At 42.5% G+C, this 57,671-nt stretch carries 46 protein-coding genes (2 of these 46 cut by a window edge); 21 read left to right on the forward strand and 25 right to left on the reverse strand.

The window, feature by feature from the left end; translation table 11 throughout:
- The 4 genes from A391_RS0106400 to gloB all read right to left on the reverse strand — a co-directional run.
- Positions 1 to 413, reverse strand: the start of a protein-coding gene (locus tag A391_RS0106400) for an ABC transporter permease (RefSeq protein WP_019898195.1). Its footprint begins 610 nt before the window's first position; 413 of the gene's 1,023 nt are visible here — the first part of the coding sequence; it begins with the start codon at positions 411 to 413; its stop codon lies off the left edge, out of view.
- 5 nt (positions 414 to 418) lie between these two features.
- Positions 419 to 2,074, reverse strand: a complete 1,656-nt coding sequence (locus tag A391_RS0106405; protein WP_019898196.1) for a peptide-binding protein — start codon at positions 2,072 to 2,074, stop codon at positions 419 to 421.
- A gap of 31 nt (positions 2,075 to 2,105) precedes the next feature.
- The gene (locus tag A391_RS0106410; protein WP_019898197.1) at positions 2,106 to 3,857 is read right to left on the reverse strand and encodes a LysM peptidoglycan-binding domain-containing protein; all 1,752 of its coding nucleotides are present in this window, start codon (positions 3,855 to 3,857) and stop codon (positions 2,106 to 2,108) included.
- Positions 3,858 to 3,963: 106 nt separating this feature from the next.
- Entirely contained in the window at positions 3,964 to 4,752 is a 789-nt protein-coding gene (gene gloB / locus A391_RS0106415) for a hydroxyacylglutathione hydrolase (RefSeq protein ID WP_019898198.1), read from the reverse strand.
- Between the two features lie 68 nt (positions 4,753 to 4,820).
- Between gloB and A391_RS0106420 the strand changes: the two genes are divergently transcribed.
- Positions 4,821 to 5,609, forward strand: a complete 789-nt coding sequence (locus A391_RS0106420) for a class I SAM-dependent methyltransferase (RefSeq protein ID WP_019898199.1) — start codon at positions 4,821 to 4,823, stop codon at positions 5,607 to 5,609.
- 53 nt (positions 5,610 to 5,662) lie between these two features.
- Here A391_RS0106420 and A391_RS0106425 read toward each other — a convergent pair whose 3' ends face one another.
- The 3 genes from A391_RS0106425 to A391_RS0106435 form a co-directional block, all read right to left on the reverse strand.
- On the reverse strand, positions 5,663 to 6,679 hold the full coding sequence (locus tag A391_RS0106425; protein ID WP_019898200.1) for a CobW family GTP-binding protein: 1,017 nt from the start codon (positions 6,677 to 6,679) through the stop codon (positions 5,663 to 5,665).
- A 234-nt stretch (positions 6,680 to 6,913) separates the two neighbouring features.
- Positions 6,914 to 7,369 (reverse strand): Fur family transcriptional regulator, encoded by a 456-nt coding sequence (locus A391_RS0106430; protein WP_019898201.1) that lies wholly within the window; start codon positions 7,367 to 7,369, stop codon positions 6,914 to 6,916.
- A 9-nt stretch (positions 7,370 to 7,378) separates the two neighbouring features.
- Complete coding sequence (locus tag A391_RS0106435; RefSeq protein WP_029144037.1) at positions 7,379 to 8,965, reverse strand: protein adenylyltransferase SelO; 1,587 nt, start codon at positions 8,963 to 8,965, stop codon at positions 7,379 to 7,381.
- A 106-nt stretch (positions 8,966 to 9,071) separates the two neighbouring features.
- Between A391_RS0106435 and A391_RS0106440 the strand changes: the two genes are divergently transcribed.
- Genes A391_RS0106440 through A391_RS0106460 form a run of 5 tightly spaced genes read left to right on the forward strand, consistent with a single transcriptional unit; the run spans position 9,072 to position 13,896 of the window.
- Entirely contained in the window at positions 9,072 to 10,979 is a 1,908-nt protein-coding gene (locus A391_RS0106440) for a ribonuclease catalytic domain-containing protein (protein WP_019898203.1), read from the forward strand.
- Complete coding sequence (locus A391_RS0106445; RefSeq protein WP_019898204.1) at positions 10,979 to 11,785, forward strand: polyamine aminopropyltransferase; 807 nt, start codon at positions 10,979 to 10,981, stop codon at positions 11,783 to 11,785. Before A391_RS0106440 ends, A391_RS0106445 begins: the two co-directional genes overlap by 1 nt.
- Before the next feature lie 3 nt (positions 11,786 to 11,788).
- Positions 11,789 to 13,024 (forward strand): THUMP domain-containing class I SAM-dependent RNA methyltransferase, encoded by a 1,236-nt coding sequence (locus A391_RS0106450; RefSeq protein WP_019898206.1) that lies wholly within the window; start codon positions 11,789 to 11,791, stop codon positions 13,022 to 13,024.
- 9 nt (positions 13,025 to 13,033) lie between these two features.
- Entirely contained in the window at positions 13,034 to 13,384 is a 351-nt protein-coding gene (locus tag A391_RS0106455) for a nucleotide pyrophosphohydrolase (RefSeq protein ID WP_019898208.1), read from the forward strand.
- A gap of 20 nt (positions 13,385 to 13,404) precedes the next feature.
- The gene (locus A391_RS0106460; RefSeq protein ID WP_019898210.1) at positions 13,405 to 13,896 is read left to right on the forward strand and encodes an aminoacyl-tRNA deacylase; all 492 of its coding nucleotides are present in this window, start codon (positions 13,405 to 13,407) and stop codon (positions 13,894 to 13,896) included.
- Positions 13,897 to 13,975: 79 nt separating this feature from the next.
- Here the strand turns inward: A391_RS0106460 and A391_RS0106465 are convergent, their stop codons facing one another.
- The 7 genes from A391_RS0106465 to A391_RS0106495 form a co-directional block, all read right to left on the reverse strand.
- A complete protein-coding gene (locus A391_RS0106465) occupies positions 13,976 to 14,179 on the reverse strand; it encodes a hypothetical protein (RefSeq protein ID WP_036317092.1) in 204 nt (67 codons plus the stop codon).
- 114 nt (positions 14,180 to 14,293) lie between these two features.
- A complete protein-coding gene (locus A391_RS14585) occupies positions 14,294 to 14,716 on the reverse strand; it encodes a hypothetical protein (protein WP_019898216.1) in 423 nt (140 codons plus the stop codon).
- A gap of 162 nt (positions 14,717 to 14,878) precedes the next feature.
- The gene (locus tag A391_RS0106475; protein ID WP_019898217.1) at positions 14,879 to 15,385 is read right to left on the reverse strand and encodes an HPP family protein; all 507 of its coding nucleotides are present in this window, start codon (positions 15,383 to 15,385) and stop codon (positions 14,879 to 14,881) included.
- A gap of 258 nt (positions 15,386 to 15,643) precedes the next feature.
- Positions 15,644 to 16,342, reverse strand: coding sequence for a hypothetical protein (locus tag A391_RS14140; RefSeq protein ID WP_019898218.1), 699 nt, complete (start codon positions 16,340 to 16,342; stop codon positions 15,644 to 15,646).
- Positions 16,343 to 16,428: 86 nt separating this feature from the next.
- Complete coding sequence (locus A391_RS0106485; RefSeq protein ID WP_019898221.1) at positions 16,429 to 16,995, reverse strand: hypothetical protein; 567 nt, start codon at positions 16,993 to 16,995, stop codon at positions 16,429 to 16,431.
- Positions 16,996 to 17,262: 267 nt separating this feature from the next.
- Positions 17,263 to 17,763, reverse strand: coding sequence for a thiol peroxidase (tpx, locus tag A391_RS0106490; protein WP_019898223.1), 501 nt, complete (start codon positions 17,761 to 17,763; stop codon positions 17,263 to 17,265).
- 178 nt (positions 17,764 to 17,941) lie between these two features.
- Positions 17,942 to 19,093: an FIST signal transduction protein gene (locus A391_RS0106495; RefSeq protein ID WP_019898224.1), complete on the reverse strand. Its 1,152-nt coding sequence runs from the start codon at positions 19,091 to 19,093 to the stop codon at positions 17,942 to 17,944.
- Positions 19,094 to 19,438: 345 nt separating this feature from the next.
- Between A391_RS0106495 and A391_RS0106500 the strand changes: the two genes are divergently transcribed.
- From A391_RS0106500 to tilS, 8 genes are all read left to right on the forward strand, one after another.
- Entirely contained in the window at positions 19,439 to 19,819 is a 381-nt protein-coding gene (locus tag A391_RS0106500; RefSeq protein ID WP_036317096.1) for a response regulator, read from the forward strand.
- A 2-nt stretch (positions 19,820 to 19,821) separates the two neighbouring features.
- Complete coding sequence (locus A391_RS0106505; protein ID WP_019898226.1) at positions 19,822 to 20,187, forward strand: response regulator; 366 nt, start codon at positions 19,822 to 19,824, stop codon at positions 20,185 to 20,187.
- 76 nt (positions 20,188 to 20,263) lie between these two features.
- Positions 20,264 to 20,782 carry a chemotaxis protein CheW gene (locus tag A391_RS0106510; protein WP_019898228.1) on the forward strand — a complete coding sequence of 173 codons (519 nt, stop codon included), beginning with the start codon at positions 20,264 to 20,266 and terminating at the stop codon, positions 20,780 to 20,782.
- Positions 20,783 to 20,884: 102 nt separating this feature from the next.
- Positions 20,885 to 22,672 (forward strand): methyl-accepting chemotaxis protein, encoded by a 1,788-nt coding sequence (locus A391_RS0106515; RefSeq protein WP_019898230.1) that lies wholly within the window; start codon positions 20,885 to 20,887, stop codon positions 22,670 to 22,672.
- A gap of 88 nt (positions 22,673 to 22,760) precedes the next feature.
- Positions 22,761 to 27,851 (forward strand): Hpt domain-containing protein, encoded by a 5,091-nt coding sequence (locus A391_RS0106520; protein ID WP_019898232.1) that lies wholly within the window; start codon positions 22,761 to 22,763, stop codon positions 27,849 to 27,851.
- A gap of 198 nt (positions 27,852 to 28,049) precedes the next feature.
- Entirely contained in the window at positions 28,050 to 31,532 is a 3,483-nt protein-coding gene (gene dnaE, locus A391_RS0106525; RefSeq protein ID WP_019898233.1) for a DNA polymerase III subunit alpha, read from the forward strand.
- A 164-nt stretch (positions 31,533 to 31,696) separates the two neighbouring features.
- Complete coding sequence (locus A391_RS0106530; protein ID WP_019898236.1) at positions 31,697 to 32,668, forward strand: acetyl-CoA carboxylase carboxyltransferase subunit alpha; 972 nt, start codon at positions 31,697 to 31,699, stop codon at positions 32,666 to 32,668.
- Complete coding sequence (tilS, locus tag A391_RS0106535; protein ID WP_019898237.1) at positions 32,637 to 34,073, forward strand: tRNA lysidine(34) synthetase TilS; 1,437 nt, start codon at positions 32,637 to 32,639, stop codon at positions 34,071 to 34,073. Before A391_RS0106530 ends, tilS begins: the two co-directional genes overlap by 32 nt.
- 108 nt (positions 34,074 to 34,181) lie before the next feature.
- Here tilS and A391_RS0106540 read toward each other — a convergent pair whose 3' ends face one another.
- Complete coding sequence (locus A391_RS0106540) at positions 34,182 to 34,826, reverse strand: arylesterase (RefSeq protein WP_019898238.1); 645 nt, start codon at positions 34,824 to 34,826, stop codon at positions 34,182 to 34,184.
- A 2-nt stretch (positions 34,827 to 34,828) separates the two neighbouring features.
- Here A391_RS0106540 and A391_RS0106545 point away from each other — a divergent pair, with 2 nt between their 5' ends.
- Positions 34,829 to 35,515, forward strand: a complete 687-nt coding sequence (locus A391_RS0106545) for an ABC transporter ATP-binding protein (RefSeq protein WP_019898239.1) — start codon at positions 34,829 to 34,831, stop codon at positions 35,513 to 35,515.
- Positions 35,512 to 38,019 carry an ABC transporter permease gene (locus tag A391_RS0106550; protein WP_019898240.1) on the forward strand — a complete coding sequence of 836 codons (2,508 nt, stop codon included), beginning with the start codon at positions 35,512 to 35,514 and terminating at the stop codon, positions 38,017 to 38,019. Before A391_RS0106545 ends, A391_RS0106550 begins: the two co-directional genes overlap by 4 nt.
- Before the next feature lie 137 nt (positions 38,020 to 38,156).
- On the opposite strand, the gene A391_RS0106555 is transcribed toward A391_RS0106550, so the two are convergent.
- Positions 38,157 to 40,574, reverse strand: coding sequence for a TonB-dependent receptor (locus A391_RS0106555; RefSeq protein WP_019898241.1), 2,418 nt, complete (start codon positions 40,572 to 40,574; stop codon positions 38,157 to 38,159).
- 376 nt (positions 40,575 to 40,950) lie between these two features.
- On the opposite strand from A391_RS0106555, the gene A391_RS0106560 reads away from it, so the two are divergent.
- From A391_RS0106560 to A391_RS0106570, 3 genes are all read left to right on the forward strand, one after another.
- Positions 40,951 to 42,363: a sigma-54-dependent transcriptional regulator gene (locus A391_RS0106560; RefSeq protein ID WP_019898244.1), complete on the forward strand. Its 1,413-nt coding sequence runs from the start codon at positions 40,951 to 40,953 to the stop codon at positions 42,361 to 42,363.
- A gap of 156 nt (positions 42,364 to 42,519) precedes the next feature.
- Positions 42,520 to 43,719: a formate-dependent phosphoribosylglycinamide formyltransferase gene (purT, locus tag A391_RS0106565; RefSeq protein WP_019898245.1), complete on the forward strand. Its 1,200-nt coding sequence runs from the start codon at positions 42,520 to 42,522 to the stop codon at positions 43,717 to 43,719.
- An 81-nt stretch (positions 43,720 to 43,800) separates the two neighbouring features.
- The gene (locus A391_RS0106570; protein WP_019898247.1) at positions 43,801 to 44,229 is read left to right on the forward strand and encodes a group II truncated hemoglobin; all 429 of its coding nucleotides are present in this window, start codon (positions 43,801 to 43,803) and stop codon (positions 44,227 to 44,229) included.
- A 95-nt stretch (positions 44,230 to 44,324) separates the two neighbouring features.
- Here the strand turns inward: A391_RS0106570 and A391_RS0106575 are convergent, their stop codons facing one another.
- Positions 44,325 to 45,710: a DEAD/DEAH box helicase gene (locus tag A391_RS0106575; protein WP_019898249.1), complete on the reverse strand. Its 1,386-nt coding sequence runs from the start codon at positions 45,708 to 45,710 to the stop codon at positions 44,325 to 44,327.
- Positions 45,711 to 45,746: 36 nt separating this feature from the next.
- Complete coding sequence (locus A391_RS0106580; protein ID WP_019898253.1) at positions 45,747 to 47,459, reverse strand: DEAD/DEAH box helicase; 1,713 nt, start codon at positions 47,457 to 47,459, stop codon at positions 45,747 to 45,749.
- A gap of 414 nt (positions 47,460 to 47,873) precedes the next feature.
- Between A391_RS0106580 and typA the strand changes: the two genes are divergently transcribed.
- Positions 47,874 to 49,682 carry a translational GTPase TypA gene (gene typA, locus A391_RS0106585; protein WP_019898254.1) on the forward strand — a complete coding sequence of 603 codons (1,809 nt, stop codon included), beginning with the start codon at positions 47,874 to 47,876 and terminating at the stop codon, positions 49,680 to 49,682.
- A gap of 225 nt (positions 49,683 to 49,907) precedes the next feature.
- On the forward strand, positions 49,908 to 50,435 hold the full coding sequence (locus A391_RS0106590; RefSeq protein WP_019898256.1) for a PepSY domain-containing protein: 528 nt from the start codon (positions 49,908 to 49,910) through the stop codon (positions 50,433 to 50,435).
- 116 nt (positions 50,436 to 50,551) lie between these two features.
- Here A391_RS0106590 and motD read toward each other — a convergent pair whose 3' ends face one another.
- The 7 genes in view from motD to flhB are tightly spaced (at most 25 nt apart) and all read right to left on the reverse strand, a layout consistent with a single transcriptional unit that may run on beyond the window.
- Positions 50,552 to 51,415, reverse strand: a complete 864-nt coding sequence (gene motD / locus A391_RS0106595; RefSeq protein ID WP_019898257.1) for a flagellar motor protein MotD — start codon at positions 51,413 to 51,415, stop codon at positions 50,552 to 50,554.
- Positions 51,416 to 51,440: 25 nt separating this feature from the next.
- A complete protein-coding gene (locus A391_RS0106600) occupies positions 51,441 to 52,190 on the reverse strand; it encodes a flagellar motor protein (RefSeq protein ID WP_019898258.1) in 750 nt (249 codons plus the stop codon).
- Entirely contained in the window at positions 52,172 to 52,906 is a 735-nt protein-coding gene (locus tag A391_RS0106605; protein ID WP_019898259.1) for an RNA polymerase sigma factor FliA, read from the reverse strand. The genes A391_RS0106600 and A391_RS0106605 overlap by 19 nt, the downstream gene beginning before the upstream one ends.
- 14 nt (positions 52,907 to 52,920) lie before the next feature.
- Positions 52,921 to 53,760 (reverse strand): MinD/ParA family ATP-binding protein, encoded by an 840-nt coding sequence (locus A391_RS0106610; protein ID WP_019898261.1) that lies wholly within the window; start codon positions 53,758 to 53,760, stop codon positions 52,921 to 52,923.
- 2 nt (positions 53,761 to 53,762) lie between these two features.
- Positions 53,763 to 55,094, reverse strand: a complete 1,332-nt coding sequence (gene flhF, locus A391_RS0106615; protein WP_019898263.1) for a flagellar biosynthesis protein FlhF — start codon at positions 55,092 to 55,094, stop codon at positions 53,763 to 53,765.
- Complete coding sequence (flhA, locus tag A391_RS0106620; RefSeq protein WP_019898264.1) at positions 55,091 to 57,172, reverse strand: flagellar biosynthesis protein FlhA; 2,082 nt, start codon at positions 57,170 to 57,172, stop codon at positions 55,091 to 55,093. Before flhA ends, flhF begins: the two co-directional genes overlap by 4 nt.
- Positions 57,172 to 57,671: the 3' portion of a flagellar biosynthesis protein FlhB gene (flhB, locus tag A391_RS0106625; RefSeq protein WP_019898265.1), read on the reverse strand. Its footprint extends 688 nt past the window's final position; the window shows 500 of its 1,188 coding nt (coding positions 689-1,188); its start codon lies beyond the right edge, outside the window; it ends in the stop codon at positions 57,172 to 57,174. Before flhB ends, flhA begins: the two co-directional genes overlap by 1 nt.

Raw genomic sequence — 57,671 nt, forward strand, 5'->3', positions numbered from 1 at the left:
TTTCGGGCTGCGATGATGCCTAGGGGGATTGCCAAGGATAAGGTAATAGCAAGTCCTAACAGGTTAATCATGAGGGTAATGGGTAAGGCTTGTTGTATGAGTCCCTCAGTCACATTACCTTCTGCATCGGTTGTTTGCCAAAACACTGGTTTTTGATGCGAAGCGAATGATTGACCAAAATCGAGCGTTACCATTCGTTTTAACCACAACCCGTATTGAACAATGATAGGTTTATCTAGATTGTACATTTCACGTAGTTTTTGACGCGATTCTTCGCTGGCTTTTGGATTGAAGGCAGCTTCATTGCTAGTGATGTCACCTGGTGCTAGGTGCATGATAAAAAATGAGATTAGGCTGATGCCAACAAGCATCGGTATCATCCACAAAACACGTTTGATTAGGTATTTAAACATAATGATTAATGGGCACTAATTTCGTTTCTTCTTAAAGATTGTGGAATATACCAATCTTGTGAGTTATGGCCGATGCCTGCTGGTGGTGCTGGATCATCAATGCCTTTGACGCGTTTATGGATCGCAGTTAGGCCATAACCTGCTGATAAATAGATAATTGGGCAGTCTTCTAATAATGTTGCTGAGAACTGATGGTAGATATCCATCCGTTTATCTGGATTGAGTTCCAGTCTGCCTTGTTCTAGCAACTTGTCAATTTTAGGGTTGTTGTAGCCGATAAAGTTAAACTGACCAGGCGCTTGTTGGCTAGAGTGCCAGATATTATATTGGTCAGGATCTAAACCTAAGCCCCAGCCCAGCACTACAACATCAAAATCACCTGTTTTAATAAAGCGGCTGATAAAGCTTGCCCATTCTATGGCCCGAATTTGGACATCAATGCCTACTTCTTTTAGTCTGCGTTGAATCAATACTGCTGACTTTTCGCGTTCTTTATTTTGGTTGGTAATGATTTCAAAACTAAATGGCTTGCCATCACGTTCTAATATGCCATCGCCATTACTATCGGTGAAGCCGGCCTCTTTCAGCAATGCACGAGCTTTAGCTGGGTCGTAGGGGTAGGGAGTTAGCCTTGGATTGCTCCAACGTGTACCTGGTTTATAAGGGGAGGCGATGTTGATGCCTAGCCCTAAATAAACGCCATCGATAATTTCTTGTTTGTCGATGGCGTAATTGATTGCTCGACGTACGCGCACATCATCAAAGGGTTTGTGCTTGAGATTAAATCCCATGTAGGTGTAGCTATTACCAAGCTCTTTGTATAGCGCTAGTTTTTTTTGTAACTCTGGGCGAGCAGGGATAATTCTTGAATATTTAATGGGATCTAAACCCATGAGGTCGATGTTGTCGGCCATTAGCTCTAAGAATTGTGCAGAATTATCAGGAATAATGCGTGTCACTAGATTATCGATTCGGGCAGGTCCAAGGACTGAATTTGCATTTCTTGATAGTTTCAGGTGTTCGCCATGCTTCCAGCTATCTAATTTGTAATAGTGGCTACCAACGGGATTACGAGCGAATGCAGTAGTATGGAGGTCTTTACCTTCAAGCAGGTGTTTTGGCAAAATTTGTAGCCCCGCCCAGCTATCTAAAGCTGGGGCATAGGCTTGGTCATAAGTAACACGGAATGTTTGTGGGTCAGGTGTCTCTGCTTTTTTAACTAGCAAAAAGTCTGAGGCATATGGGCTGGCATTTTTTTCATTCGTGACGGCTTGCCATGTGAACAGTACATCTGCACTGGTGAGCGGGTTGTTATCCGCCCATTTTAAATTTGGCTTAAGCTTAAATGTAATCGTTTTTTGGTCTGTAGAAATGTCCCAATGTTCTACAAGATCACCCTCTAGCTCAAGGTTTTTGTCGTATTTAAGTAAGCTATTAAAAATGTTGCTACTTATTGCCGATGAGGCTGACTCTCCAGCAATCATGGAGATTAAACCACTAGGTTCACCTGTCATTGCATTAATGAGCGTTCCTCCTGAAATTTTGGGAAACTGAGCGTTGTAATCAATCAAGTTTTGATTGTCTGTGGGGGAGTGGCACCCTGCAATAAACAGGATGAATGACAGACTAACCGCAATTTTCAGGTTTGATAATGGAGGCATTGGTAGTATTTATTTATTTAACATGATGCCACTATTGAATAATAAGCTTTGCACCAGGCTTGATATGGCTAGATGATTTTTTGTTCCAACGTTTAAGGTCAGCCACTGCAACATCAAATTTCTCCGCAATACTATGTAATGTATCACCACGTTTAACGGTGTAAGTTTTTTTTCTCTCTGAAGCTTTACTTTTGCTTGCAGTTTTTTTAGAGCGGCTTAGCTCATTGGTGTCAGCAAGTTCAATATTTAATAGCTGGCCAGCTTTTACTTTGCTGTTTCTCAATGAGTTCGCCGCCAGTATTTGCTTAACACTAACACCATAGTATTTAGCAATGGACTGCATTACCTCACCTTTTTTAACCTTGTGTGTGACGGTTTGTTTTGATGATGGTTCAACATCAACTTCATTATCTTCAATTACCGTGAGAGATGTGCTTTCATTAGCATCAGCTTTAGGCACTAATAATGTCGTGCTCTTTTTCATTTTAGCTTGCGATGATAAGTCGTTGACATCCCTCAGTTGAGCCAAGTTTATGCCAAACTTACTAGCAATTTTATCCATACGCTCACCACGTTTTGCCTGATAAGTTTGCCAGTTGACTAAAGGTTTTTCGTAGCTCGCTAAGTTAGTTCTAAAGGTTTGTGCGGCCATGATCGGTAGCAATAACTCAAGGCTCTCGTGTTCGCTGTTAATCAGCGGGCGGTCATAACTAGGATTAAGCGCAAGAAATTCTTCATGATTGATTTCAGCAAGCTTAGCAACGAGGTGGGTGTCAATACGTGCTGGTGCTGTTACTTTTGCAAAATAAGGCGTATTAGCAATAGTTGGAATCTCAAGACCATAATTGCTTGGATGTGTCATTAAGTTCTTGATTGCTTGTAGTTTTGGTACGTAGTTTCTTGTTTCGTCAGGTAGCGACAGGCTTTCGTAATCGGTAGGTAGGCCTAGTTTTCTGTTGCGTTCAATGGCACGGCCGATAGTGCCTTCACCGGCATTGTATGCGGCGAGCGCTAAATCCCAAGCACCAAACATAGCGTGTAATTTTTGCAGATAGGTAAGCGCGGCATCTGTTGCCATAGTGATGTTACGTCTGTTATCTACCCACCAGTTTTGTTTTAAGCCAAAATGCTTACCTGTTGATGGGATAAATTGCCAGATTCCAGAGGCACTACTTTTTGAATACGCTTTGGGGTTGTAAGCACTTTCAATCATCGGTAGTAGCGCAATTTCAGTAGGCATGCCACGTTTTTCAACTTCTTCTACGATATGAAATAGGTAACGTTGACTACGTTCTACCATGCGCTGCACATAATCTGGACGTGAGCTGTACCAGTCTTCATGCTTGTTTGTGAGCGCAGAGGTTGAATCAGGCATTGCATAACCATTTTTAATACGTTGCCAAAGATCATCATGTTGAGTTGCTTGTTGTTCAAATGATATGGTGCTGGATTCATCGGTAGCACTCACATTTTTATCTTTGATAGTAATTTCTAAATTCTCACCAAGGCGGCCGCCTCGAGGATTTTTTTGAATTTGTAGGTCTTTATTGGTTTCTGGTTTGCTGCCTAAATCTCTGATGGCTGGTTTGAATGTATCGTCAGAGAAGATAATAATTTCATCACCAGCTACGTTTGAGATCGTGTTGGATTCTGCATGTGATGGAGTGTTAAAGATTATTGCAAAAAAGAAGAGGCTGAATAATAGCGATGTGTGACGTGCGCGTGACAATAAATGACAAGTCTTGATGGATTGACCAATGCGTAAAAAAAATTGAGTACCCATAGAAACGCTCTTGTTCATCATAATGCAACATAGTAACGAACGTGAGCTTGATTAGTCAAGTAAAAATCACCGTAAATTACTTTATAAATATTCTCTATCTTCATGATTAATATGAGTTTCTAAGCTCTCTTATTCTGCTAAAGGTTTCTAGTGATGTTGGTTTTTCAAGGAATAAAGAAGATTGAATTTCTGAGTAATCACTACGTAGAAAAGGATTAGTTGCCAACTCTAAGGCAATGGTGGAAGGTAGTGTAGGACGCCCAGCGTTGATTAGATTAGCGGCATCTTGATAGCGCTTAGTGAGTGCTTTATTTGAAGGTTCAATTGTTAGTGCAAAGCGTATGTTGTGCAGTGTGTATTCATGAGTACAGTAAACTTGCGCACTAGCTGGAAGTGAAGCAAGCTTTTGCAAAGATTTCATCATTTGTGCTGGCGTTCCTTCAAACAATCGACCGCACCCTGCACCAAACAATGTATCACCACAAAATAGCAATTGTTGTTGCTGATGTTCAATGTAATAGGCGATATGCCCAAGCGTATGTCCCGGTACGTCAATCACCTTAGCAGTACTTATCCAATCTCCTAAGTCAACATTATCTGGCTCGCTGACTGGCTCGTGCGCAAATAAGTACTGCTCTAGTTTAGGTGCAAAAACTTTTACATCAGGATATGTTCTTAACAATATCTCTACGCCACCGATATGATCTTGATGGTGATGGGTAATTAATATTGTTTGTAAATCTAGCTTAAGTTCTTTTAGGGCTTTGATTACGGGGGTGGCATCCCCTGGGTCGACGACAATTGCCTTGTGCTGGTTATGGATAAGCCAAAGATAATTATCCTTAAAAGCCGGAATTGGAATAATTTGTAATTGATGTTGTATATCGTCTATCATCTGCTTAAGTATATTACTTAAGTAATATATTAGTTTAATTTTAATGCAATTCTAATGACATTATCGCCATGAGCCAGCCATTGAATAGATTAGTATCGTTGCATCCAGAGCATCAATGGCTAGATTCAGCACTTGGTCGTTATTTGCAACAAGAAGAGCAGACGCTATACGATCAGGCTGTTGTTGATTTATTTGGATTTAACGCACTGCAAGTAGGTTGCTTGCAAATGGATTTGCTGCGTAACTCACGTATTGCTCATCGATTTAAGTCTACAGAGTATGTCTCGTCCCCAGAGTTCACACATATGTATTGCTGTGATGACTTTTTACCTATCGCTGATACTAGTTTAGATGTATTGATTTTGCCGCATCGTCTTGAGTTTAGTGAACGGCCTCACCAAACGTTGCGTGAAGCAGAGCGTGTCATGATGCCTGAGGGGCATTTATTGATATCGGGTTTTAACCCATTGAGTTTATGGGGCGTGGTGCTTTTTTTTAGAAACTTGCTACATAAACGTAGGGCTGATGGCAAACCATTTCCCTGGAATGGCAGCTTCATTAGTTTAGGCAGACTAAAAGATTGGCTGGCATTATTAGGGTTTGAAGTGGTTTCTGTTGAGATGTGTTGTCATATTCCGCCATTTGAGCAGGAGTCTTGGCATCATCGTTTTAATTTTATGCATCAGTTGGGTGCTAAATGGCTTTCTGCAATAGGCGGTGTCTATTTTATTGTTGCAAAAAAACGGGTAGTGGGAATGACACCACTTAAGCCCAACTGGAAAGCGGCTCCTTTGAAATCACCTTTAATTGCTAGGCCTACACAGCGTAAACCAAGCCAACGTGGCCACTCAAAGTAGTTGCAGATAATTAATCTCAGTCAGTAGTTTTAATTAACTAGCTTTAAAGTGATTCAAACCTGCATGAGTGCTTTTCTCACTTCACTTTCATCAATTTCTTTGCCGATAATGACAATTCTAGAAATAGCCTCATCCTCATCCCAGCCTTCGAGTAATGTTGGAGGGTACGGCGTAAAATGTACGGCATGAATGGCGAGCGGTGCGGGCTGATCTTCCGCATGAATAATGCCTTTTAAACGCAGTAACTTGCTGCCATGTGTTTGGCATAGTTTTAGAATAACAGGTTTAAGGTCGCGCCAATTGAGTGGTTTTGGCATGGTGACGGTAAAGCTGGTAATGCCATCTTGATGTGCTTTTTGTGGCAGTGTTCCTTTAGGTTGGTTAATCTTGCTAGGTGTGCGCAGCCAGCGTTGAGGGGTTGCAATTTTACCTGTTGGGTCAAATAGGCCGACATCGATGATACTGTCTGGGTTGATCTCGCCGTGTTGAATTAAATGCTGGCTGGCCCCAGGGTTAATTTCAGCCAGTTTTTCTTGCAGTGCTTTAATTTCATCACTGTTAGCGATATCTGTTTTAGTGAGCAGAAGTACATCCGCAACTGCAGCTTGTTTGAGCGCCTCAGTATTTTCTTGCAATTGTTTTAAACCATAAACGCTATCAATTGTGACTACAACGGCATCTAACCTAAACGTTGACTCAATCACCGGTTCATTCATTAAGTTACCCAAAATAGGGCCTGGGTCTGCCATCCCTGTGGTTTCAATCACTAATCGATTAAATTGCGGAATTGCCTGTAAAGCGCGCTTGAAAAATAGGTCGCGCATGGTATCTGCAAGTTCATTTTTGAGGCTACAGCAGATGCAGCCTGAATTGAGTAATACAGTATTGTCCGCAATATGTTCGCTTTCTACCTGAGTGGCTAAAATGTGATCTAAGCCTGTTTCACCTAGCTCGTTAATAATGACAGCGGAGTCATGCATTTTGGGGTCGTTCAGTAATTGATTGAGCAGCGTTGTTTTGCCTGACCCTAAAAAACCAGTGAGTAATGTAACTGGAATGCGTTTATCCATATTTATTTATCTTTGAGTGCTCATTGAGCGTTAATTGCTGTTACTAGTGAGGCTGAGACTGTAATTAACGCAAAATGTTATTAAATTTAAGAGGGTTAGCTTAATTGCTCATACTTAACTTGTGTTGGCACCACATCAATTGGATGTCATTTATCAACTAAAATATATTCGACGCTGATTTTATTGATTTAGCAACTTAAATGCAACTTAATTGCATTTAAGTTGGCAAGTCTATTATGGATGGTTGCAGTCTGAGCATAAGCCTTTGATATTGATATCAATAGATTCAACATGATATTGTGCTAAAACTTGCTTGGGAAATTGTGGTTTTAATTCATGTATACAAGTCACTTTTCCACAGGATGTGCAGTGTAAGTGGGCATGCTGATGTAAGTTTGCCAGAAATTGCTTCTTATCAGAATCTGGTTTTATCGGTGTATAGCTACTCTGCGATAATTGAAATTTCCATGCGCGATTTTCACCAGAGATTTTATGGATTAAATGATGCTCAGTAAGCCAATCTAATACGCGGTAAATCGTGACACGGTCAAACTCTTTTTGACTGGACATTTGCTCCAGAATTTCAGAGTGGCTTAATGCACTATTTACGTTTGTCAGTACATTTAACACAGCAATGCGTGCTTTGGTCGACCTTAGGCCAGCATCAGTAAAAATTTGTTGTATTTTCATGGGCTATTATTATGAGCTACATGAGAGCATGGAACAACCAGCTTTATGCCTTGCCCAGTCTGGACGTTTTTCTTCAAACTTTTCCATTCCAGCTTGTTTGGTATAAGGATTCTGCAATAATTTAAGCAGGGTTTCTATCATACAGGTGTCGCCTTGCTCGGCTAAATCAATTGCTTCTTGTGCTAGGTAGTTACGCAATACATAGCGTGGGTTAAAGCTTGCCATGCGGGCATGTCTATTTTCATCAGACTCGTTGCTTTGTAAAATGCGCTTGGCGTATTGTGCTAACCAGTCATTAAAGTCTTCTTCAAAGTTTAAATAGCCTTGTTCGGTATAAAACACACTTTTTAAGTCTGCAATGTTAGGTTTTGCTAAATTGATGTGCGGTAAATGCGTAAAAAATAGCGTCATGTCAACTTCCGCTCGCGTCATCAGTTCAAAGCAGCGGTTAATTAATTCGCCATCATCATCTTGCCAAGTGTCTAGGCCAAACTTTCCTACTAGTGAATCCATTAAGCTTTGCGTGTAAACCGCTTCATACTGGTCTAATGCATGATTTAGGCCTACTGCATCAGGCAGTAGGATAGATAGTGCGTCGGCGAGACGTTCTAAATTCCAGCGGCCAATGTCATGTTGTCTGCCAAAGCAATAACGTCTGCCTTGTGCATCGGTGGTGTTTGGTGTCCAGCCTGGGTCAAAATTATCAACCCAGCCGTAAGGGCCGTAATCAATTGTTAAACCAAGAATCGACATATTGTCGGTGTTCATTACGCCGTGCACAAAGCCTACGCGCATCCAGTGCGCAATCATGCGTGCTGTACGTTCGCATATTTCTGTGAACCATGCTTCAATTAACTCAGTAGAAGGTTCGTCAATTGATAATGTGAGTGTTTGTTGTTGAAGCCAGTCGGTAAAGTCTCGGTCTATCGTAAAGCCGATCATTTTTTTTAATAGCGCTTGTTCACCACGGCTGGCTAGTAACTCGAAATGTCCAAAACGTGTAAATGACGGTGCTACACGGCATACAATCGCACCTTGTTCCATTTGAGGGTTGCCGTCGTAAAACATATCACGTACTACTTGGTCGCCAGTGCTGACAAGGCTTAATGCGCGCGTTGTTGGCACGCCTAAATAATGCATGGCTTCACTACATAAAAATTCCCGCAATGATGATCTTAAAACAGCACGGCCATCGGCACGGCGTGAGTATGGCGTTTCACCAGCGCCTTTGAGTTGTAGCTCAAAACGTTTGTCATTATGGATAAGCTCACCTAGCAATATTGCACGACCATCACCTAACTGACCTGCCCAATTGCCAAATTGGTGGCCCCCATAGCAGGTTGCGTAAGATTGCATGCCATCTAATAGTTGATTGCCACCTAATGTATTAACCATGTCAGGGTGGTGCATATCTGTATCAGTCAAGCCTAGCATTTCAGCCACGGAACTTGAATAAGCCATGAGCGCAGGTGCCTTAACAGGGGTAGGCATCACGCTAGACCAAAGTGCACCTTTTACTTGGCGCGTGTAGTTCGCGGCGACAGGGTCACTAGGGAGTTCTCTGCAAAAGCGGTTATCAAAGTTCAGTTTTCTCATAGGGTACATTTTAGATGTTTTAGCTTACTTAAAGTTACAATTTTTGCAGTAAACCATGGGCTGGCTAATGTATCATTGCGGTTATATTAGGAATAGAAAAAATTGAATGAACGTATTTTACGAAGAAGACGGCAGTTTTAAAGTTGCTAGCATCATGAGCGAGGCCGAAAGCTCGATGCAAATTGAATCAGTAAGCGGTAAGCGGAGCAAAATCAAGGCGGCCAATGTGTTGTTGCGTTTCGAAGCGCCATTGTCAGGATTTTTAGAAACAGCACAAGCTGAAGCTGAAAAGCTGGAGCTTGATTTTCTATGGGAATGCTGCGGAGAGTCAGAATTTAATTTTGAAGATTTCGCTCAAGAATATTACGGTAAAAAACCTACGCATTTAGAGGCCGCTGCGATTGCGATTCGCCTACACAGTGCGCCTGTGTATTTTAACCGTAAAGGCAAAGGGCGTTATAAAGCAGCGCCAGCTGATATCTTAAAAGCAGCACTAGCTGGACTTGAAAAGAAACGCTTATTAGCCGAAAAAATGGCAGGGTATGTAGAGCAGCTAAAAGCGCTGACCATGCCAGAAGAGATTATGCAAAAACGTGACATGCTGATTTACGAGCCTGATAAAAACGCGTTTGAGTACAAGGTGCTTGATACTGCCGCAGGCGCATTGCATTTAAGCCACCTTAAGCTTTTGCATGCATGCGGTGCAATTCCATCTGTGCATGATTACCACTTAGGTGCTTTTTTGCGTGAATATTTTGCCAAAGGCACTGACTTTACCGATGCGCAAATGTCTGCCATGCCTGCAGATATCAGCTTTGATTTACCAATGGCAGAAGCTGAGGCATTTAGTATTGATGACAGCACCACCACCGAAATTGATGATGCGTTTTCAATGCGCCAGCTTGATAATGGTGTGATGTGTGTGGGTATTCATATTGCTGCGCCAGCATTGGGTGTTGCGATTGATAGCGAGCTAGATATCGCCGCCATGCACCGCTTATCAACGGTTTATATGCCAGGCCACAAAATCACCATGTTGCCTGAGTCTGCAATTAGACCATTCAGTCTAGATGCAGGGCAGATTAAGCCTGTATTGTCGATGTATTTGCATGTGAACCCAGACTTTACGATTGCACAGCGTCATAGCAAAGTAGAGCTGATTAAAGTGGCAGAGAATCTACGCCATGACACTTTAGAGCCTTACTTTAATGAAACTACGTTAGCAGCTGACAGTGGTCACCCATATTGGTCTAAATTATTGTTTCTATTCAACTTGGCTGAATCATTAGAAAAAGCGCGTGGCAAGTATGACCCAACGAAACCACCACAAGTAGATTACAACTTTTACGTGAATGATGGCAAGGTAAGCATTGTTGGGCGTCATCGTGGTTCACCCATGGATAAGCTAGTAGCAGAGTTGATGATTGAGGCCAATAGCCAATGGGGTGCGTTATTAGCCAGTAGTCAGGTGCCAGGTTTATATCGCGCGCAAAGTGGCGGTAAGGTGTATATGACCACTAAGGCTGAGCCGCACCAAGGCTTAGGCGTTGCTCAGTACTCATGGAGTACCTCTCCATTGCGCCGTGCGGTTGATTTAATTAATCAGCGGCAAATCATGAGTGTTGTGCAAAATCAGCCACCAGTTTATCCGCAGAATAGCGATGCACTCACCACGCATATGCGTAACTTTGAGCTCACTTACAAAGCGTATAGTGAGTTCCAAATCCGCATGGAGCGCTATTGGTGTTTACAGTATTTAATTCAAGAAAACGTGCAAGAGATTCATGCCACAGTATGGCGAGAAAACTTGGTGCGCTTGGATAACTTGCCCTATATGACCAAAGTGTATGGCCTACCAGAGCTAAAAACTGGCACACGGGTGAGTTTGCAAGTGCAAGAGGTGGATACGCTGATGATGGATTTACGCACTAAATTCATACAAGTGTTAGAAAATGAAGCAGTAGTAGCCGATGTACCAGTAGCTGACGATGAAAACGAAGTAGAGGCTGCCTAGTGTTTAGTGCCGCAAAAAAAATGTTGCGTGGGTTAGCAAACGCCGCTTTGAGTGATGCTGTGGATGTGAGTGAAATCAACGGTGTGCGCGCATTGCATTTAGGTTCTGCCACTGTGCAAAGCGCCATGCGTATTAGAGAGCCGTTTGAGTTAGAGCTTACCTACACGCGTGCGATTATGTGTTTTTTGCTGTTTCACCGTGATGTTAAACAAATGCTCACTATCGGATTGGGTGGTGGCTCGGTGGCTAAATATGTGTATGCACATTGCCCTGAGATTGTTGGCAAGGTGGTGGAGATTAACCCTAGGATTATTCAAGTCGCTAAAAATCAATTCTTCGTACCAGAAAACGACGATAGATTTGAAGTAATAGAAGCCGATGGTTTGGTTTATTTGGAAGAGCATATCGATGCAACTGATGTGTTGTTTATCGATGCGTTTGATAGCAATGGCATCCCCCCTAATTTTTGTAGCCAAGACTTTTTCGATCAATGTGCTAACACCTTAAAAAATGATGGCGTATTTGTGATTAACCTATGGGGTAGCGACAAAAAGTTTGACGTGTATCTCGCAAGAATAGAACAAAGCTTTAACAACAAAGTACTGATATTGCGTACCGGTAAGCCAGGCAATATTGCAGTATTTGGTTTTAAACAAGGCGTTGCAGATTTACGGCTCAATACCCTGCGTGATCATGCAAAACTATTAGAAAAAACGCACAAAATTGAATTTTTGCAGTTTGTAGAAAAACTAGCAGACAATAACAACAGTACCAACAACCGAATATTTATGAAAAGCGATCGTTAATTTATGGCAGTTAATCAACAAAATACGCGCGAGCAGCATGCACCTAAAGCTCAGTCTGATAGAAATCACACTAGCAAGCAAGCACCAAACCGATACTTTGCTACATGCCCACGTGGCTTAGAGCAACTACTTGCTGATGAGCTTAAACAAGTCAGCGCAAAAGTAGTGAATGTGACCGATGGCGGAGTGAGCTTTGATGGTGATTGGTCCGTGTGTTATGCCGCCAATTTACACTCACGCATCGCTACCCGTATTTTGTGGCAAGTAGGCCGTGGTAAATACTTGAACGAAGAAGACTTGTTTGATGCTGCCTATAAAATGAACTGGCCGCAATGGTTTGATGTTAGGCATGATTTCATGGTGAAAGTAACAGGTGTTAAATGCCCGTTAAAAAGCCTAGAGTTTGCCACTTTAAAAATTAAAGATGCGGTATGCGATAAGTTCAGGCTAGCGGTAGGTAGCCGCCCATATATCGACACCAAAACCCCTAGTGTGCGTATTCATGCTTATTTAACGACAGATGAATATCAATATTATGTTGATACTTCTGGTGCTGCGCTTTATCAACGCGGCAACCGTGGCGCAAGTATTGAAGCACCATTGCGTGAAAACTTAGCCGCAGGCATTTTAAAACTCACAGGATGGCAAGCAGGCCAACCACTACTAGACCCAATGTGTGGCAGTGGTACTTTTCTGTTAGAAGCTGCCATGATCGCGCTAGACATGGCACCTGGCATTAAACGTGAGTTTGGCTTTGAGAAGCTAAAAACGTTTGAATCTGATACTTGGAAGAAAATCAAAAACCAAGCCTTGAGCAAAGTGAAGAAAGTCAGCTTTCAAAAAATCTACGGCTCGGATATGGATTTGCGCGCAGTACGTGTCACTAAGCAAAACCTAGAATCAGCTGGCTTGCTAGAGGCCGTGCAAGTGTCTCATGTTGACATGCTAGACGTTGTACCACCGGCCGATCACGGCGTATTAGTGGCTAACCCACCATACGGTGTGCGGATTGGTGAAGATGAAGCGCTGACATTGCTATACCCAAAAATGGGCGAAACGCTGAAACGTAAATTTGCCGGTTGGAATGCTTATTTCCTTACTAACGATTTACGCATGCCTAAGCTGATGCGCCTTGCACCAAGCAAAAAAACACCATTATTTAATGGCCCACTAGAGTGCCGTTTGTTTGAAATTAAAATGGTGGCAGGCTCAAACCGTAAAGATAAACCAGACGCATAAGGAAGCAACATGGCAGACTCATTGGATGCCCTAAGGGCCCGAGTAAACAATTTTGTGAGCGAGCGTGATTGGGCACAATTTCACTCGCCAAAAAATCTTGCTATGGCGATGATTGTAGAAGCGGGCGAGGTCGTAGAGCATTTTCAATGGATGACAGAGCAGGAAAGTCGCCAGTTAGATGCGCAAACGAAAGAGCAGGTAGGGCAAGAGTTATCCGACACCTTAGTCTATCTGCTGCGGATTGCAGAAGTTTGCGGTATTGATTTAATTGAAGCCGCAAATAAAAAAATAGATTTAAATGCGCAAAAATACCCAGTAGACAAATGTAAGGGTAGCAACGCCAAATACACGAATTATTAGTGCGACATTAAGGATCTGCCATGGCTGACATTCATTCCCCTGTCATCGATTTACTGCAATCTAAAAACATTGCGTTTGAAGTGATTGAGATCCCACTGAGTGAGGACAGTAAGCCTATCCGTGATTTAGAAGCGCTACTCTCTGCTAAAGGCCTCGATCCAACTTCCGTCGTGCGTAGTGTGGTTTTCAAAGCTGATTCTGGCAAATACACCTTATTGGCAGTGGCAGGTGGCGGCCGTGCCGATTGGGGCATGCTGCGCAAACATCTGGACGAACGTAAGTTGCGCATGGCAGAGTATGACGAAGTGCCAGAAGCCACAGGTTATGTGGTGGGTGCAGTACCGCCTATTGCATTACCTGAAACTTTGCGAGTGTTGGTAGATAAAAGTGTACGTAATTATGATGTATTAGTAATAGGTAGTGGCGTATTAGGCTATGCGATCACACTTAAAGGCCAAGACTTGCTAGCTTTATTGGCAGGAGCTGGTGAAGGTGAGTTTGTGAAGGTTTAAGCTAGTTTGTTAACTAATTTGTAACTAAGTCAGTTAACGCGTAAATAGCTAAACTCTAATTTCTAATTAACTATAGCCGTCACTTACCTGGACGTCCAAGTGTTTTGCAATGCGCGTCTTTATACGGGCCATCTAACTTTACCCAACCTTCGCCAGGTAGGGTTTGTGTGCACCACACATTGTTATTCAGTTTACTTTTCCATAAATACCAAGGAGCGGGCGCTGCAGTCACTGAAAACGAAACCAATAGCCCAATCGTTACAAATATTATGCTCTTTATCATCGTTTCTGCCATTTCATAGCTAGAATGTATAGAAAATTTAAAGCTAGAGTTACGCTTGTTAAGCTTTAACTAAGCAGCTACTAGCGCCGTTAGTTTTTTAGTTGATGTACTAGACTATAACTTTTGCTTATCATCCTCTCTATACGCCTGCCTTTCAAAGAAGTTATTGCTGTATCCGTTACGACCATGAAGTATTTCCCACAGACTAGACAACGCGTAAGCAGGCAAAAAGAATACGCCCCATTGCTCGTATTGCTTAACATGCACATGTTCGTGTGCTCGTAATGCACAGAGTTCCTTGTGGCATGTACCTAAAATCACATGACCAAGTGTGACAGCACCAAAGCAAAATGGGGGATGGCGTGATGCAAAGAAGTTTCCCACATGCCCGCCATGAAACTCAGCGACGCCAGCCACGATATGCACTCTGCCGCCTAGGGCGAGCATTACAAGCCCAAGTAATATGCCAAGTGCTGTGTTTGGTATAGCCCAAGCATAATCAATAAGCTTAAAAATAGGTGTGCGATAAGTGTGCATTTTAAGGTGTTAAATTGAGTGGGGTAGGGTTTCTACTCAGCATAAGAAGCTTGTTTATAAGCGACTGTATTCTGTGAGGAAGCCAAATACTGGCTTAACCCCACGCGGTAGTGACAGATAAAGATATTGCAATGCATGGGTCACAAATGCCACGCTACTTGGCTACCAGTATTTCGGGTACTTTGTATCACGGGTTGCATTGTTATAAGCCAGAGCAACAGCTACCAACACCAAGGCGCCGACTAATGTTGGGAACAATAGAAAGCCCCAACTGGGCTGCATTAAGAACACAATTACTGGGTTTGATCCAGCAGGCGGATGCACTGTGCGAGTGAGCATCATCAGTGCGATTGCTGTACCCACAGCGAGCGCGACAGACCACCAATGGGGGCCGAAGGCAAAAAGAAATACAAGGCCAACGAGAGAGCTGATGAAATGGCCAGCAACTACATTTCTTGGTTGAGAAAACGGCACGTCAGGATAGCCAAAAACTAGGACACATGATGCGCCAAACGACCCAAGCACCAAAGCAACTGAAAGGAAATCATTCAGTGAGGCAACGGCGGCAATGGCCAAAAATCCGCCCAACCACGCAAGCGCAACCGCTTTTGTTGATGGCTGAGGAGGTAGCGGTGCGTTGTCGCCTTTCAGTTTGCTTAGAAAAGACATGGTAACTCCCTAATTGTAAATTATTGTTTGAGATAATTGGCTGACATCATCATTGAAACCTATGTTATTAAAATTGTAACATCGATGAACATTTTCGTTAGTATGCGTAACTTGCGTAGGGTAGGGTTTTCACTCAGCATAAGAAGCTTGTTTATAAGCGACTATATTCTGTGGGGAAGCCAAATACTGGCTTAACCCCACGCGGTAGTGCAGGTAGTAATATTGCAACGCGTGGGTCAAGTGACCCACCCTACATGGCTACGCGCGACGAGGATAGGTTTTCCCAGTCTGAGCCTCCCATTCAGCAATCTTTTTTTCCATGGCCGGAGCGATTTCCTGTTCAAGTATTTCGCTCATGCTCCTTGCTGTGATAGGAGGGAGCGCCGATTCCGGGGCTGATGGCCCCATCCAGCCACCCATGGTAGGTAAAAAGTTGGAATAGATGATTTCGCCTTTTACAGCGCGAGCAATTTCGACAAGTCTGTCCGCTGGGCTTAAGGGCAGATCACTCAGGTTGGGAATCATCTGAGGCGACTCGAAGGAACCCGCATCAGAAACCGTTGCAACGAGTTTTCCATTGACGATCACCTGGCCAATGGGCTGATACTGATGAGCTTTGGCGTAATTGAAATTGACATTCTCGCGTGCCTTTTCTTGTTGTTCCCTGAGCTTGACCTCATTGATCTGGGCTTCCGTCATTTTTACGGCAATGAGCGGCCTACCTTTGCTCTTCACCATGTCTTCAATGCTATAGACTGGCCCCTCCACTCGATACAGGTCGGTGGTGTTTGGATTGAGGCCATTCACGTTATCAACAGCGAGGCGCTCCTGAGCCGCTTGTGAAATAGTCGTTGTGTCGGCAGTTTTTTCCACTAAAGGGGCGACCGTTTGCCGCTTTAAGAAAAGATTGTCCGTTACCGATGTTGCGAACGTTGCATTGGATTGTTGAATAATCATGATTTTAGCTCTCAGATGAGTGCCAACTGTGTGCCTAAGGTTTGAATTAAAGGGCTGGCTTTAGCCAGTCCTGCTTGAATGATGGGTTAAGCCTCAATAGCTGACACATGCTCTATTGCCTTAAGTGCATTCTGCAAGATGGTATTTTCGCTGTTTAACACTTGCTCCCATGCTGCTTCTTCAGTCTTAGCTGCTTTATGAAGGTGAACAAAATTTCTGACTTCATGAATTGAAGTAATTTCATTCCAAATTACTTCAACGTCGCGGCGTGGTAGGCCATTCTCTTGCCACGCATGAATTACATTACCAAACGTACGGCGTTTTTGGTCTGCATTAAGGGGGTAGTTTCTTGCCTCAGCAAGAGCTCTTAGTGCGGCTTCTAATATTGACGCAGCAATTAAAACAGCAGCCTTAACTGCACCAGCTCTAACGGAAAAGCTTAGTTCATATTTGTAGGGTGGGTTGGAAATCTCGCCTGCTCGTGTATGCCTGAGATTCTTTAGCATATATAAATGAAAGCATAAGTATTGCTCTTCTGCGGCTATTGCATACTGCACTTCTGGGTTTTTCAGATGTTGCCATTTAAAAGCCGCTACAGCCTTAAGGGGTTGAATCTCAAATGTTGGATCATGGAAAAAGAAATCAGCGGCCATATTATTTTAGAGGCTTAACGATAAGTAGACATGCTATTTGAGGTGAAACTTTGCGTCAATGGATATTTATTCTGATGAAAATGGTATGAGTTTCTAATTAAAATCATATGGTTATTAATAATTAGTACATCCTAAAGTAGGTTTCATATGCATCAATCAATAATCACAATGTAATTGTATGTTGATGCTGACGCAACTGATGAGTATCAAATAAAAAGCCCAGCAAGTTAATTTGCTGGGCTTTTAGTCATTCAAGCGAACAACTACTTATAAAACAGCTAATGCTGCTTCGTAGTTAGGTTCGTCAGCAATTTCTGCCACTAATTCACTGTGTAGCACCTTATTGTTTTCATCCAATACTACAACAGCGCGTGCTGTTAAGCCTGCTAAGCTGCTGTCGGTAATGAATACGCCATAGTCTGATGCAAATTTAGCTGTGTCACGGAATGTAGATAAGGTCACTACATTCTCAATACCTTCTGCACCGCAAAAACGGCTTTGTGCGAAAGGTAAGTCAGCAGAGATACATAACACAACAGTGTTGGCGACGCTGCTCGCTTTTTGGTTGAATGTACGTACTGATGTTGCGCAAGTAGGGGTATCGATACTTGGGAAAATGTTTAATACTTTGCGTTTACCAGAGTATGCGTCTAGTGAAACTAATTCACGTTTTGCATTAGCGAGTGCAAAGTTAGGGGCTGTTTGGCCTGCTTGTGGAAGGTTGCCACCAACATTAACTGGGTTGCCTTTTAGGGTCACGGTTGCCATGCTAAATTCTCCTTGTGTATAAAGGGGCTAACTCTATCGTTTATAGCGCAAGCAATCAACCATAACACTAGTGTGGGTTAGGTTGGTGCTTGTTTATATTCACTATTTATTTTATGGTAACTAGCTGTCTGTTTATACAAGCTTGTTAAACCATTCTTTTTCAAGCGGACAGAGTGATTTAAGCGAGTAGATCTTCACTTAAATAACCAATCGTCATGGTTTGGTTGTGCAGTACACTGTCGCTAGTATCTGGTCTTGGTGCAAACTCGCCGTATGAATAAAAGCCAGTAATCGCTGTTTGACCACCTAAAATCTGCTGTACTAGCTTCACTTCGTCGGTTACCAGTTCCGCCATTACGCCTTTACGACCAACACAACTCACGCAAATAGCCAAGCCTGTTTGGTTGACATTGGTATGGTTAGAGACTAAGTGTGCAGCATCTCCAGCGCCTTCCACTAATCTGTCGTGGGTTGATTGGCAGAAGCGCACGGTCTCACCTTCATTGACATTGCCTGCAAAGGTGAGGCTATTGTTTTTTGGATCTATTGCTAGCAATGTACGAATTTTTTCAATATCGCGTTTGCCATCTTCAATAATGGCAAATGGGAAATTTAAACCACTACCAGGTAGGCCTTTAGCTGAGTGTGATCCAATATACATGTTGTATAAGGGGAGCGCTGGTTTTCCATCAAGTTCAAGTACAACGTTTTTGTCAGACTTAGTGACTTTGCGAGGTGGACCATAAGGTTTCCAGCCTAGGCCAACGCCTGTTGCAGCAATTAAGCTGTTGCCATATAAGCCAACGGCAATAACTAGGCCGTCTGAAACAGTGTCATTAAATAGCTGTACTGTTTTACTGAAGTTAAAACCATCACCAGCCATACCTCCCATAATCGGCGTTTCGCCAAGTTCACTTTTAAAGCCTTCTAGTAATTCGGAGCCATTTACATTTAAACCATCAGAGTAGACCAGCACAGCTTTTAAGCTATCTGACTTTAGTTGTTTGGCTAACGTAACAGCTGTTTCAAATGAGTTTTGCATACCAGTCATTTTGGTATGCGTCACGCGTTGTACCGTTTTTTCCCACAGGATAGCGGTAATTTGCAGGCTATCATCATAAACGCCAGTGGCCGTGATTTCGCCAGAGGTAGAACAGCCGATGATTTGTGCTGTCGGGTAGCGCGTTTTTAATATGCTTTGTAACTTTGCTTCACCAAAACGTTTTACCGATCCAAATACCAGTACCAAATTTGCCGATGGTAAAGGTGACGTAGAGGATAAATCCTTGAGTGTCATTTTAGATGTTAATGATTCTTGCCTAATTATCATGCTTACCCCTTGGTGAACTGCATTTCCCGTTAAATCTTTAATTGTTGCGCTAGTTATGTTGCGCTAGATTTTTATTTATTATAAATTGTAACCATCAATTGTAATTATTTGTAATTTTATTATAGACTACCCTAAAGAGTGGTTGAAATAAATATTATTATTATTTTGAATAATATTCTAAATAGTATTGCTTATTAAGACAGACTATATATAAAATGAAGCACAACAAGTGCAAAAAAGCTAATTAAAGCAGTGATGCATATAAAATAAAGGAGCTTACTGGTGACCCAGGAAAAGCCGTATCAGGAAAAGCTGACGTTAGATCAGCTATCAACAGTCAAGGTGATGGTCATAGATGATAGCAATACGATTCGTCGTAGTGCTGAGATTTTTCTTAAAGCCTCTGGTTGCCAAGTCATTCTTGCAGAAGATGGTTTTGATGCATTAGCGAAAATATCTAATGAGAATCCTGATTTGATTTTTGTTGATATTATGATGCCTAGGCTTGATGGCTATCAGACTTGTTCCCTCATTAAAAGAAATGCGCGTTATAAAACAACGCCTGTCATTATGCTATCTAGCAAAGATGGCTTGTTTGACCGTGCCCGCGGTCGTATGGTCGGTTCAGACCAGTACCTTACCAAACCCTTTACCCAAGATACATTGATAGAAGCTGTGCAGATTTACGCTGCTAAAGCTAAAAGTCATCAAAAAGAGGTGGATTGAATATGGGAATACAAACTATTTTAGTCGTCGATGATTCAGCAACGGATCGTTTTTTTCTTACTGAAATGCTAGAAACTGCGGGTTATCGAGTCGTAGGTGCAGAGAGCGGTGAGGAATGTTTAACTAAAGTCAGTGCTAATCCACCAGATCTTGTGTTGTGCGATGTAGTGATGCCTGGGTTGACAGGTTTTCAGGTGACACGCACGCTAACAAAAAACCCTGCAACTGCTCATATTCCTGTTGTTTTGTGTACTGGTAAGTCGCAGGCGACTGATTTGGCTTGGGCATTGAAAATGGGGGCGAAAGCCTGCGTTACAAAACCAGTGGTTGAGGCTGATTTGTTAGCATTAATTAAAACGATTGAGTAATCAGGGCTTGAGTTTCTGGATTTAAGTAATGGATTTTTTTTATTTTAACGGCATTGATTGGGATTAATAATTAACCGTGGCACAAACTTCTAATTTACGTGAGTTTCAAGAGGCTATTCTTTCTAAGCTTAAGGATGCTGCGAGCCAAGTTGGTGGGGAGTCTTTGTCTCGTTTAGGTGTTAATGTTGGCGATAAAAGATTTTTAATTAATCTACAAGACGTAAAAGAAGTATTGTCTGTGCCGCCTTTGCAATTGGTGCCATTCACTAAAGCATGGTTTTTGGGTGTTGCAAACGTCCGTGGTAATTTATATAGCATTTCGGATTTAGCTCAGTTTATGGGAATGCCAGCAACACTTAAATCTGTTAATAATCGTATTTTATTACTCAGTACTGAATCTACAGAGCAGGTAGCCTTGTTGGTAGATAGTTTAATTGGTTTACGTAGCATTCAGGCTATGCAGGTTCAGCCTGCTGAACAGGATGCTAGTTTTTTTAGCATGAATGCTTACATTGATACAGAGGGTAATGATTGGTTGGAGTTGGATGTAGAAGCGCTTGTACAAAATAAAAGCTTTGTTCAGCCAACGTATTAACTTATTAATCGGTGTTTAATCAACCATATAGATAAAGTAATAGATGTTTGGTCAATTAAAGTTGTTAAGTAGGCATAATAAATTTAGAAATCGGGGTTAACAATGGCATTAAATCTTGCAGCGATAAAAAGCCTGCCACCACAAATGGGATCTTTGATAGGTGGTTTCTTTAGTAATGTTAAAGAAAAAATTTCTAATTTATCTGTTTCTAAGAAAAGTACAGATGATTCAACAGGCATTAGTGCCGGTTACCGCCAGCTTTTCTTGCAGATTGTGGCGTTTATTTTGTTTGCCTTGTTGAGCTTCTGGGTAATTAACCAAGTTCGCGTTAATGGCCCTATTTATAACATACTAGATACTTATGAAAAACTGACTGCGGACACTAATCCTCCGCCAATGTTTCCACTAGATGCGTTCGCGTCATATAACGAGGCTTATGTTGCATCTACCAGTTTTAATAATCAAAAGCGTGATAATGCCTTAGCAAATGCGGCAAAAAGTGAGGCCTTGTTCAAGGAGCGCTCTGAGTATTGGCGTAAAAATTTAAATAATGAAAAATTAGCAGCGCCTTTGGAGGCTGTGATTAGTGCTGGCGAGAACTTTTTTGAAGTAGCTAATAAGCGTTATATTCCAGCTTTGCCATTGGGCACAGTTGCAGCTTCAGCACCACTGCTAGACTTAACAGCAGCTTTTGAGTCATCTAAACAAGCAGGTAACACTTTTACGTTAGCGATTGCTAAAGAAAACAAGGCGTTGATTGAGTCACAAACTAGATTTATTCAGTTTGTATTGATTGGCCTGTTGTTGCTAGGTTTGGTCTTGCTTACTTTGATGTATTTTTTTGGTAAAAAACAAACAGTACAATCCATGACTTTGACGACTCAGCTCGCGAAAGAGGGCCAAGAAAACCAAGAGGCCGTATTACAATTGCTAGATGAGATGGGTGACTTAGCTGATGGTGACTTAACAGTAAAAGCGGAAGTACGTGACAATATTGCAGGTGCGATTGCCGACTCTATTAACTATACAATTGATAGTTTGCGAGACCTTGTTGTTGAGATTAACCGTGCAACTGAGCAAGTGACTTCTGCGACTTCTGTCGCGCAAGGAACTTCAGAGCAGTTGCTGACTGCGGCGGAGACACAGGCGTCACAAATTACACAAACTACACAAGCTGTTAACGATATGACGCGCTCTATCTTGCAAGTGTCTAGTAACGCGGAACAAGCTTCTCAGGTGGCGCAACGTTCATTAGAAGCGGCTATTCAAGGTTCGCAAGCGGTACAGAATACTATTTCAGGGATGAATGAGATTCGTACTCAGATTCAAGAAACTTCTAAACGTATTAAACGTTTGGGCGAAAGCTCACAAGAGATTAGTGAGATTGTTGAGCTGATTTCAGACATTACTGAACAAACTAACATTCTCGCGTTGAATGCTGCTATTCAGGCAGCGTCTGCGGGTGAAGCTGGTCGTGGTTTTACAGTGGTTGCAGAGGAGGTTCAACGCTTGGCGGAACGTTCATCTGAAGCGACCAAACAGATTAGTGCAATTGTGAAAACGATTCAGACAGATACGCATGGTGCGGTGGCGGCGATGGAGAAAAGTACCGAGGGTGTAGTTGAGGGGGCGCGTGTTGCAGATGCTGCCGGGCAGGCACTGAATGAGATTGAGTCTGTTACTACTAATCTTGCACGATTGATTCAATCTATTTCTGCTGCAACTAGTGCGCAAACGGAGTCTGCCACTACCGTTGCAAATAACATGCAGATGATTCAAGAAATTACGACTCAGACCACAGAAGGTACAAAACTTACGGCTGAGTCAGTGGGGCAGCTCACATCGTTGGCAGAGGAATTACGTGATTCAGTGGCTGGTTTTAAACTCTAGACATTTAGTATCTACGCGGAAGTTTAATTTTTAGCATAAGACACATAAAACGCCATGAAAAACTACAAACTGAAAATGGAAGTAAATAATGCCTGAAGCATTTGATACTGGCCCATTGTCTTGGGTTAAAGATGAAATTGATCAGTCGCTGAAAAAAGTGCTGGAAAGCTTTAACGAGGTTAATCAAACCCCAAGTGAGTTTGCTAGCTTAAGATTTACTATTGCCCATTTATACCAAGTGAGTGGTGCACTTGATATGGTAGGTTTGGAAGGGTGTAAACGTTATTGCCATGAGTTAGAAAAGTTAGCAGATAGTTTAGCGAAACAGTTGATTCCAGTGACTCAAGAGGTAATGGAGTCTCTCATTGTTGCGGTTGAGGCCTTGTCTAAATATTTGCAAGATCTGCTTAATGGTGAGCCCGATCAACCAATCAGGCTATACAAGCCACTCAAACCTATCGTTGAGGCACAAGGGGAAGCATTAGATGAGAGTGAGTTATTTTTCCCTGATGTAGATAGTAGCGCGCCAAAAAGCCTACCGAGTAACCCGATTGAAGAGTCATCTATCCCAATTTTTGTATCAGAGCAAAGAGCGGCATTTCAAAAATCTTTATTGGATTGGTTGCGCACAAAAGATCCTGTAGCGCTGGATGGCATGCGTACAGCTGTGATTAAAGTTCAAGAGGTCCAATCTAGAAACGCCCCGAAAACACTCTGGTGGACAGCTTCGGCGTTTACTGATGCCTTAGCACAAGAAAAAGTCGCAGAAAATCCAGGTGCCAAAAAACTTTGCAGTAAATTAGATAGGCAATTACGCAATGTAGCGATGGGTGATGCGAAAGTGCCATCCCGGCTACTACGCGATTTACTTTACTATGTTGCCATCAGTGACAGAAGTACTGAAACTATTTCTGCTGTTAAAAATACGTTTGAATTAGACGCTGCTTTGCCTTCTGAAACTCAAGTGGTAGAAGCTACTAGCTCAAATGCGGCAGAACAGGCAGCATTAGCACAGCTGGTTGCTGACATTCCTACATTGAAAGACTTATGGGCTAGCATTAGTTTAAGTGATGTATTGGTTAGCGCTAATGACTTAGCTGCACTAGTAAGTAAATTTGAACATATTCAGAACACTGTTCAGCAAGGTATTAATCATGGAGGCGTTGTTAATTTATTTAATGCAACGCATCAAACTGTAGCTACCTTGCAAAATGATGTTGCTAAGTTAAATGATGCTTCATTTATTGAGGTTGCAGCCTCATTGAATTTGCTTGAGTCAAGTTGCGACCATTATCATCAGTTAGATGCTGAGGCTGGTCAAAAAATTACTACGCAAATTTCACGTCTAAATGCAGTCATGCATGGAGAGGCGTTGACACCAGCAGTTGATGCCTTTGCGACGACTCAACATGATGCTTCTTTAGTTGAGGCTGTTGCTAAACAAGTGCTGGCAGCATTGGCAATTGTAGAAAAATCGTTGGATACTTTCTTTAGAAATCCAGAAAGTATCAGTGAGTTAGGTGAAGCCAGTAAATCTTTACAACAAATCTCAGCAGCATTTGATATGTTGGAAATGTCTGTGCCGAAATCCATCGCGCAGTTAAGTGGCGCTTTTGTGGACCACTTTAGAGATAACAACAATCAAACCAGTAAAAATAACAAAGATCAACAATCAGTTTTTGAGCTAATTGCTGAAAACTTGAGTATGTTAGGTTTGTACGCAGAAGAGTTGCCTCATGTTCACGCAGAGTCTGAGCATGCTTTGTCCGAGGCTTTGTTGCGTTTAGAGCAAGCAGCTGCTTCATTAGGGCTGAGTGTCGCTAATGATGTGTTAGCCGTTGATCTCTCTTCAATAGATTTGAATTTAACTGATGATGAGGCGGCGGTGACGTCCATTCAGCCAGCTATCACACCTGTACTAGAAATTGAGCGTGTTGTAGATGAAGTGACTGATCAGGCGTTTGATGCTGAGCTTCTTGATATTTTCTTAACCGAGGCGGAGGAAGTGCTCGCGTCATTGGCCCAAAATCTACAAGCCTTACGCGTTAATGCAACAGACAGCGAAGCTTTTGTTGAGGTGCGAAGGGCGTACCATACCCTCAAAGGTAGTGGGCGTACAGTTGGGCTGTTAGGCATGGGTGAAGTAGCATGGGCTGTAGAAAATCTGCTTAATATTGTCTTAGATCGCAAAACGTTTCCTACGCCAGCAATTTTAGCTTTTGTTGAAAAAGTCAGTGCTGAGTTTGCAACGTGGGTAGCCATGTTGCAGCAGCACCAGAAAGTGAGTTTAACGCCGGCTCCATTCCAGCAGCAAGCAATTGAATTAGCATCTGAGCTTGAACAAGCATTAGCTAGCACTCAGCCTAAAGTGCAAAAAGAAGAAGTGTTAATTGGCGGCACACGTAAATTAAGCAAAGCATTCTTCAATATCTTTTTAGGAGAGGCTCAGCAACACTTGCAAGCCCTTGTCGATGCGCAGTCCATGTTAGTCGTTGATTCTGCTGAATTACCTACACCAGAGAGTTGCCGTGCAGCACATACGTTAGGTAGTAACGCATTGACTGCAGGATTTAAGGCAATAGGTGACTTAGCTCGTGCTTTAGAGCACTGGTTAGATGAACATCACAGTGTTTGGACATCTCAACACATTTCTCTTTATGGCAATGTGGTTAAGGCCTTAGCGGATGGTTTGGAAAAAGCAAAAGCATTAAAAAACCCGAGGTCTTCACGTGCGTTGATTGTTGCGCTGAGTGAATCAACGGCTGCAATGCAAGCTTCTGCGGCACAATTAGCAGAAGCAGCTGTGTTAGAGGTCGAAAAAGCTGAGAATTCTAAGAAAAAATCAAAAACAAGGTCTAAAGCCAAAGCGAGTCAGATAACACCAATCATTGATGAAGAACATGTTCCTGAGCAAGCTAAAGAGTTAGCAGAGTTGGTAATTGATGGCGATGCTTTATTAGCTGCGGAACAGGCATTGCAGCGTAAAGATGCCATCGTTAATGATGAGTTGCTTGCCTTGTTTGTTGAAGAAGCTCGTGAGTTGATTCCTCAAATTGGCAAAGATTTAAGAGGTTGGCGCACTAATCCAAAAGAAGCTGAATATCCCGACTCATTGCAACGTGCGTTACATACCTTAAAAGGTAGTGCGCGTATGGCAGGGCAGGCGGTAATTGGTGATAGCGTACATGGAATGGAAGACCATGTGATTCGTGCATTGAGACATCAAGTAACGTCCGATGATTTTGATGCCATGTTTCTTGAGTTCGACCGTATTGGCTACATGTTAGAAGATATTGTTGGTGATATGGGGTTGGCTAAAAATTCGCCCACTCAAGCTAAAACAGCCACACCAAAATCCACAAGGCAGAGCGAGCGTAAAACGCAATTCTTGCGTATGCGCGCTGATGTATTAGATAGGCTGATTAATGAAGCGGGTGAGGTTTCTATCATGCGTTCTCGCATGGACAGGGAAATGCAAAACTTCAAGCAGTCATCCACTGATTTGACTGATAGTATTAGCAGATTGCGTAGCTATCTACGCGAGTTGGAGATTGAAGCGGAAACGCAGTTGCAATCCCGCATGAGTTTGCTGCAAGAGGCGAATGAGACATTTGACCCATTAGAGTTTGACCGATTTACGCGCTTACAAGAGCTTACCCGTATGATGGCGGAGAGTGTAAACGACGTGGCGACCATTCAGCATGGTTTGCTACTGAATCTCGATCAAACCGATGCCGCATTGCAACAACAGAACCGCATGAATCGTGAATTGCAACAAGGTTTGATGAGCGTCCGTATGTTGCCGTTTTCAACTATTTCTGAGCGTTTGCAGCGTATCGTACGCCAAACAGCTAGAGAGTTGAATAAACGCGTTGAAATGACTATCGAAGGCGAAACTATTGAGCTCGATCGTGGTGTGTTGGACAAAATGGGCGCACCATTAGAGCATCTGTTACGTAACGCTGTTGCACATGGGCTTGAGTCAGCGGCTGAGCGTGTGAAGCTAGGTAAATCTGAGGTAGGCCATATTAGGCTGAAAGTAAGCTTAGAAAATGATGAGATTACACTCGTTATTACGGATGACGGTGCTGGCGTTAATCTAGCTAAAGTGAAACAAAAGGCGATAGAAAAGGGTTTATTTAGTGCTGATCAGGAAGTATCTGACCAAGCGTTGATGACCATTATTTTTGAGCCAGGATTTTCTACTGCGGATACCGTGTCTCAGATTGCAGGGCGCGGTGTAGGGTTAGATGCTGTGCGTAGTGATATTGCAGCTTTAGGTGGACGTATTGATGTCAGCAATGCATCAGGCTTGGGTGCAATGTTCAATATTTATTTGCCTGTGACGTTGTCTGTTGCGCAAGTGGTGCTTGCCCGTGTTGGTAATCAAACTTATGCGATTCCATCTGTGATGGTTGAGCAGGTACAAAAGCTTAAATCAATTGATTTGAGTGATGCCTATAACGCAAATAAGATTACTTGGGCAGGCAGAGAGTACCCGTTACATTTCTTGTCAAAACTAGTTGGTGATGTTGATCACGTTGCGCAAGCGCATACTTATACGCCTGTCGTTTTGTTACGCAGTGGTGCTTATCGTACGGCGTTGCATGTGGATGAGTTGATTGGTAACCAAGAGGTGGTGATGAAGCCTATGGGAACCCAATTAGCACACGTGCCAGGTATGATTGGCGCAACCGTAATGGGCGATGGTGCTATTATTCTGGTGATTAACCCAGTGTTGCTGGCAAACAGGGAAGCGTTATCTAGCGGTGCAATCAAAGTCACCAATGTGGCGCCCGTGGTTGAACAGCTGAAGAAAGTTGCATTGGTTGTTGATGACTCACTTACTATGCGTAAAGTACTTTCTCGCGTACTAGAGCGTGATGGATTTGAAGTTGTTACGGCCAATGATGGTATGGATGCGATTCAAAAACTGCAGCAAATATCTCCTGCCATTATTTTGACCGATATCGAAATGCCACGTATGGATGGCTTTGAGTTCTCGCGTTATGTGAGGGATAACGAACTGACTTCTCGTACACCTTTAATTATTATTAGCTCACGTACGGCAGAGAAACATCGTAATGTGGCAACTGAAATTGGCGTCGATGCTTTCTTAGGTAAGCCAGTACAAGATGATGTGTTGATTGAGCAAGTCCACGCTTTACTGCATCATTAAAAATCGCATTATTGATAGCGGCTAGCGTGGCACGGATGGTTATTAACTCCACGCTAGTTCCACTGCAGTTGTGGACTAACTAGTTATTAAAAGTGATTTTTTAGCAAGTGCTCAATGTAACATTTAGCACAATTTATTTATCGTTTTTAGTGGCGACATTGCTTACAACGATACCCATCAATAAGGTAAAATTGCCTTATGCTACAAACGACACCAACCCCTTCAGTTTCTCCTAGTTTTGTCCATTTGCGTTGCCACAGCGAGTATTCTATTGTTGATGGCATTGTGCGAATTGATGACTACGTCAAGCAGGCGGTGAGTGACCAAATGCCAGCGCTTGCATTAACTGATTTAAGTAACTTGTTTGGTGCAATCAAATTTTATAAAACAGCTCGGGGTAAAGGTGTTAAGCCTATTATTGGCTGTGATATTTGGCTTGAAAATGAGGATAACCGAGAGCAACCTTCACGTTTATTGTTGCTGTGTCAGTCTCATGCCGGATACTTAAATTTATGTCATTTGTTAAGTCGTGCTTACTTAACCAATCAATATCGTGGTCGTGCGGAATTCAAACGCGCTTGGTTTGCAGAGGCTGGTACTGAGGGGTTGCTACTATTATCTGGAGGCCTTGCTGGCGATGTGGGTCAAGCCTGTACGCAGGGTAATTTGGGGCTAGCTAAAAAGCTTGCCAACCAATGGCAACAATTATTTCCAGAACGATTTTATTTAGAAGTGCAGCGCATCGCCACTGATGCAAGCAAAGCAACCGAAGAGCAGTATATTCAGCATGTACGTCATATTGCACATGAGCTAAGCTTACCAATTGTTGCTACACATCCCATACAATTTTCTACGCCAGATGATTACCGTGCACACGAGGCAAGAACGTGTATTGCAGAAGGCTATGTGCTTGCAGATAAAAGGCGTCCGCAGAACTTCACTACCGAGCAGTACTTTAAAAGGCAGGCAGATATTGCAGCACTTTTTGCTGATATGCCAGAAGCACTTAGCAATAGTGTGGAAATTGCCAAGCGTTGCAATTTAAACCTCACATTGGGTAAAAATTACTTACCTCAGTTTCCAACCCCTAATAATGAAAGCTTGAATGATTATTTAATTTCAGAAGCGCGTTTAGGGTTAGCAAAGCGATTAGAAGTGCTATTCCCAGATGAGCAAATTCGCGCTAGCAAACAAGATGCCTACTCAGCAAGGTTGGACTTTGAAACTAATGTGATTAACCAGATGGGTTTCGCTGGTTATTTCTTAATCGTCGCTGACTTCATTAACTGGGCCAAAAATAATGGCGTACCGGTAGGGCCAGGTCGGGGTTCTGGTGCGGGCTCTGTCGTTGCGTATAGTTTAGGCATTACTGACCTAGATCCACTAGAGTATAACTTACTGTTCGAGCGGTTCTTAAATCCCGACCGCGTTTCCATGCCTGACTTTGATATCGACTTCTGTCAGGAAGGTCGCGACCGTGTGATTGACTACGTGAAACAGAAGTATGGGATTGATGCTGTTTCACAGATCGCCACCTTCGGTACCATGGCGGCAAAGGCCGTGATTCGCGATGTTGGGCGCGTATTGGATTTGCCCTTTAACTTTGTAGATGGCATTGCAAAACTAATTCCGCTAGAACTTGGCATTACACTGTCTGATGCTTTAGAAAAAGAGCCACAATTGGCAGAGCGTCGTGAGAGTGAAGAGGAGGTCAAAGAGCTTCTTGAACTTGCGCTAAGACTAGAAGGTTTAGTACGTAATATCGGTATGCATGCGGGCGGTGTGTTAATTTCTCCCAGTAAGATTGCAGATTTCTCACCAGTGTATTGTCAGCCTGACGGTGCAAGTTTGGTTAGCCAGTATGATAAAGATGACGTTGAAGCTGTAGGGCTGGTTAAGTTCGACTTTTTAGGATTACGTACCCTTACCATCTTAGATATGGCATTGGAAAATGCCAATAAACAGCGTGCTGGTAACAATTTACCGCCATTATCATTTGAAACCTTGCCTATTAACGATAAGCCAACGTTTCAACTATTAAAAACTGCCAATACGACAGCCGTATTCCAGCTAGAGTCACGTGGCATGAAAGACATGCTTAAACAGGCGATGCCAGATTGCTTTGAAGATATTATCGCCTTGGTAGCATTGTATCGTCCGGGTCCGATGGATTTGATTCCTGATTACTGCCGACGTAAGCACGGTAAGCAGCGTGTAGAGTACCCGCATCCGCTGACTGAGCCGATTTTGAAAGAAACCTACGGGATTGCGGTTTACCAAGAGCAGGTGATGCAGATTGCACAGGTGGTGGCGGGTTATAGTCTGGGTGGTGCGGACTTGCTGCGTCGTGCGATGGGTAAAAAGAAAAAAGAAGAGATGGATGCCCAGCGTAAGATATTTACTGAGGGTGCAACCAAAAACAACATGACTGAGCAACAGGCCAGTGATTTGTTTGACTTGCTTGAAAAGTTTGCAGGGTATGGTTTTAATAAGTCTCACGCTGCAGCCTACGCGCTCGTTGCTTACCATACGGCTTTTCTTAAAACACATTACCCGGCAGCGTTCTTAGCAGCGACGATGTCTGCCGACATGAATAACACAGACAGTGTTCACATATTTTATGATGATTGTGCGCCGAATCAGGTTGAGGTATTGCCACCTGATGTCAATGAAAGTGAATTCAAATTTAAGCCTATTAGTAAGAACCAAATCTTGTATGGTTTGGGTGCAGTGAAAGGCACAGGTGCTGCCGCGATTGATGTGATTTTAGAAGCGCGTAGAAAAGATGGCCCATTTACGAGCTTATTTGATTTTTGCAGCCGTTTAGATTTACGTAAGGTGAATAGGCGCGTTATTGAGTCTCTGATTAGAGCCGGTGCATTTGATAAACTTGAGCCTAATCGACATGCATTATTAGCAGGGGTTGCTTTAGCGATTAGTGCGGCTGAGCAAACGAATGCCAATAGTAATCAGAATAGTTTGTTTGGTGAGGCATCTGACCAATCTGTACATGTATTACCTAGCGTTTCACCGTGGCCTGAGCAACAGCGCTTGCAGGAAGAAAAGGCAGCGCTTGGCTTTTATTTTAGCGGCCATCCATATTGGTCATATCAGAAAGATTTAAGCCAGTTCATCAGTACAACGTTGGCAAATTTAGCGCCTAAAGATCAGCCTCAGCTATTGGCCGGGATTGTTTCAGGTGTGCGTAATCGTATGACTGCGCGCGGTAAAATGGCAATAGTGGGTTTGGATGATGGCACAACCAGAATTGAAGTGGTGGTTGGCAATGATTTATTGAATCAATCGCAACAACTGTTAAAAGATGACCAGTTGGTGATTGTGGAAGGCCGAGTGAGTCACGATGAATTTTCTGGTGGTGTTCGTGTGAATGCTAGAAAGCTATATGACCTTTCTGCATTGAGAAATAGCCGCGCCAGCTTTTTAAAAATCATGTGTAATGGTCAATCTGATGCGCTTAAATTAAAGACACTATTAAAGCCTTATTGTGTCAGCGCTTCAGATGAATACCGTGGATGCCCGATTAAAATTGAGTACCATAATCAAACCAGTAAAGTCGAACTCATGCTAGGTAATGATTGGCGAGTGGATTTACATGATGAGCTGATTATGAGTTTAACCGAATGGTTGAGTAAGAATAACGTAAAAATCCTATATAATTAGCGCATTGTGGATATTGCGATATCAGTGGTCTGAAAGCCTCTGAGATTTAACGGTTTTATGCAAACTTAGCGATTCTTTAATGTGTTTGCTAAGCATGCAGACATACACCTAGCAAGATAAATAGGCATAATTGAATCAGATAATTTGAGACAAAATACAACGATATGAAAATTACTTATTTAGATTTCGAACAGCCAATCGCTCAATTAGAAGCGAAAATCGAGAGTCTGCGTTCATCACATGATGATCACGATAACTTAGATATCTCAAAAGAACTGACAGCATTGGAAAAGAAAAACAAAAAATTGTCTGAAGATATTTATGGCAACCTAACTGCTTGGCAGATTTCTCAGTTGGCACGTCATCCACAGCGTCCGTACACATTGGACTATATTCAGGCTCTATTTACAGATTTTGAAGAGTTGCATGGCGACCGTGCATTCTCTGACGACCCTGCGATTGTCGGTGGTATTGCTAGGTTTGAAGGCCAGCCAGTGATGGTGATTGGGCATCAAAAGGGCCGAGATATCAAAGAGCGTCAATACCGTAACTTTGGTATGCCACGTCCTGAAGGGTATCGCAAGGCTTTGCGTTTATTCCGCTTAGCGGAAAAATTCAATATACCAATCATCACGCTCATTGATACCCCAGGTGCATATCCTGGTATTGGTGCAGAAGAGCGTGGACAATCTGAAGCCATTGCACGTAACTTGTACGTCATGGCTGAGCTTAAAACACCTATTATCGGCGTGATTATTGGCGAAGGTGGTTCTGGTGGTGCGTTGGCCTTGGGTGTTGTTGATCAGCTATTGATGTTGCAATATGGCACTTACTCAGTGATTTCACCAGAAGGCTGCGCTTCTATTTTATACAAGAGTGCAGACAAAGCTTCTATCGCCGCTGAAGCGCTTGCCATTACTGCGGATAAACTGAAAGCATTGGGGTTGGTCGATAAAATCGTACCTGAGCCGATGGGCGGTGCACATCGTGCACCAGAAGAAATGATGGCGTCATTAAGAGCAGCGCTCAAAGAAGAGTTGACTCGCTATAAATCTAAATCAATTAAAACATTATTAGTGAGCCGTTATGAGCGCTTAATGAGCTATGGTAAATTCAAAGAAGTTGCTGAAAAGTAACGCTTCTATCAAAAGGGCTGGTAAGCAAGTGTTAGCAAGCCAGCCTGTTTCAAGTGAACTTCACCCCTTACTATCCGAACTACATTCTTTTTTTACTCAACACTTAACTGCTGATGAAAGCTCATTAGCATCATCGCCAGTATCTAAGCTGTTGCTGGCACTAAGTGGTGGTTTAGACTCTTCAGTATTGTTACATTTATTGGTTTCGCTGAAGCCTATCCTTCGGTTTGAGCTACACGCCTTACATGTGCATCATGGATTAAGTCCTAATGCAGATGCTTGGGCTGCGTTGTGTATGGAGCAGTGTCAGTCACTGGATGTGCCAATTAGAGTGGTGCAGGTTAATGTGGATCAATCCAGTAAGTTAGGTATTGAAGCAGAGGCACGTCAAATGCGCTATCAGGCATTATTTGATGAAAGACTATCTATACAAGCAGATTTTATTGTGACGGCGCATCATCAAGATGATCAGGCAGAAACATTCATTCTGCAGCTGATGCGAGGAGCAGGGGTGAAGGGGCTTAGCAGTATGGCTGAGGTAGATCGTATACGTAGCTTGATTAGGCCATTACTGAGAGTCTCTCGGCAAGCGCTATACGATTACGCTATTCAGAATGAGCTTCAGTGGTGTGATGATGAAAGTAATGACAATACACAATATGAGCGTAATTTTGTGCGTCATGATGTCATGCCTATTTTGCAGGCACGTTACCCGAGTGTGAAATCGGTAATATCAAGAACCGCATCACATCTAGCTGAGGCCAATGCTTTGTTGAATACATTAGCAGAAATAGATGCACAAACTTTGGTGGAGAATGACAGTGTTTGTTTGCAGGGCTTAAGTCAGTTAAGTAACTCGCGTGCTAAGAATCTATTGCGTTGGTGGTTTGCTCAACACTATCTTTCGATGCCTACATCCGATCATTTGGCTGAAATGTTACAGCAGTTATTGAACGCTAAGCCAGATGCTGAACTAAGTATAAAAATTCAGCATTACACACTAAGACGCTATCAGCAAAGAGCTTATCTTTCTATTGAGCAAATCAATGAGCCGTTTGATTTGGTCTGGAATGGTGAAAATGAACTTATTGTACCGAATGGTGGAAAGTTGATTTTCAGGCAAGTTGAGGGCTCAGGATTGGCGCTTAAATTTGGTATGACCAGGCTGAGAATTACTAACCGTAGTGGCGGTGAGCGATTTAAACCAGATGTATTAAGACCAACCAGAACACTTAAACATCTATTACAGGCCGCCAATATCCCACCATGGCAGCGGGATCATTTGCCGTTGATATACTGGCAAGATACTTTAGCATGCGTCCCAGGTGTCGGTGTAGCACATGAGCTAAGAGCATCTAAAAATGAGTTAGGCTTAGACATTACTTGGCAAGCACTAGGCACTTAATATATAAGTCGTCATACATCACTTTTTGATGCAATCAATACTAGATGTTGTTGTGAAGAGTGAAGGTCAAGCGCAGATGTTTTTAGTCATGAATGATAGCTATTAGTGCTATTTCTTAAGTAGCATCTTGAGTTTAGACCAAATATTATCTAGTACTAGTGGTTGAGCAATCGCGTTAGGGTGGAGACCGTCATCTTGAATTAGGTTCGTCTTTGCAGCGATGTTTTCTAGCATAAACGGTACAAGCGGAATTTGGTGCTCTTGGCTGAGTTTTAGGTAGCTCTGGCTAAATAGCTTTGTATATTGAGGGCCATAGTTTGGTGGAATTTTCATCCCCACGAGCAATATCTTCGCACCAGATTTTTTACCTTCTTGAATAATCGTGTTTAAATTAGCGATCATTGATTCGATAGGTAGTCCACGCAGACCATCATTTGCGCCAAGTTCTAAAATGATAATATTAGGCTTTATTTGGCTGAGGGAGTTACGAATACGGCTTGCTCCGCCACTGGTTGTTTCGCCGCTAATGCTCGCGTTGACGACATCATATTGATAATGTTCTGAGACTAGTTTTTGTTGCAGTAACGATGCCCATCCTTTTTGCTGCGGGATACCATAGGCTGCCGATAAACTATCACCATAAATCATTATTTTTGGATTTTCTGCATAAGCGGGTACCGACCATGCAACGAAACTCGAGAAAAACAAACTAAGCAATAAGGTTTTTAATACTAACAATAAACGGAACAACATGAATGCAACAATCTCCAATGATTCAAGCGCAAGACCTGCACTACGAAGTTACTAACCATGATAACCAAATTCGCATATTAAGTGGCCTAAATCTCAGTGTAGTAAATGGCGATCAAATTGCCATTATTGGTAGTTCAGGTTCAGGTAAATCTACATTACTTAGCTTACTTGCTGGTTTGGACGTTCCTACCAGTGGAAGCGTTCAAATTAAAGGTGCTGCATTTAGTGATTTAAATGAAGATGGCCGCGCAGCTGTTCGTGCGAGAGACATGGGTTTTGTGTTTCAGTCATTTCAATTATTACCTGCACTGACGGCATTAGAAAATGTGATGCTACCACTACAGTTAAAAAGTCATCCTAGAGCTGAAATGTTAAGTCTTGAAGCTTTGGATAAAGTGGGACTTAGTCATCGTGTTCAGCATTATCCTAAGCAGCTATCAGGAGGAGAGCAACAACGTGTCGCAATTGCACGTGCTTTTGCGACACAACCCAGTATTTTATTTGCAGATGAGCCTACAGGTAATTTGGATAGTGCAACAGGTCAAATGATTATTGATTTGTTGTTTAACATGAATAAAGAGGCTGGTACTACGTTAGTATTAGTCACGCATGATATCAAGTTGGCTAATCGTTGTAAGCGATTGTTTAAATTAGATAATGGTGTTCTGTTAGAAATGGCGCAAGTATGATACTGGCGGCTAGGTTGGCATGGGCACAAACCATCAGTTTGTGGCGTGCAGGTGCATTAAGGGTATTAATATTTGCACTAATTTTGGCAGTTGCGGCGATTACTGCTGTGAGTTTTTTTACACAAAGAATTGAGTCTGCACTCAATCAGCAGGGCAGTTTGTTAATTGGTGGAGATTTGGCAATTTTAGCTGATCACCCGATACCTGATGCTTTTGCTGATCGTGCCAAACCACAGGCAATTTTAACGACACGTACCTATGAATTTGCCAGTATGGTGATCCATGGTGAGTCTAGCCAATTAGTGGAAATTAAGGCGGTTGAGCCAAACTTTCCTTTGCGGGGGAATTTAACAATAGGTCAGCACGCGAATGATATTGGTCAATCTGTACAGACGGCTCCTCAACGTGGAGAGGTCTGGATAGAGCCAAGGCTAGCAACGCTACTCAATATAAAAGTAGGTGATCAGCTTCAAGTAGGTGAGTTAAGTGTGGCAGTAAGTGCCATTTTGTTACGTGAGCCGTCGCGTGGTGGCAATATGTTTAGCTTTGCACCACGACTAATGATGAATGCTGCTGATTTGCCTGCAACTCAACTTATTCAATATGGTAGCCGTGTGAAGTACCAGCTTTTGTTGGCCTCTAGTCCAGCACAAATTAATCGTTATTCCGAACAAGTTAAACCCATATTGGGCAGAGGCGAGCGAATGGATGATGTTCGTAATGCGCGTCCTGAAATTAAAACTGCCCTAGACAAAGCTCAGCAATTTCTTGGCTTATCTGCCATGGTAAGTGTGGTGTTGGCGATGGTGGCCATGTTGCTATCAAGTCTTCCTTACATCAAACAAAGTTTAAATACATTTGCTTTGATGCGGTGCTTTGGTACGCAGCAAAACACTGTTTTGCAGATATTGACGATTCAAACATTAATTATCGCGTTATCAAGCGCATTAGTTGGTGCGTTGCTTGGATTTTTTGCACAACTAGGATTATCACAATTGGCAGGTAGTTTATTTGTGGAAACATTGCCATCTGTCTCTTTAGCTCCTGTGTTAATAGGATTTTTGGCTAGTATTGGGATGATGGTAGCCGTGGTGCTACCACATGCTTGGCAGATGAGAAATATTTCAGCGATGAATATACTAAGGCGAGAAACCTTAGTACAGCCGCTTACAGCTCAGGCAAAATTTCTACCAGCAGCTTTTGTGATGGTGGCCATGATTTTTTGGCAAGCACGTGATGTATATATTGCAGTTTCAACGATTGTTGCAATGCTCGCATTAAGCTTGATTATATTGGGCTTTGTTTATGGCCTCACTTATGTGGCACAGAAGTTTTTAATGATAACGCCTAAAAGTAGTACCTGGGCATCAATTAATTTAGGGATACAAGGCTTAAAGCGACGGCTAGGATTGTCCACTGTGCAAATGATAGGGTTCTGTATGGGGCTGATGGTCATTATGCTACTCACGTTGATACGAGGTGATTTAATTCGTAACTGGCAAGCCTCTTTGCCAGAGGGGGCACCTAATCGATTTGTGATTAATATTCAACCAGACCAGATTGATCAAGTAAATCAGTTTTTCATTCAACAAAATATTCAAGATGCCGCCATTTTTCCAATGGTTCGTGCGCGATTAGTCAGTAAAAATAAACAGTTAATTAATTCCGTGAAATGGGATGATGAGCGTGCAAAAAGATTAGCTGAGCGTGAGTTTAATTTGTCATGGGCTGCGCAAATGCAAAGTGACAATAAGCTACTTGCTGGGCGCTGGTGGCAAGAAAATGAGTATGGAAAGCCATTGATCTCACTTGAAGAGGGGTTAGCTAAAAGCCTTAATATTCATGTTGGAGATCAACTGCTTTTTGATGTCGCAGGTAGTCCATTAACACTCACCGTCACAAGCTTAAGAAAAGTGGAGTGGGATACGATGCGTGCTAATTTCTTTGCAGTGACACCGCCAGGAGTGTTAGACACTTATGCTGCTAGCCACATCAGCAGTTTTCATTTGCCGATTGGCGCAGAGGAGTCACTTAATCTACTGGTGAAGCAGCACCCCAATTTAACCGTGATTGATATTGCAGCACTCATGCAACAAGTTCGTGGAATTATGCAAAAAATGAGTCAAGCAATTGAGTATGTTTTTGTATTTAGTTTAATTGTAGGTGTTGCGGTACTCTACGCAGCGCTTGTTGCTACCAGGGAGGAGCGAGTGACAGAAGCAACACTGCTGCGTGTGTTTGGCGCTTCACGCAAACAGGTAAGCATTGCTTATATCGCGGAGTTTGCCTGTATTGGATTTATTTCGGCATTAGTCGCATCAATCGCTGCGAATGGTTTGGCGTATTACATTAGCGTGAACGTTCTCAATATACCGTTTCAGTTTAATTTAAGTTTGGTTGTATTCAGCACATTAGTTGCTGCAAATTTGATTCCACTGGCTGCATGGTTAGGGTTACGTAGTTTTTTGAATATTGCACCTAGGCAGTTACTTAATAGTATGTAATCGAGTTGTATTTTTAATCAAAAACATCTAATAGAAAAACAAAAGCATAGCTAATAAAAAAGGGTTACAGCAAGCTGTAACCCTTTTTTGCTAAGCAATCGTATCTAATGGTGACTGCTTAATTTACATCTAGTAGTTTACTTCTTTGGACCACCAAACTCATAACGAGCACCAATCCAGGCCGCACGTGGAGCACCTGGTAATAGGCCAAGTTGTTTTGATTCAGTGCCATAGGTACCGTCTGCAGCAAACATTGTTTCAGCTAAACGACCACTCACATTGTACTCACGGTCAAAAATGTTGGTGGCTTTAGCAAACGCTTTCCAACCATTACCGATGTTGTACTGTGTATCTAAGTTCACAATGAAATAGCCACTTACTTTGCCGTTTCCTGTAGCACAGCTGGTGTTGTCAGCAACACAAGTTGCACTATTCGCACGATGTTGATTGTTTTCGTTACCCCAAACATAAGCGTTTGAGAACCCGATCACGTTAGTACCAATAGACCATGCTGGCGTTACTGTGTATTGACCACGTAGTTTCAACTGATGTGCTGGAATAGATGGAATTCGATCACCTGGTTTTGCGTAGATCATTGAGTTGCCATCTTCTGATGAATTAGAAGAGCTTACAAATGAAACATCAGAGTCGTAAGTTGCACGAACATAGCTGTAAGAAGCACTCCATTTGAACTTGTCAGCATCACCAGCTAAGCCCATATCAATCCCTTGGCGTTTAGTTCTGCCTACGTTTTTATAGTAGCCTGCACCGTTTGATGAACCAGCCGCCGTAAATTGAATGTCATCATGGTTGATAGCTTGATATAGCCCAGCATTCCAACGAATGTTCTCAGTGAGTAGGCCACGGCCACCAAATTCATAAGTCTTCGCAACTACTTGGTTTAGAGGAGGGTCATCTGCCATTGCTGATGGAAGTAGGCATGGCGCTGCTGGGTTTGAACAGCCTAACTCAATAGATGTAGGTGCACGGCTAGATTCACTATAAGACGTAAAGAACGTTAAATTGTCGTTAGGCGTATGGGTTAATCCTAGTGTTGGGTTTAAGCGAGTATAGCTATCTTTTGCAGTCAAGCTATTTGGATTTGTATCTGAACGAGGTCCTCTTAGCGTATCTACGTTATCAACACGCGTAAAGTTCCAGCTTGCACCACCCGTTAAGTGCCACTGATCATTAAGCGACAATGTATCTGTTGCAAATAAGCGAGCTGTATATTGTTTACCAGTAAGACCTGTTGTTTGTCTTTCTGGTAGCAAACCAGTGCCACCTAAAATAGGAGCCCTAGTGCCGTCAAAAACTACACTACTTTCAACTATACCACCTAAATCATCACCTACGTCAGAGAGGTTCACATGCTCAGATTGTTTGAATCTCATTAACGTGTAGTCGTAACCTGCGCCAACTACAAATTGATTCTTTTTACCCATCCAGTCTTGATCAAATGTCATTTGACCCGTTGCACCATATGTGTCTTGTGTCGTTTTGGATGAGTTAAGTGTAGAGCCAGTTACCTCACAATCGCCTGGCCCAGCACATGAAATACCTGGATAACCATTTAAATCCTCACCGCCCTCAACTTCAGCTTCATATAAATCGCCATTCACAGTATGACGATTAGATTTTCTGTAATACACGTTGCCAGAAAACATTGTGTCTTCATTAATCCAATGTGAACCATTTAACGCTAAGAAGTGTGAGTAGTTGTTGGTAAAGTCTGGGCGAGTATGAATTTGATCACGGTCACCGCTTAGCAAGTTTTCTGGAGCAAAGCCGTTGCCGATCAGATTGTTGTCGGTACCGATATAAGTTAAATCTAACTTAGTCGATTCATTTTGCCAGCCTAATTTACCAAATAATTGGTTGAGGTGAGAAGGTGAGTAATCTCTCCATCCGTCTTCAGTCGTGTGTTGATAGCCGAACATGTAATCCACAGAGCCATCTTTAGATACACCACCAGCCTCAATCAACGCACGTTGACGACCCCAAGAGCCAGCTTCATATTCTAAAGCCATGCCTTGATTATCACGACCACTTTTAGTTTGAATAGCAATCGCGCCGCCTAAAGTATTTAAGCCGAATAATGGGTTTGATCCAGGCACTACTTGCATATTGCCAATCGCAAAACTAGGAATTTTGTCCCAAAGTGTTACATCGCCAAATGGTTCGTTTACACGTACACCATCCACATAAGTAGAAAGGCCTTGAGCATTACCTAATAAAGAAGAGGCGGAATAACCACGGAAGTTAATTTCCGGTTGCCATGGGTTACCAGACATATCTGACACTGTCACGCCCTGCATGTTGTTCATCATGTAATCAGCGATTGAAACACCAGCTTGATTAGCAACCTCTTTTGGTGAGGCCATTTGAATATTGGCAGGTACTCTATTTAACGGTAAGCCAATACCTGGTAGCGGTGTTGTGCCGTATACCTCAATTTTCTTGATATTAATTGCAGTGTCATCTGCAAGTGCTGGCGTGTTTGCAAAAGCAAGCATCACCGCTACAGATGTAAGTTTCATTAATGGTTTTTTCATTATGTACTTTCGATAAAAATTCTAGGCTATCTTTCATAAAAGATATGCATATCAAGCAAAATATATTCCAATTTAATATTCAATCCGTGTTGGTTAATTCAAGTGATTGAATTAAATTAAATTAAAAAATATGATAACTGTATAGCTAAGTGTTTAACTTAAATTTATGGTTGTAATAAACCAATATTATGGTTGTATATAACCAATTATTGGTTGTAATGAACCAATAATTGGTTGATGATAGTAATCTTTATTTTTAGTATCAAATCATCTCGTTATTTAGGTGGCGTTTTTTATCATCTGTGGTGTTTGGAATGCTTCTTGCTATTCGTTAAGCAAATAAAGAAAATTAATATTTGTATTTCAGGAGTAATCATTGCAATTAGCGCATCTCAACAATACTGAAGCTTCAACATTAGCTAAACAGCAATCAAAGTTATTGATTGTTGAAGATGAGGCTCTTTTTGCCCGCGCTGTGGTGCGTCGTCTGCAAAAGTCTGGCTATGAATGTGCCCATGTAGAAAGCCTACAAGACGCGCGAAATATTGTGAAGCAGTTTACACCAGACATTGTTTTGCTCGATATGCGATTGCCAGACGGTAATGGCTTGGATTTACTTACTGAGTTTGTTGCAAAAGGTGCTGTGGTGATTGTGATGACGGCGCATGGGGAGATTAGCGATGCTGTTAATGCAATGAAGCTAGGTGCCGTTGATTACCTTAAGAAACCAATTGACCTAGAAGAGTTGTTGTTGTCGATCCAAAAGGCTGAAACTGCAGCTATGCAGAGTAAGAGTCTTGATTATTCACGTCAACGCAATACACATGCATCAGAAGGTGTTGAGCTGTTGGGTGATAGCTTAGCAATGCAAAATGTAAAAATGCAAATTAAACGTATTGCTCAGTTAGTATCAAACGACAGCGTTCCACCTACTGTTCTGATAGGTGGTGAAACAGGTACTGGCAAGGATGTTGCGGCACGTTCGTTGCATTTATCTTGTGCAAATAGTGATAAACCATTTGTGCATGTCGATTGTGCATCGTTACCAGCTGAGTTGATGGAAAGTGAGCTCTTCGGTCATGAAAAAGGTGCCTTTACGGGCGCTGTTAGCGCTAGGCCTGGGCTGATAGAAGCAGCCGAAGATGGCACTTTATTTTTAGATGAGATTGGTGAATTGCCTTTGGCGCTACAGGCAAAATTGCTTAATGTTTTAGAGCGTCGAGTGGTTCGACGCATCGGCTCAACTAAAGAGCGCTCAGTTCCTGCGCGTTTTGTGGCGGCGACTAATCGTGATCTTCATGAAATGTCTCAAAATGGCCGCTTTAGACAAGACTTATATTACCGTCTTAATATGATGAGTATTTTTATGCCACCATTGCGTGATCGTGGTCACGATATTATGTTGTTGGCAAAAAGTTTCGCAGCACAAACCGCTAGGCGTTATGGCTTACCAAGCCCACATTTTACTCGAGAGGCAATCAGTACCATACAAACATACGCTTGGCCAGGTAATGTGCGTGAATTAAAGCATCAGGTCAGCCGAGCTATGCTACTTTGTCATCATGGAGAACTGACAGATATTGATTTGGCACTCCCTAATAGTCGCATGGAGACAATTCCAGTTCCTCTATCAGACTCTCATCAATCGACTCTAGATGCAGCAGAGAAGTCTATATTAATGCAAGTGTTGGTTGATACTAAATACAATGTTTCAGAAGCGGCAAGGAAGCTTGGTATTACCCGCATGACAATGCGCTATCGTATGGATAAGCATCAAATTAAAGTTTAGTCAGCTTAATCACGGTTTTATGAACTTGGAATGATAAAAGCGATTTATTTATCAGTCTGGGTTATTCTGTATTTTCTTGTAAATTAAGTGTATCTCTAATTTTCTTAAAAATAGCTGCATGGTATGATTCGAGCAATCATAAAATGAAAGAACCCTATGCGAATCGGAACCCCTTTAAGCCCTAATGCAACCCGTGTCATGCTCTTAGGTAGTGGTGAGCTTGGTAAGGAGGTGATTATCGCTCTGCAACGCCTAGGTGTTGAAGTGATTGCTGTCGATCGGTATAAAAATGCACCAGGTCATCAGGTTGCACATCGTGCTCATGTGATTGATATGACCGATGATCAAGCATTACGTCAACTGATTGCACTTGAAAAGCCACATTTGATTGTCCCTGAAATTGAAGCTTTAAATACAGCAACACTTGCCGATATTGAACAATCTGGCGTTGCAACCGTCATTCCCACCGTTAAAGCTGTTCAGTTGACGATGAACCGAGAAGGTATTCGCAGACTTGCAGCTGAAGACCTTAACCTGCCAACATCTCCTTATGCATTTTCCAGAAGCGAAGCTGAGCTCCAAGCTGCGATTGATGCTGGTATCGGCTATCCATGTTTTATCAAGCCAACTATGTCTTCCTCTGGTAAAGGCCAATCACGCATTACACAGGCCAGTGAAGTGTCCTCAGCTTGGGAGTATGCTGCGTCCGGTGGACGTGTTAATCAAGGTGTAGTGATTGTTGAGGGGCAAATTGATTTTGATTATGAGATAACCCTGTTAACTGTCCGTGCAAAAAATGCGCAAGGTGAAATCACTACTTACTTCTGTGAGCCAATTGGCCACGTGCAAGAAAAAGGTGACTACGTGGAGAGCTGGCAGCCACAACCTATGGCCACCAAAGCATTGGAAGAGTCTAAACGTATCGCTAAAGCTGTGACTGACAGCTTAGGTGGGTTAGGTTTGTTTGGGGTTGAGTTGTTTGTGAAGGGCGACCACGTTTGGTTTAGTGAGGTAAGTCCTCGTCCACATGATACGGGCATGGTGACGATGGCAACACAACGCTTCAGTGAGTTTGATTTACACGCACGTGCAATTTTAGGATTGCCCGTTGATGTAAGCCTGCGAGAAGCAGGTGCTAGTGCAGTCATCTATGGTGGGCATAATACTCAGCAACTAGCTTTTGATGGTGTAGAAAAAGCCCTAGCCGTGAATAATGCTGATATTCGCTTATTCGGTAAGCCAGAGTCCTTTACTAAAAGGCGCATGGGCGTTGCATTAGCGACAGGTAAAGATATTACAGAAGCTAGAGTAAGTGCAAAATTAGCAGCTGGTCTAGTAACGCCTGTTGATGTTTAATGTGGGGATAGTAGCCGTACATTTGTGATGTGGGCTACAAACTGCGCTACAAAAAATTCCTACATTTAAGGTTATAGGCATATGTTGAATGAAATAGAAGAAGCGGGTAGTGATAAGCGTACATTTTTTGAGCTACTTGGTGGCGAAGAAAAAGGCACCCAAAATATTCGTTTATTGGTGGAAACGTTTTACGACATCATGGATAGTGATCCAAAAGCGAAGCCTATCCGTGACATGCATCAATCAGACTTAACTTCTGCACGCGAGAAGCTGTTTATGTTTCTAACAGGGTGGACAGGTGGACCGCAACTTTATATCGAGCGCTATGGGCACCCTATGCTGCGTAAGCGCCATTTGCCCTTTGCTATTGGAGAGTCAGCACGTGATCAATGGATGTATTGCATGATTAGAGCGATGCATCAGTTGGAGTATGATGAAGCATTGATGAAAAAATTAGCCAATCAGCTGTATGGCGTGGCTGATTTTATGCGTAATCAACAGGGGCACTAACTTCCCTTAATCCAATCACTACAGGTAATAAAAAGGGGCCATTAGTGCCCCTTTTTAGCTGGGCACTAATGGCCCGCGTAACTCAAAAAGATTAATTACTTTCTAGATAACAGTCCACCAAGCAATGCCGCCACAGGCGCCTTTTTGGTGTTAATTTGTCTAGTAGCTATCACGTTATTTTGTTGTGTACTTGGTTCATATGGCTTATCAAACCATGGGTCAGCACTTTTTTTCTTAGCAGGTAAGCGTCTGGTAGGTGCTTCTTGCTCTTTTACCTGATTGCTTGCGTGACTACGTGTGCGTGACGCTGATTTCGGTTTATCTAGCGCTACCGTTTCTTTGGTAATTTGGCGCTTGATTAACTTCTCGATCTCCACGAGATATTTCTCTTCATCATCGCTAACAAATGAAATGGCAACACCACTTGCGCCTGCTCGTCCAGTACGGCCAATACGATGTACATAGTCTTCTGGCGCGCTTGGGATTTCATAGTTAATCACCATCGGTAGTTCACTAATATCTAAACCACGCGCCGCAACATCAGTTGCAATCAGCGCAGTGACAGTGCCTGCTTTAAAAGCATCTAATGCTTTAATGCGTTCTTGTTGATTTTTATCGCCATGAATAGCATCTGCCGCAATGCCTTCGCGTACTAGGCTACGACTTAAACGGCTCGCCGTTAATTTTGTTTTGGTGAATACGATGACTTGTTTCGCATCGGCTTCTTTTAGTAGCTGAATCAGCAAAGCTTCTTTATCTGACTGCGCAACTTGATATACTTTTTGCGTCACATTGTCGTTGGTCGCATTGCTGCGTGCAACTTCAATCAGTTGAGGCTTTGTTAAAAAATCATCTGCTAATTTTTTTATTTCGTTTGAGAATGTCGCTGAAAACATCAAATTCTGACGCTGTTTTGGCAATAGTGCCAAGATGCGTTTCAAATCAGGCATGAAGCCCATGTCTAGCATTCTGTCTGCTTCATCAAGTATTAACATTTGTACTTGGTTGAGTTGCAGAGTTTTTTGTTCAATATGATCCAACAAACGGCCAGGCGTCGCTACCAACACTTCTATGCCAGTTTTAAGGTGGGGTGTCTGTGTTTTGATATCTACGCCACCATACACAACGAGTGAGCGCAATTGCGTGTGCTTAGCATACGCTTTAACGCTTTCTTCCACCTGTATTGCAAGCTCACGTGTTGGCGTTAAAATTAACGCGCGCACGGGGTGCTTTGCAGGAGAAGTGCTACTATTGGCTAGCGGTAATAACTTCTGTAGTAGGGGAAGCGCAAATGCCGCAGTTTTACCTGTGCCTGTTTGCGCCCCTGCCATTACATCACCCCCAGCCAAGGCAACAGGTATAGCCTGTGCCTGAATTGGTGTGGGAGTAGTGTAACCAGATTCAGTTAATGCACGTAAGAGCTCAGGTGCGAGTCCTAATGTGCTGAAACTTGGGCTGTCAGTCGTTACGATTTCTGTCATTTGTTGGATACTGTTCAATTAAAGTCTTTACTTAAATTATGCAAAACTACGTGAGCGACGTGGTGCACCAGTGCCTGCACCTGCATTAGCGCCAGCAAAAGCACGTGTTGGAGCACGGCTATCGCTACGACCAGCAGGACGGCTGTCACTACGAGCACCATCACGACGTGCAGCAGGTGCTGCACCACGATCAGAACGGCCTTCGCTACGTTGACCGTCGCGTGAGTAAGGTTTTTTACCGAAAGCTACGCTGTCGCCAAAACTACGGTTAGGTGTGCCAGCGTTGTTACCACGGCTACGGTCACCAGATTTATCAAACGCTGCTCGGTCGCCAAAGCTACGTGCACGGTCGCCAGATGGTCTTTCTGAACGATTAAATTCAGGTTTTGGCGCATAGCCAGCTGAATTACCATTTGCTTCACGTGGTGCTGAGTCGCGATTGCCGCGGTTTTCAAAACGGTTTTCGCTACGAGGCGCGCTATCACGGCTAGCGCCATTGCGATCATCACGACCTTTGTAACCACCGCGGTCATCACGCGGTTTAAAGCCACCACGACCGCCTGGTTTATGACCATCACGACGGCTGCCGCTAGGACCATCCATCTTCATGGCACGTTTTGGTTCAAAGCCTTCAATCACTGCTGGTGACATAGTGTTACCAGTGAATTGTTCGATTTTGCGCAGAATATGTCGATCCATGTTCGACGCGAATGAAATGGCGATACCAGTGTTGCCAGCACGACCAGTACGGCCGATACGGTGTACATAGTCTTCAGCAAATTTAGGTAGATCGTAATTGATAACGTGTGTAATGCCGTGTACGTCGATACCACGTGCAGCAACGTCAGTCGCTACCAAGATTTTTACATCACCATGACGTAATTTAGTCAATGTACGGTTACGTGCACCTTGTGTCATATCACCGTGAAGTGCAGCTGTTTTATGGCCAGCTGCATATAAATCTTCAGCTAACACATCAGCGTGACGTTTTGTGCTTGTGAAAATGATGGCTTGATTCACTTCAGGCGCAATTAATAAATGCTCAAGAAGTTTGTTTTTGTGTGTCATGTCATCCACAAAGTGCAAGCGTTGCTCGATGTTTGCGTGTTTTTCACGTTGAGCTGCTACTTGAATTGTTTTAGGATTTTTAAGGATTTTGTTCGCAATACGTGCGATGTCACCATCTAGCGTTGCTGAGAACAATAATGTTTGACGCTCTGCAGAGAGTTGCTCGCAAATACGTTCAACATCAGGTAAGAAACCCATGTCTAACATACGGTCAGCTTCATCTAATATCAACATTTGTAGACGTGACAGATCAATACGGCCACGTTCCATATGGTCCAATAGACGGCCTGGCGTTGCTACTAAAATATCTAGCGGTTGTGATAATAGTTTGTTTTGTAGTGGGTAAGGCATGCCACCTACGATACTTACAGTACGTGCACGGATGAATTTACCGTATTTACGTGCAGCTTCGTTCACTTGTGTTGCAAGTTCACGTGTCGGTACAAGGATCAAAATACGTGGGCCACGGCTTTTAGATTCGTGCGGTGTTGCTAGTAAGTTTAGTGCTGGCAGCATAAATGCTGCAGTTTTACCTGTACCAGTTTGTGCTGAAGCCATCAAGTCGTGACCTTCTGTCACAACTGGAATTGCTTGTGCTTGAATAGGGGTTGGGGCTGTATAGCCTGATTCCTCTAACGCACGAATAATAGTAGGGTGTAGATTTAATGATTCAAAAGACAAGATAGTCCCTTTCAAAAGCAGTTTTATAAAAACAATAAAAGGGCGCGAGCAAATACATGTATGTTTACAGTGATGTTGTAAAAACAACATAACGCAAAAAGCAAATTTCAAATATATAGTTTCGAGATGCTTTATTTACCAGCGCACGGGCATAGCCGCTAACCAGTAAAGATAGATTTAATATTAAATCTAAAGATAGTCACTTCAAAATTTCACGAGTGACTGAGGGTCAGGGCGATGAATCTAAAACCTTTAGAGCTATTTGTTAAGCTATTTAAAGTTCTAAGTTGTGCGCATTATATGCATTAATTACACTTTGTCAAAGTGTTTTTTACTTTATTTGTAGATAGTTAAATCATTCTTAGGGCTTAATGTGTTAAAATCGCCGCCTTTCAATGAACTGGTAGCAAGACAATGTCTCGTAATTTAAGAAATATCGCAATTATTGCCCACGTTGACCATGGTAAAACAACTATGGTTGATAAACTTCTACATCAAGCAGGTACATTTACATCTCACCAGACAGTGTCTGAGCGTGTGATGGACAGTGGCGATATTGAAAAAGAACGCGGCATTACTATTTTGGCAAAAAACACTGCGCTTAATTACGAAGGTACGCACATTAACGTTGTGGACACCCCAGGCCATGCGGACTTCGGTGGTGAGGTTGAGCGTGTATTAGGTATGGTAGACGGCGTTGTTCTGTTGGTTGATGCTGTAGAAGGCCCGATGCCACAAACACGTTTTGTGACTAAAAAAGCATTGGCACTTGGTTTAAAACCAATCGTTGTGATTAATAAAGTAGACCGTCCTGGTGCACGTACTGACTGGGTAGTGAATCAAACATTTGATTTGTTTGCAAACTTAGGTGCAACAGATGAGCAATTAGACTTCCCAGTGGTATATGCATCAGCAATTAATGGCTATGCAATGTTAGATATGAATAAACCTAGCGATAACATGCGCGCTTTATTCGAAACGATTTTAAGCCACGTTGCGCCACCAGCTGGTGATAGCAATGCACCTTTACAGTTGCAAGTTTCAGCATTAGATTACTCAACTTACACAGGTCGTTTGGGTATTGGTCGTATTACTAACGGTAAAATCAGACCAGGCCAAGCAGTAACTGTCATGAATGAAACAAAACAAATCGCTACGGGTAAAATCAACCAAGTGCTTGGTTTCCGTGGTTTGGAGCGTGTGCCTGTTGAAGAAGCAGAAGCTGGCGACATTGTGATTATTTCAGGTTTAGATGATATTGGTATTGGTTTCACTATTTGTGACCGTGAAAACCCAGTTGGTTTGCCACATTTAGGTGTCGATGAGCCTACATTGACCATGGACTTTATGGTGAACACTTCACCATTAGCTGGTACTGAAGGTAAGTTTGTGACTTCACGTCAAATTCGTGACCGTTTAACTAAAGAGCTTTTAGTCAACGTTGCTCTACGTGTTGAAGATACTGAAGATGCTGACGTGTTCCGTGTTTCTGGTCGTGGTGAGTTGCACTTAACGATCCTGCTTGAAAATATGCGTCGCGAAGGTTTCGAGATGGCAGTAGGTAAACCAAAAGTTGTTTACCGTGAAATTAATGGTGAAAAATGTGAGCCATATGAAATTCTTACCGTTGACTTAGAAGATGAGCATCAAGGTGCTGCGATGGAGGAGTTAGGCCGTCGTCGTGGTGAAATGCAAAATATGGAGTCTGATGGTAATGGCCGTACACGTTTGGAATATAGAATCCCAGCGCGTGGTTTGATTGGTTTCCAAGGTGAATTCTTAACAATGACACGTGGTACAGGTTTGATGGGTCATGTGTTTGATGAATATGCACCAGTTAAAGCTGATATGCCTGGCCGCCGTAACGGCGTGTTGATTTCAGCTGAAAATGGTGAAGCTGTGGCTTATGCGCTTTGGAAGTTGCAAGATCGCGGTAAAATGTTCTCAGTACCAGGCGACAAGTTATATGAAGGTATGGTAATTGGTATTCACAGTCGTGATAACGATTTGATTGTTAACCCGATTAAAGGTAAACAACTGACAAACATTCGTTCATCAGGAACTGATGAAGCTGTGCGCTTGATTACGCCAATAGCATTATCTTTAGAATCAGCAGTTGAGTTTATTGATGATGATGAATTGGTGGAAATTACCCCTAAAACGATTCGTATCCGTAAACGTTACTTGCTTGAACATGAGCGTAAACGTGCATCAAAAGACTAATTAATTAGTTGAAAGTTTTGAAACCCAGCCTAGTGCTGGGTTTTTTATTGTTTGTTCGTACATTTTGGATGGATAGACGCCTGATATTGGTTGATTACAACCAGAAATGTAATAGTTTTGTAAATCAATCAAATGGTTAGTGCTTGTTTGGTAAAATTAGAAAATAGTAATAGATTTACTTAAGTACTTATTTTTATACTTCACTAACAATAATAGGAGTTAATTATGTTTCGTTTATCTTTAGGCTCTACTTTAATAGCCGCTGTATTTTTTGCGAACTCTGCTGTTGCTGGCCATGACACGATTAAACCTAAGGCTTACGACAGCTTGGGCAAGTGCGTAAAAGCAGCATTAACTAAACACGAAGGTACTATTGTAAAGACAGAGTTCAAGTCAGAGAAAAAAGTTGGTGTTTACGAGTTTGATATTGAAACTGCAGATGGTAAAGCATGGGATGTTGAGTGCAATGCTAAAACTGGCAAAGTAATAGAAGTTGAGGAGGAGGTTAAGGCTGACGACGCTAGATTTAAAGCACTTGCTAAAGTAAGTGAAGCTGATGCTAAAGCTACAGCGCTAGCTGCACATCCTGGCACTGTAGTAGAAACAGAGTATGAGCTTGAGTCAGATGGTAAAGCTTCATACGAGTTTGATATTTTAGAAGGCGATAAAGAAGAAATTAAAGTCGAGGTTGATGCGACTACTGGCAAGATTGTTGAAGTTAGCTACGAAGAATACCAAATCGGTAAAGAGTAATTAATCGATTTTGTGCAAATTAAAAGCCAGCGAAAGCTGGCTTTTTTGTTGATGAAATTACTCCATTATTAGCCAATGCAAAAAACAACACTATTACACTCAGAAAGCTTTGGGTATTACTTAGTGAGGTTTTTTAGCACAGTTGGCGGTGCTTGCGGTGGTAGAGCAGATGCTTGAGGTGCAATGACATTAGATGTGTCTTCCTGCGTAGGGACTTCGTAGGTAATGATGATAGATACACGCCTGTTTTTTGCGCGTCCTGACTCTGTTTCATTTTCGCTGATTGGTTGTGATGCGCCTAGACCCGTTGCACTTAAGCGTTGTTCGCTGATACCTAAAGTGCTTAGTAATCTCACAACACTGCTAGCGCGCACTGCAGAAAGTTCCCAGTTAGAGAAGAATGTAGTGTTATGAATAGGCGTGTTGTCTGTGTGACCCTCCACCTGTATTTTGCGTTGATTATCTTTAATTAAGGGAACAATTTCGCTGATGATTGCGTTGGCTGCTGTTGATAAATCAGCAGAGCCAGCACTAAATAGCAAGTTATCTTGTATATCAATACGGATACCACGGCTAGTTTGAATCACTTGAATTTTTCCTTCAGCAATCATTGGCGCCAGTTTGTTTGATACTTCAGCACCCGTTTTGGCCATGGAGTCACGTTCTCTGCGCATTTTTTCTGTATATAAATGGCTTAGTGGGAGTGGCTTAATGATAGAACTGGTCTTGGTTTCTGTCACTCCTCGCGCGCCGAGGCCTTTTTCTGTACTTGTCTGGTTGACGCCAGAGCTACCGTTACCGCTAAAAGCTGTGCCGATAGAGTTAGTGAGTTGTTTGTATTTACCTATTTCTACAGAGGAAATGGAGTACATAACAACAAAAAATGCGAATAAAAGCGTGATAAAGTCAGCATAAGAGACTAGCCATCGATCATGGTTGTCTTGATCCTCTTCTACTCTCTTACGGATGAGTTTCGACATAATTTGTATTTAAGTTGATCGGTTGCTAGTGTGGTTTATCTAAGTAACTATCTAAGCGTTCCTCAACGATTCTAGGATGATCGCCATTAGCTATCGATACCCATGCGTTGAGTAACATTTCATGCGTTTTTAATTCTGATTGAATGTGTGCTTTTAATTTGTTTGCAATAGGTAAAAATATCAAATTGGCAAATCCAACTCCATAAATAGTGGCCACAAAAGCAACTGCAATACCGCTACCTAGCTTGCTTGGGTCGGATAAGTTTTCCATCACATGAATTAGGCCCAATACAGCCCCCAGAATTCCTACGGTTGGCGCATAGCCTCCGGCTGCATCCCAAACTTTCGCAGCACTGCGCATTTGAACTTCATGAAAGTAGATATCAATCGCACATATCTCGCGAATTTTTTCTGGTGGCGTACCATCAATCATCAATCGCATGCCTTTGATAATAAATGGATCAGTTTCCCTTTTTAAAAAAGGCTCAAGCATGAAAATACCTTCTTTACGGGCAAAATTGCTCCAGACTAATATGCGTTTGATCAATTCTCTTTTGTCATCAACTGGTTTTTTAAATACTTTTTTTAGCATTTTCAAACCTTGAATGAACGTCTTGGTTGGTGTTTGTACAAGTACTGCACCAAAAGTGCCGAACATTACGATAAGAAAAGCTGCAAACTGCAATAGCGAGCCAACGTTTCCGCCTTCAAGTTTTTGTCCTAATATAATCCCCGCAACAGCAAGGATTAGACCAATTACGCTGCCCCAGTCCATGACTTCTCTCTTAAGTTAGCACGCAGTCTTGCAACTGCCTGGCTATGTAATTGACATACACGGGATTCTGAAACGCTCATTACCGCACCAATTTCTTTTAAGTTTAATTCTTGTTCGTAATATAAACCCAGCAAGATTTTTTCTCGTTCAGGCAGGGAATTAATTGCTGCAATCAAAGCATCTCTGAAGTCGCCAATTAGTAAGCCTTTAATCGGGTCACTATCGTTGTCAGTTTGAAAGCGATCTAAGAAGTGTTCTCCGCTATCAGCTTCATGAAAGTCTTCGTAGTAAACGAGTTGGTGCCCACTACAATCACCTAGCATTTCATGGTAATCAGCGAGTGATAAATTAAGTTTTTTAGCTACATCATTTTCAGTAGGGGGTTGACCTAGTTGTTGCTCCAGTTGGCTAATTGCATGCTCAACATCACGCATGTTCTTACGGATACTACGCGGTAACCAATCCGTACTACGCAACTCATCCAGCATTGAGCCTCTGATTCTTTGTGCGGCATAGGTTTCAAATTGGGCACCATGGGTGTCCTCGTAGCGGTTAACCGCATCTAATAACCCCATCATGCCTGCTTGAATTAAATCATCAAGCTCTACACTTGGAGGGAGCTTGGCTTTTAATTGATAAGCAAGTTTTTTAACTAAGATAGCATGCTGATCCAGCAAAACGTCTTTTTGATCTTTTTTTCCATGCGCTGTGTACATAAATCGTCTTTAGCTTAGTTGTATGATGCCTGCTTATTGTTAAAAATATTATCATGCTTGTAATCTAAGCGTTGCGCAATTTGTTTCAATGCTGTGGATGCTGACGCAAACGGAAATGCATCAATCACAGAGCGGCCTAATTTTGAGGCGCGGTTTAAATGGCTGTCAGTAGGTATCGCCCCAAAAAAATCCAATTCAATTTGCATAAAACGTTTTGCCACCTGCGATATATTACCAAATACTATTTGTGCTTGCGCATCTGTTGAGTCATCTACAATGATACCAAAAGAACGTCTACCTAGTTCATTGCATAGCAGTTTAATCAGTGAGTACGCTTGTGTAATAGATTCTGGCTTACGAGTGAGTTGAATGATAATCTCACTTTCATTCAGTTTGTGCAAAGGTAGTACGTTAGTTTTGGTCAGCATGGTATCTACTAATACCATATCGTATTGCTGAGCTAATTGGTTAAAAAGAAGATTAAGCTGACTGGTTGTATGATTGTTATTTGCACTGTTTAGCAGGTTTTTTTGCATTAACCTTACACTAGAGAAGCCGTGGCTAGTTAATTTAACTGCTTGCTGCAAGGTATGTTTTTCTAGAATAACATCAAGAAGGGAAGGCGACTGATCTAACTCATAACTGCGCTCAAATGTGCTTTCTGACGCATGCATGACAAGCACTTCGCTACCTTGGCTCACTATAGAAGCTGCAAGGTTTGTAATTAAACGAGGTTGAACTTGAGAGGGCGAAGCAGATAAAACCGACACCACTCTAGGCTTTGGTTTTGCCATGATACGTCTTAATCCTGCAGCTTGATCATTGTGTATGTGATTGCTATTGAAGTTTGACATGATTAAATCTCCGCTAATTGCGAGATGTTGCCTGTGACTCGTGCTTGTCCTGCTACAAATGGCAACTCTTCAGCCAAGAATTGAAATGGACGGTTTGCAGGTGTTTTCAAGTTTAATGCTAAAGAAATCAGCTCAGTTTTGTTGGCTAAATTGATGTCTTCGGGAACACGCTGCCCACTAGTAACATAATATAGTTTTAATTTTTCGCGAATAATTACATCCAGCGCGCTGCCGATTGTGGCAGCTTCATCTAATTTGGTAATGATGCAGCCATCAAGGCCTTTTCCTTTATATGCCATAATTACATCAGTTAATGTTTCACCGGTATTCGTTGCGTTTAAGCAAAGTAGTTTTTTTATGGTTGTCTTGCTGCTGGAAAGCAGGGCAGTTTGCTCTGTTACCATGCGGTCACGCTGACTAACGCCGACCGTGTCTATTAAAATAGTGTGTTTATTTTTCAATTCATTGAGCGCAATTGCGAGATCGGTTTCATCTTTAACTGCATAAACCATTACACCTAAAATCTTGCCATAGATGCGTAGTTGTTCATGACCACCAACCCGATATGCATCCGTTGTAATTAAGCCTAAGTTCTGAGTGCCATGTTTCATCACATAACGAGCTGCAAGTTTTGCTGTCGTCGTCGTTTTACCTACACCAGTAGGGCCAATTAAGGCAAATACTCCGCCTTGGTCCAGTACCTCTGTCTCATTTTCTATTGTCGTTAGATTTTTACCTAGAATATGCTTCACCCAAGCATTTGCTTTTTTGCTATCCAAGTTTGCAGGTAGTTTTTCTGCTAAATATCTTGATAATGCAGGGCTAAAACCAGCGCTTAGTAAAGCTCCAAGCATTTCAGACTTAATTGGTTCACGTTGTTGGATATTACTCCAAGCGATCGTGGCAAGTTGAGATTCAATGACATTACGCATACTGCGCATTTCATTTAACATGAGTGCCATTTGTTTGCTAGTAGCAACGTTGCTTGTGTCGCTAGGATCAGCATCGTGAGTGTGTGTTTGTGTATTTGAGTCTTTTAAGTGGCTATCAATTTTTTTAGCATCAACGCGCTGATGCTCTTCTGCTATTTTTTTGTTCAGTAATGATAATAATGCTGTTGGTTCGTCATCATGTTTAGCTTGATCATAGTTAAACGCATGCACTGCTTTTTCACCGTTCATCATTGCATTCATCTCATCTTCTCTGAAGGCCATAATCTCATTGCCACCGGAAACTGCTCTATTGGAAAGAATGACCGCATCATCACCTAACTCCTTACGGACCATGGTCAGTGCTTCGCGTGAGCTTTTACCGAAAAATCGTTTAATGTTCATGCAGAACCTCCAATAAGGCTAGTGACGCGGATTGTTTTTGAATCAGGTAACTCTTCGTGTGAAAGTACACGTAAGTTAGGTACAGCGCGACGCAGGAATTTAGCAAGTGCAGCTCTGAGAGGTGCAGAAACTAATAGTACTGGGGTTAAGCCCATTTGCTCTTGCTGTCTTGCAGCTTCTTCAGCTTGTCTTGATAGCGTCTCTGCCATGCCAGGTTCCATTGCTGAGCCACCGGTGTTATTTTGCATGGCTTGTAGGAGCAGTCGTTCCAAGTTGTTATCAAGTGACATGACTGTTACTTCGTTGCCTGTAGGGAACAGTTGTTGTACGATTGCACGGCCTAGTTGTACGCGTACTAATGCTGTTAAATCATTTGTATCTTGAGTCTGGCTTGCATGTTCTGAAAGCGTTTCAACAATTGTTCGCATGTCTCTAATATGAACACCCTCTACTAGGAGGTTCTGTAGTACTTTTTGCACAACTGCCAGAGGCATGAGTTTAGGTACTAAATCTTCAACTAGTTTTGGAGACTCTTTGCTAATATGATCCAGTAGCTGCTGTACCTCTTGGCGACCTAATAGCTCTGCTGCATGCATTGAAATAATATGGTTTAAGTGTGTTGCGATAACAGTACCAGCATCCACTACCGTGTACCCCATGCTTTGCGCTTCATCACGGATACCCGCATCAATCCATACCGCTGGCAAACCAAAGGCGGGGTCTGTTGTGATTTGTCCTGCAAGTGGTCCTGTCACCATCCCTGGGTCAATGGCTAAGTACTGACCATAGTTAGATTCTCCAGTCGCAATTTCAACCCCTTTTAAAGTGATTCGATAACCAGATGGTTTCAACTCAAGGTTGTCACGAATGTGAACGGTAGGGGCGAGGAAACCAATCTCGTTAGCAAATTTCTTGCGTAATCCTTTAATTCGTTTAAGTAAATCACCGCCTTGTAATTTATCTACTAATGGAATTAAACGATAACCAACTTCTAATCCCACGGTATCTACAGGTGTCACATCATCCCAGCTAGCTTCTTCTACTTCTAATGGAGTGATTGGTGCCTCTTCAATATCAGGCTCTACTTTGACAACTTTTTGTTGTTCACTTACAAGATAAGCAATACCTGCAAGGAATAGTGCTAATGTAATGAATGCAAAATTAGGCATACCAGGAATAATGCCCATACCACCGACAATCGCAGCTGTCACATAAATCACTCTAGGATTGGAGAATAATTGTGTTGTTAGTTGTCCTCCAATGTCTTCGCTATTGGCAACCCTTGATACAACCACGCCGGCTGCTACAGAAATAACGAGGGAGGGTATTTGAGCAACTAAACCATCACCAATTGCAAGCAGGGTGTAAATTTTGACTGCATCTTCAAATGCCAAGCCATGTTGAATCATGCCAACAATCAACCCACCAACAATATTGATGATTGTGACTAAAATACCTGCAACTGCATCACCACGCACATACTTACTTGCACCATCCATTGCGCCATAAAACTCTGACTCTTGACTGATTTCAGTCCGGCGCTTGCGAGCCTCATCTTCACCAATGAGCCCTGCGTTAAGATCAGCATCAATCGCCATTTGTTTACCTGGCATCGCATCCAACGTAAACCGTGCGCCAACTTCAGCAATACGGCCTGCACCTTTTGTCACAACAGTGAAGTTGATAATGGTCAAGATAATAAATACCACAATACCAACCGTATAGTTACCACCAATTAAAAAGTGGCCAAATGCCTCAATGACTTTACCTGCAGCATCAGGGCCGGTATGGCCCTCTGTGAGTACAACGCGAGTCGATGCCACATTGAGTGATAAGCGAAGCATAGTGGTAACTAACAACACAGTAGGGAATGCTATAAAGTCCAATGCCTTTTTAGTTTGCAATCCAATGAGTAATACCATGATCGACAGTGCAATATTAAAGCTGAATAACACATCCAGTGCGATAGCTGGTAATGGCAGAATCATCATTGATAACAATAAAACAATGATGAGTGGTGCAGCAACCGTGCGGCTGCCTAGATTGGTCATCCATGCTGGTAAGTTAATTGGGTTCATTAGGCAAACGCTCCAGGTTCATTTGACACATCATCTACACTGGGAAGTGGTAGCAGGCTGTGAGGATCCAACTCGTCAGGTACCGGTAACGTGTTTGGCACTTCTGGTTGATGACCGCCATCTTTTTTGAAAATACGCATTTGAAATACGTAAGCCAATACTTCTGCAACCGCAGTATACAAAGCTTCTGGGATTTCATGCTCTAGTTCAGTATGTGCGTATATCGCACGTGCTAGCTTTGGAGATTCTACAATAAGAATTTTGTGCTCATCAGCGATTTCACGTATCTTAAGCGCCACGGCATCTGCACCCTTAGCCACCACGACAGGGGCTTTCATGCCGCCTTCCTTATATTGGATTGCAACAGCATAATGCGTAGGGTTCGTAATCACGACATCCGCATTGGGGATTTCTGACATCATTCTGCGTCTAGACATTTCTCGCTGCTGTTGACGAATTCTCGATTTAATTTCGGGGTTACCGTCAGACTCTTTAGACT

It is taken from the genome of Methylotenera mobilis 13 (assembly GCF_000384255.1).
Taxonomy (GTDB): domain Bacteria; phylum Pseudomonadota; class Gammaproteobacteria; order Burkholderiales; family Methylophilaceae; genus Methylotenera; species Methylotenera mobilis_B.

What these genes read in the sequence shown, in the direction of transcription:
- A391_RS0106405 (WP_019898196.1), bottom strand. Translation starts at nt 2,074, where the DNA reads ATGCCTCCATTATCAAACCTGAAAATTGCGGTTAGTCTGTCATTCATC.
- A391_RS0106410 (WP_019898197.1), bottom strand. Translation starts at nt 3,857, where the DNA reads ATGGGTACTCAATTTTTTTTACGCATTGGTCAATCCATCAAGACTTGT.
- gloB (WP_019898198.1), bottom strand. Translation starts at nt 4,752, where the DNA reads ATGATAGACGATATACAACATCAATTACAAATTATTCCAATTCCGGCT.
- A391_RS0106420 (WP_019898199.1), top strand. Translation starts at nt 4,821, where the DNA reads ATGAGCCAGCCATTGAATAGATTAGTATCGTTGCATCCAGAGCATCAA.
- A391_RS0106425 (WP_019898200.1), bottom strand. Translation starts at nt 6,679, where the DNA reads ATGGATAAACGCATTCCAGTTACATTACTCACTGGTTTTTTAGGGTCA.
- A391_RS0106430 (WP_019898201.1), bottom strand. Translation starts at nt 7,369, where the DNA reads ATGAAAATACAACAAATTTTTACTGATGCTGGCCTAAGGTCGACCAAA.
- A391_RS0106435 (WP_029144037.1), bottom strand. Translation starts at nt 8,965, where the DNA reads ATGAGAAAACTGAACTTTGATAACCGCTTTTGCAGAGAACTCCCTAGT.
- A391_RS0106440 (WP_019898203.1), top strand. Translation starts at nt 9,072, where the DNA reads ATGAACGTATTTTACGAAGAAGACGGCAGTTTTAAAGTTGCTAGCATC.
- A391_RS0106450 (WP_019898206.1), top strand. Translation starts at nt 11,789, where the DNA reads ATGGCAGTTAATCAACAAAATACGCGCGAGCAGCATGCACCTAAAGCT.
- A391_RS0106455 (WP_019898208.1), top strand. Translation starts at nt 13,034, where the DNA reads ATGGCAGACTCATTGGATGCCCTAAGGGCCCGAGTAAACAATTTTGTG.
- A391_RS0106460 (WP_019898210.1), top strand. Translation starts at nt 13,405, where the DNA reads ATGGCTGACATTCATTCCCCTGTCATCGATTTACTGCAATCTAAAAAC.
- A391_RS0106465 (WP_036317092.1), bottom strand. Translation starts at nt 14,179, where the DNA reads ATGATAAAGAGCATAATATTTGTAACGATTGGGCTATTGGTTTCGTTT.
- A391_RS14585 (WP_019898216.1), bottom strand. Translation starts at nt 14,716, where the DNA reads ATGCACACTTATCGCACACCTATTTTTAAGCTTATTGATTATGCTTGG.
- A391_RS0106475 (WP_019898217.1), bottom strand. Translation starts at nt 15,385, where the DNA reads ATGTCTTTTCTAAGCAAACTGAAAGGCGACAACGCACCGCTACCTCCT.
- A391_RS14140 (WP_019898218.1), bottom strand. Translation starts at nt 16,342, where the DNA reads ATGATTATTCAACAATCCAATGCAACGTTCGCAACATCGGTAACGGAC.
- A391_RS0106485 (WP_019898221.1), bottom strand. Translation starts at nt 16,995, where the DNA reads ATGGCCGCTGATTTCTTTTTCCATGATCCAACATTTGAGATTCAACCC.
- tpx (WP_019898223.1), bottom strand. Translation starts at nt 17,763, where the DNA reads ATGGCAACCGTGACCCTAAAAGGCAACCCAGTTAATGTTGGTGGCAAC.
- A391_RS0106495 (WP_019898224.1), bottom strand. Translation starts at nt 19,093, where the DNA reads ATGATAATTAGGCAAGAATCATTAACATCTAAAATGACACTCAAGGAT.
- A391_RS0106500 (WP_036317096.1), top strand. Translation starts at nt 19,439, where the DNA reads ATGGTCATAGATGATAGCAATACGATTCGTCGTAGTGCTGAGATTTTT.
- A391_RS0106505 (WP_019898226.1), top strand. Translation starts at nt 19,822, where the DNA reads ATGGGAATACAAACTATTTTAGTCGTCGATGATTCAGCAACGGATCGT.
- A391_RS0106515 (WP_019898230.1), top strand. Translation starts at nt 20,885, where the DNA reads ATGGCATTAAATCTTGCAGCGATAAAAAGCCTGCCACCACAAATGGGA.
- A391_RS0106520 (WP_019898232.1), top strand. Translation starts at nt 22,761, where the DNA reads ATGCCTGAAGCATTTGATACTGGCCCATTGTCTTGGGTTAAAGATGAA.
- dnaE (WP_019898233.1), top strand. Translation starts at nt 28,050, where the DNA reads ATGCTACAAACGACACCAACCCCTTCAGTTTCTCCTAGTTTTGTCCAT.
- A391_RS0106530 (WP_019898236.1), top strand. Translation starts at nt 31,697, where the DNA reads ATGAAAATTACTTATTTAGATTTCGAACAGCCAATCGCTCAATTAGAA.
- tilS (WP_019898237.1), top strand. Translation starts at nt 32,637, where the DNA reads ATGGTAAATTCAAAGAAGTTGCTGAAAAGTAACGCTTCTATCAAAAGG.
- A391_RS0106540 (WP_019898238.1), bottom strand. Translation starts at nt 34,826, where the DNA reads ATGTTGTTCCGTTTATTGTTAGTATTAAAAACCTTATTGCTTAGTTTG.
- A391_RS0106545 (WP_019898239.1), top strand. Translation starts at nt 34,829, where the DNA reads ATGCAACAATCTCCAATGATTCAAGCGCAAGACCTGCACTACGAAGTT.
- A391_RS0106550 (WP_019898240.1), top strand. Translation starts at nt 35,512, where the DNA reads ATGATACTGGCGGCTAGGTTGGCATGGGCACAAACCATCAGTTTGTGG.
- A391_RS0106555 (WP_019898241.1), bottom strand. Translation starts at nt 40,574, where the DNA reads ATGAAAAAACCATTAATGAAACTTACATCTGTAGCGGTGATGCTTGCT.
- purT (WP_019898245.1), top strand. Translation starts at nt 42,520, where the DNA reads ATGCGAATCGGAACCCCTTTAAGCCCTAATGCAACCCGTGTCATGCTC.
- A391_RS0106570 (WP_019898247.1), top strand. Translation starts at nt 43,801, where the DNA reads ATGTTGAATGAAATAGAAGAAGCGGGTAGTGATAAGCGTACATTTTTT.
- A391_RS0106575 (WP_019898249.1), bottom strand. Translation starts at nt 45,710, where the DNA reads ATGACAGAAATCGTAACGACTGACAGCCCAAGTTTCAGCACATTAGGA.
- typA (WP_019898254.1), top strand. Translation starts at nt 47,874, where the DNA reads ATGTCTCGTAATTTAAGAAATATCGCAATTATTGCCCACGTTGACCAT.
- A391_RS0106590 (WP_019898256.1), top strand. Translation starts at nt 49,908, where the DNA reads ATGTTTCGTTTATCTTTAGGCTCTACTTTAATAGCCGCTGTATTTTTT.
- motD (WP_019898257.1), bottom strand. Translation starts at nt 51,415, where the DNA reads ATGTCGAAACTCATCCGTAAGAGAGTAGAAGAGGATCAAGACAACCAT.
- A391_RS0106600 (WP_019898258.1), bottom strand. Translation starts at nt 52,190, where the DNA reads ATGGACTGGGGCAGCGTAATTGGTCTAATCCTTGCTGTTGCGGGGATT.
- A391_RS0106605 (WP_019898259.1), bottom strand. Translation starts at nt 52,906, where the DNA reads ATGTACACAGCGCATGGAAAAAAAGATCAAAAAGACGTTTTGCTGGAT.
- A391_RS0106610 (WP_019898261.1), bottom strand. Translation starts at nt 53,760, where the DNA reads ATGTCAAACTTCAATAGCAATCACATACACAATGATCAAGCTGCAGGA.
- flhF (WP_019898263.1), bottom strand. Translation starts at nt 55,094, where the DNA reads ATGAACATTAAACGATTTTTCGGTAAAAGCTCACGCGAAGCACTGACC.
- flhA (WP_019898264.1), bottom strand. Translation starts at nt 57,172, where the DNA reads ATGAACCCAATTAACTTACCAGCATGGATGACCAATCTAGGCAGCCGC.